Annotated in this window: 52 protein-coding genes and 1 pseudogene (2 of these 53 only partly in view); 33 read left to right on the top strand and 20 right to left on the bottom strand. The window is 72.3% G+C overall.

Annotation, left to right across the window (positions count from 1 at the left end):
- The 12 genes from ABD419_RS19200 to ABD419_RS19145 all read left to right on the top strand — a co-directional run.
- On the top strand, positions 1-2,271 hold the 3' portion of the coding sequence (locus ABD419_RS19200) for a CHAT domain-containing protein (RefSeq protein WP_344489678.1). The gene continues 66 nt to the left of window position 1, outside the view; 2,271 of the gene's 2,337 nt are visible here — the last part of the coding sequence; the start codon falls outside the window, past its left edge; its stop codon occupies positions 2,269-2,271.
- A gap of 46 nt (positions 2,272-2,317) precedes the next feature.
- Entirely contained in the window at positions 2,318-3,559 is a 1,242-nt protein-coding gene (locus ABD419_RS19195) for an MFS transporter (protein ID WP_344489675.1), read from the top strand.
- A 25-nt stretch (positions 3,560-3,584) separates the two neighbouring features.
- Positions 3,585-4,010 carry a protein-tyrosine phosphatase family protein gene (locus tag ABD419_RS19190; protein ID WP_344489672.1) on the top strand — a complete coding sequence of 142 codons (426 nt, stop codon included), beginning with the start codon at positions 3,585-3,587 and terminating at the stop codon, positions 4,008-4,010.
- A gap of 83 nt (positions 4,011-4,093) precedes the next feature.
- Positions 4,094-4,816 carry a DUF4129 domain-containing protein gene (locus ABD419_RS19185; RefSeq protein ID WP_344489669.1) on the top strand — a complete coding sequence of 241 codons (723 nt, stop codon included), beginning with the start codon at positions 4,094-4,096 and terminating at the stop codon, positions 4,814-4,816.
- The gene (locus ABD419_RS19180; protein ID WP_344489666.1) at positions 4,813-5,352 is read left to right on the top strand and encodes a hypothetical protein; all 540 of its coding nucleotides are present in this window, start codon (positions 4,813-4,815) and stop codon (positions 5,350-5,352) included. The genes ABD419_RS19185 and ABD419_RS19180 overlap by 4 nt, the downstream gene beginning before the upstream one ends.
- Positions 5,349-6,347: an AAA family ATPase gene (locus ABD419_RS19175; RefSeq protein ID WP_344489663.1), complete on the top strand. Its 999-nt coding sequence runs from the start codon at positions 5,349-5,351 to the stop codon at positions 6,345-6,347. Before ABD419_RS19180 ends, ABD419_RS19175 begins: the two co-directional genes overlap by 4 nt.
- Entirely contained in the window at positions 6,344-7,714 is a 1,371-nt protein-coding gene (locus ABD419_RS19170; protein ID WP_344489660.1) for a DUF58 domain-containing protein, read from the top strand. The genes ABD419_RS19175 and ABD419_RS19170 overlap by 4 nt, the downstream gene beginning before the upstream one ends.
- Positions 7,715-7,772: 58 nt before the next feature.
- On the top strand, positions 7,773-8,414 hold the full coding sequence (locus ABD419_RS19165; RefSeq protein WP_344489657.1) for a hypothetical protein: 642 nt from the start codon (positions 7,773-7,775) through the stop codon (positions 8,412-8,414).
- Positions 8,415-8,434: 20 nt separating this feature from the next.
- Complete coding sequence (locus ABD419_RS19160) at positions 8,435-9,811, top strand: NAD(P)/FAD-dependent oxidoreductase (RefSeq protein WP_425556127.1); 1,377 nt, start codon at positions 8,435-8,437, stop codon at positions 9,809-9,811.
- Between the two features lie 73 nt (positions 9,812-9,884).
- Positions 9,885-10,574, top strand: coding sequence for an MtrAB system response regulator MtrA (mtrA, locus tag ABD419_RS19155; RefSeq protein ID WP_091048055.1), 690 nt, complete (start codon positions 9,885-9,887; stop codon positions 10,572-10,574).
- Positions 10,575-10,595: 21 nt separating this feature from the next.
- Positions 10,596-12,215 carry an MtrAB system histidine kinase MtrB gene (gene mtrB / locus ABD419_RS19150; RefSeq protein ID WP_344489652.1) on the top strand — a complete coding sequence of 540 codons (1,620 nt, stop codon included), beginning with the start codon at positions 10,596-10,598 and terminating at the stop codon, positions 12,213-12,215.
- The gene (locus tag ABD419_RS19145) at positions 12,199-13,926 is read left to right on the top strand and encodes an LpqB family beta-propeller domain-containing protein (protein ID WP_344489649.1); all 1,728 of its coding nucleotides are present in this window, start codon (positions 12,199-12,201) and stop codon (positions 13,924-13,926) included. The genes mtrB and ABD419_RS19145 overlap by 17 nt, the downstream gene beginning before the upstream one ends.
- Before the next feature lie 162 nt (positions 13,927-14,088).
- On the opposite strand, the gene ABD419_RS19140 is transcribed toward ABD419_RS19145, so the two are convergent.
- On the bottom strand, positions 14,089-14,316 hold the full coding sequence (locus ABD419_RS19140) for a DUF3107 domain-containing protein (protein ID WP_344489646.1): 228 nt from the start codon (positions 14,314-14,316) through the stop codon (positions 14,089-14,091).
- A gap of 218 nt (positions 14,317-14,534) precedes the next feature.
- Positions 14,535-15,152, bottom strand: a complete 618-nt coding sequence (locus tag ABD419_RS19135) for a TetR/AcrR family transcriptional regulator (protein WP_344489644.1) — start codon at positions 15,150-15,152, stop codon at positions 14,535-14,537.
- A gap of 1,426 nt (positions 15,153-16,578) precedes the next feature.
- Between ABD419_RS19135 and ABD419_RS19130 the strand changes: the two genes are divergently transcribed.
- The 6 genes from ABD419_RS19130 (at position 16,579) to ABD419_RS19105 (ending at position 22,402) form a co-directional block, all read left to right on the top strand.
- Positions 16,579-17,259: a hypothetical protein gene (locus tag ABD419_RS19130; protein ID WP_344489641.1), complete on the top strand. Its 681-nt coding sequence runs from the start codon at positions 16,579-16,581 to the stop codon at positions 17,257-17,259.
- A gap of 5 nt (positions 17,260-17,264) precedes the next feature.
- The gene (locus ABD419_RS19125; protein WP_344489639.1) at positions 17,265-18,254 is read left to right on the top strand and encodes an alpha/beta fold hydrolase; all 990 of its coding nucleotides are present in this window, start codon (positions 17,265-17,267) and stop codon (positions 18,252-18,254) included.
- Between the two features lie 59 nt (positions 18,255-18,313).
- Positions 18,314-19,162: a DUF3152 domain-containing protein gene (locus ABD419_RS19120; protein WP_344489636.1), complete on the top strand. Its 849-nt coding sequence runs from the start codon at positions 18,314-18,316 to the stop codon at positions 19,160-19,162.
- A 99-nt stretch (positions 19,163-19,261) separates the two neighbouring features.
- On the top strand, positions 19,262-20,440 hold the full coding sequence (moeZ, locus tag ABD419_RS19115; protein WP_344489633.1) for an adenylyltransferase/sulfurtransferase MoeZ: 1,179 nt from the start codon (positions 19,262-19,264) through the stop codon (positions 20,438-20,440).
- 156 nt (positions 20,441-20,596) lie between these two features.
- Positions 20,597-21,490 carry a serine hydrolase gene (locus tag ABD419_RS19110; RefSeq protein ID WP_344489630.1) on the top strand — a complete coding sequence of 298 codons (894 nt, stop codon included), beginning with the start codon at positions 20,597-20,599 and terminating at the stop codon, positions 21,488-21,490.
- Positions 21,491-21,517: 27 nt separating this feature from the next.
- The gene (locus ABD419_RS19105) at positions 21,518-22,402 is read left to right on the top strand and encodes a serine hydrolase (RefSeq protein WP_344489627.1); all 885 of its coding nucleotides are present in this window, start codon (positions 21,518-21,520) and stop codon (positions 22,400-22,402) included.
- A gap of 144 nt (positions 22,403-22,546) precedes the next feature.
- Here ABD419_RS19105 and ahcY read toward each other — a convergent pair whose 3' ends face one another.
- Positions 22,547-23,992 (bottom strand): adenosylhomocysteinase, encoded by a 1,446-nt coding sequence (gene ahcY, locus ABD419_RS19100; protein WP_344489624.1) that lies wholly within the window; start codon positions 23,990-23,992, stop codon positions 22,547-22,549.
- A gap of 353 nt (positions 23,993-24,345) precedes the next feature.
- Here ahcY and ABD419_RS19095 point away from each other — a divergent pair, with 353 nt between their 5' ends.
- A complete protein-coding gene (locus tag ABD419_RS19095; RefSeq protein ID WP_344489621.1) occupies positions 24,346-25,380 on the top strand; it encodes a GNAT family N-acetyltransferase in 1,035 nt (344 codons plus the stop codon).
- 71 nt (positions 25,381-25,451) lie between these two features.
- Here ABD419_RS19095 and manA read toward each other — a convergent pair whose 3' ends face one another.
- The 5 genes from manA to ABD419_RS19070 all read right to left on the bottom strand — a co-directional run bounded on the left by manA (position 25,452) and on the right by ABD419_RS19070 (position 30,134).
- Entirely contained in the window at positions 25,452-26,600 is a 1,149-nt protein-coding gene (gene manA / locus ABD419_RS19090; RefSeq protein ID WP_344489618.1) for a mannose-6-phosphate isomerase, class I, read from the bottom strand.
- 128 nt (positions 26,601-26,728) lie between these two features.
- Complete coding sequence (locus tag ABD419_RS19085; protein WP_344489615.1) at positions 26,729-27,925, bottom strand: SIS domain-containing protein; 1,197 nt, start codon at positions 27,923-27,925, stop codon at positions 26,729-26,731.
- A 78-nt stretch (positions 27,926-28,003) separates the two neighbouring features.
- Positions 28,004-28,204, bottom strand: coding sequence for a Trm112 family protein (locus ABD419_RS19080; RefSeq protein WP_344489612.1), 201 nt, complete (start codon positions 28,202-28,204; stop codon positions 28,004-28,006).
- Positions 28,205-28,207: 3 nt separating this feature from the next.
- Complete coding sequence (locus tag ABD419_RS19075; RefSeq protein ID WP_344489608.1) at positions 28,208-29,587, bottom strand: phosphomannomutase/phosphoglucomutase; 1,380 nt, start codon at positions 29,585-29,587, stop codon at positions 28,208-28,210.
- 97 nt (positions 29,588-29,684) lie between these two features.
- Positions 29,685-30,134, bottom strand: coding sequence for a DUF3499 domain-containing protein (locus ABD419_RS19070; protein WP_344489605.1), 450 nt, complete (start codon positions 30,132-30,134; stop codon positions 29,685-29,687).
- A gap of 121 nt (positions 30,135-30,255) precedes the next feature.
- Between ABD419_RS19070 and ABD419_RS19065 the strand changes: the two genes are divergently transcribed.
- A complete protein-coding gene (locus tag ABD419_RS19065) occupies positions 30,256-30,687 on the top strand; it encodes a metallopeptidase family protein (RefSeq protein ID WP_344489602.1) in 432 nt (143 codons plus the stop codon).
- A gap of 312 nt (positions 30,688-30,999) precedes the next feature.
- On the opposite strand, the pseudogene ABD419_RS19060 reads toward ABD419_RS19065, so the two are convergent.
- From ABD419_RS19060 to ABD419_RS19050, 3 genes and pseudogenes are all read right to left on the bottom strand, one after another.
- Positions 31,000-31,251, bottom strand: a pseudogene (locus ABD419_RS19060) (WhiB family transcriptional regulator); the annotation flags it as partial.
- A gap of 348 nt (positions 31,252-31,599) precedes the next feature.
- Positions 31,600-32,112: a hypothetical protein gene (locus tag ABD419_RS19055; protein WP_344489599.1), complete on the bottom strand. Its 513-nt coding sequence runs from the start codon at positions 32,110-32,112 to the stop codon at positions 31,600-31,602.
- Complete coding sequence (locus tag ABD419_RS19050) at positions 32,112-33,200, bottom strand: mannose-1-phosphate guanylyltransferase (RefSeq protein WP_344489596.1); 1,089 nt, start codon at positions 33,198-33,200, stop codon at positions 32,112-32,114. The genes ABD419_RS19055 and ABD419_RS19050 overlap by 1 nt, the downstream gene beginning before the upstream one ends.
- A 440-nt stretch (positions 33,201-33,640) precedes the next feature.
- On the opposite strand from ABD419_RS19050, the gene ABD419_RS19045 reads away from it, so the two are divergent.
- Complete coding sequence (locus ABD419_RS19045; RefSeq protein ID WP_344489593.1) at positions 33,641-34,045, top strand: DUF4190 domain-containing protein; 405 nt, start codon at positions 33,641-33,643, stop codon at positions 34,043-34,045.
- A gap of 57 nt (positions 34,046-34,102) precedes the next feature.
- On the opposite strand, the gene nucS is transcribed toward ABD419_RS19045, so the two are convergent.
- Positions 34,103-34,768 (bottom strand): endonuclease NucS, encoded by a 666-nt coding sequence (gene nucS, locus ABD419_RS19040; protein WP_344489590.1) that lies wholly within the window; start codon positions 34,766-34,768, stop codon positions 34,103-34,105.
- Positions 34,769-34,908: 140 nt separating this feature from the next.
- Between nucS and ABD419_RS19035 the strand changes: the two genes are divergently transcribed.
- Positions 34,909-35,553: a hypothetical protein gene (locus ABD419_RS19035; protein ID WP_344489587.1), complete on the top strand. Its 645-nt coding sequence runs from the start codon at positions 34,909-34,911 to the stop codon at positions 35,551-35,553.
- A gap of 278 nt (positions 35,554-35,831) precedes the next feature.
- Here the strand turns inward: ABD419_RS19035 and ABD419_RS19030 are convergent, their stop codons facing one another.
- Positions 35,832-36,407: a TetR/AcrR family transcriptional regulator gene (locus ABD419_RS19030; protein ID WP_344489584.1), complete on the bottom strand. Its 576-nt coding sequence runs from the start codon at positions 36,405-36,407 to the stop codon at positions 35,832-35,834.
- Between the two features lie 87 nt (positions 36,408-36,494).
- Between ABD419_RS19030 and ABD419_RS19025 the strand changes: the two genes are divergently transcribed.
- Positions 36,495-37,067, top strand: a complete 573-nt coding sequence (locus ABD419_RS19025) for a dihydrofolate reductase family protein (protein ID WP_344489581.1) — start codon at positions 36,495-36,497, stop codon at positions 37,065-37,067.
- Here ABD419_RS19025 and ABD419_RS19020 read toward each other — a convergent pair.
- Entirely contained in the window at positions 37,052-37,513 is a 462-nt protein-coding gene (locus ABD419_RS19020; RefSeq protein WP_344489578.1) for an SRPBCC domain-containing protein, read from the bottom strand. The genes ABD419_RS19025 and ABD419_RS19020 overlap by 16 nt on opposite strands.
- Positions 37,514-37,596: 83 nt before the next feature.
- Between ABD419_RS19020 and ABD419_RS19015 the strand changes: the two genes are divergently transcribed.
- Positions 37,597-40,896 (top strand): DUF4132 domain-containing protein, encoded by a 3,300-nt coding sequence (locus ABD419_RS19015; RefSeq protein WP_344489576.1) that lies wholly within the window; start codon positions 37,597-37,599, stop codon positions 40,894-40,896.
- A 126-nt stretch (positions 40,897-41,022) separates the two neighbouring features.
- Here the strand turns inward: ABD419_RS19015 and ABD419_RS19010 are convergent, their stop codons facing one another.
- Both ABD419_RS19010 and ABD419_RS19005 read right to left on the bottom strand, forming a co-directional pair.
- Positions 41,023-41,958, bottom strand: coding sequence for an aldo/keto reductase (locus ABD419_RS19010; RefSeq protein WP_344489573.1), 936 nt, complete (start codon positions 41,956-41,958; stop codon positions 41,023-41,025).
- Positions 41,959-41,989: 31 nt separating this feature from the next.
- A complete protein-coding gene (locus ABD419_RS19005) occupies positions 41,990-43,225 on the bottom strand; it encodes an ROK family transcriptional regulator (RefSeq protein WP_344489570.1) in 1,236 nt (411 codons plus the stop codon).
- A 70-nt stretch (positions 43,226-43,295) separates the two neighbouring features.
- On the opposite strand from ABD419_RS19005, the gene ABD419_RS19000 reads away from it, so the two are divergent.
- From ABD419_RS19000 to ABD419_RS18970, 7 genes are read left to right on the top strand one after another with little or no spacing between them, the layout of a single operon-like run.
- Positions 43,296-44,393, top strand: a complete 1,098-nt coding sequence (locus ABD419_RS19000) for a Gfo/Idh/MocA family protein (protein ID WP_344489567.1) — start codon at positions 43,296-43,298, stop codon at positions 44,391-44,393.
- Complete coding sequence (locus ABD419_RS18995) at positions 44,390-45,874, top strand: sugar ABC transporter ATP-binding protein (protein WP_344489564.1); 1,485 nt, start codon at positions 44,390-44,392, stop codon at positions 45,872-45,874. The genes ABD419_RS19000 and ABD419_RS18995 overlap by 4 nt, the downstream gene beginning before the upstream one ends.
- Positions 45,871-46,869 (top strand): ABC transporter permease, encoded by a 999-nt coding sequence (locus tag ABD419_RS18990; protein WP_344489561.1) that lies wholly within the window; start codon positions 45,871-45,873, stop codon positions 46,867-46,869. Before ABD419_RS18995 ends, ABD419_RS18990 begins: the two co-directional genes overlap by 4 nt.
- The gene (locus ABD419_RS18985; RefSeq protein ID WP_344489558.1) at positions 46,866-47,858 is read left to right on the top strand and encodes an ABC transporter permease; all 993 of its coding nucleotides are present in this window, start codon (positions 46,866-46,868) and stop codon (positions 47,856-47,858) included. The genes ABD419_RS18990 and ABD419_RS18985 overlap by 4 nt, the downstream gene beginning before the upstream one ends.
- 17 nt (positions 47,859-47,875) lie before the next feature.
- Positions 47,876-49,075, top strand: coding sequence for a substrate-binding domain-containing protein (locus ABD419_RS18980; protein ID WP_344489555.1), 1,200 nt, complete (start codon positions 47,876-47,878; stop codon positions 49,073-49,075).
- Positions 49,072-49,911 carry a sugar phosphate isomerase/epimerase family protein gene (locus ABD419_RS18975; protein WP_344489552.1) on the top strand — a complete coding sequence of 280 codons (840 nt, stop codon included), beginning with the start codon at positions 49,072-49,074 and terminating at the stop codon, positions 49,909-49,911. Before ABD419_RS18980 ends, ABD419_RS18975 begins: the two co-directional genes overlap by 4 nt.
- Entirely contained in the window at positions 49,904-50,905 is a 1,002-nt protein-coding gene (locus tag ABD419_RS18970; RefSeq protein WP_344489549.1) for a sugar phosphate isomerase/epimerase family protein, read from the top strand. The genes ABD419_RS18975 and ABD419_RS18970 overlap by 8 nt, the downstream gene beginning before the upstream one ends.
- Before the next feature lie 52 nt (positions 50,906-50,957).
- Here ABD419_RS18970 and ABD419_RS18965 read toward each other — a convergent pair whose 3' ends face one another.
- The 3 genes from ABD419_RS18965 to ABD419_RS18955 all read right to left on the bottom strand — a co-directional run bounded on the left by ABD419_RS18965 (position 50,958) and on the right by ABD419_RS18955 (position 53,935).
- Complete coding sequence (locus tag ABD419_RS18965) at positions 50,958-52,322, bottom strand: permease prefix domain 1-containing protein (protein ID WP_344489546.1); 1,365 nt, start codon at positions 52,320-52,322, stop codon at positions 50,958-50,960.
- A gap of 1 nt (position 52,323) precedes the next feature.
- Positions 52,324-52,692, bottom strand: coding sequence for a PadR family transcriptional regulator (locus ABD419_RS18960; RefSeq protein ID WP_344489544.1), 369 nt, complete (start codon positions 52,690-52,692; stop codon positions 52,324-52,326).
- Between the two features lie 202 nt (positions 52,693-52,894).
- Positions 52,895-53,935, bottom strand: coding sequence for an NAD(P)-dependent alcohol dehydrogenase (locus tag ABD419_RS18955; RefSeq protein WP_344489543.1), 1,041 nt, complete (start codon positions 53,933-53,935; stop codon positions 52,895-52,897).
- 171 nt (positions 53,936-54,106) lie between these two features.
- On the opposite strand from ABD419_RS18955, the gene ABD419_RS18950 reads away from it, so the two are divergent.
- A complete protein-coding gene (locus ABD419_RS18950) occupies positions 54,107-54,775 on the top strand; it encodes a nucleoside/nucleotide kinase family protein (RefSeq protein WP_344489541.1) in 669 nt (222 codons plus the stop codon).
- A 76-nt stretch (positions 54,776-54,851) separates the two neighbouring features.
- Here ABD419_RS18950 and ABD419_RS18945 read toward each other — a convergent pair whose 3' ends face one another.
- Positions 54,852-55,676: an MBL fold metallo-hydrolase gene (locus ABD419_RS18945; RefSeq protein WP_344489538.1), complete on the bottom strand. Its 825-nt coding sequence runs from the start codon at positions 55,674-55,676 to the stop codon at positions 54,852-54,854.
- A 106-nt stretch (positions 55,677-55,782) separates the two neighbouring features.
- On the opposite strand from ABD419_RS18945, the gene ABD419_RS18940 reads away from it, so the two are divergent.
- Positions 55,783-56,354 carry the 5' portion of an NAD-dependent epimerase/dehydratase family protein gene (locus tag ABD419_RS18940; RefSeq protein WP_344489535.1) on the top strand. The gene runs 289 nt beyond the window's last position, so only the first 572 of its 861 coding nucleotides appear in the window; the start codon lies at positions 55,783-55,785; its stop codon lies off the right edge, out of view.

The following is a 56,354-nucleotide window of genomic DNA, read 5'->3' as shown; positions in this document are numbered from 1 at the left end:
GCGTTCGTCGATCCCGCCGACCGCGGGATGCTGCTCCACCAGCGGGCCTTCAGTTTCTGGCAGAGCAGCAGGCTCGCCGACGCCATGCACTGGTTCGAGGCGGCCGAGCCCTTGCTCGCCGAGCACGGACCCGACTACATGTACGCGGCGCTGTTCCACAACCGCGCACTCCTGTGGCGGGACCTGGGCGAACTGCGGAAGGCGCTGGCCAGCATCCAGCGCGCCGTCGAGATCCTCGGCCGACTCGACATCCCCGCGAACCTCGCGAAGTCCATGCACCTCGAGGCGATGATCTGGCTCGACCTCGGCGAGGTGCCCAAGGCCCTGCTCACCTTCGACGAGGTCCGGGAGCAGTACCGCCGGTTCGCGCCCGAACTCGAGACCTTCATCGACGCCTCGCGCGCCGACGCGCTCTCCTACGTGGGCCTGTTCCGCCAGGCCACCGAGCGCTGGACCGAGGTCATCGTCGCCTACCGCGTCGCGGGGGACCTGCGCAGCGCCGCGATGTCGGAGTTCTGGCGGGCCGTCGCCGCGTTCGAGGACCCGCAGTCCGAGACCGCCGAGCTCTGGGCGAAGCAGGCCATGGACTCCCTCTACGAGCAGGGCAACGAGCCGATGGCCTTCCTCGCGCGGCTCCTGCTCCTCCAGGGCCGCTTCGACTCGGGGCAGGCGGGTCCGGACTTCGCGGAGAAGGTCCAGCGGATGTGCGACGCGCTCGGGCAGCGGGGCTGGACGATGCGGCTCGAGCAGGCCCGGATCCTGGCGGCCCGCGCGAAGATCAAGGCCGGCGACCTCGAAGGCCTCGACGAGGTCCTCGGCGGCGAGACGAGCGGCCCCGGATACGACGCGCTCGCCGAGAGCGTGGCCCGGTACCTCGCGCGCGCCGAACTCGCGCTCGCCCGCCGGCTCGACCCGATGCCCGAGCTCCGGGCCGGACTCGACCTCCTCGACGAGTACCGGATGACGTTCGGCTCGGTCGAGTTCCAGGCGGGGGTCTCGGCGCTCGGGCTCCAGCTGTCGAGCAAGGGCCTCACCCACACCACCAACCACGGGTCGCCCGCGGACATGCTGCGGTGGGCCGAGCGCTCACGGGCCCAGGCGCTGCGCATCCCGCCCGTCAAGTCCTCCGGCAACCCCGAGGCCCGCGAGGCGCTCGGGAGGCTCCGGCAGGCCCGGCAGGAGCTCTGGGACCTTCAGGTGGAGGGCAGGGAGGCGGCCGAGGCGCTGGCGCGGGTGAGCCGCCTCGAAGCCGAGATCCGCGACTACGACCGCGCCCGGCCCGGACCGGGGGAGCAGGCCGAGCGCATCTCGCCCGAGGCGATCCACGACCTCGCGGCGTCTCGGGACACCGTGGTGGTCAACCTCTTCGAGGTGGGCGGCAACGTGCGCGCGGTGCTCGTCGGCGGCGACGGCATCCGCCACGTCGAGCTCATGCCGCTCGACGACGCGGCCGAGGCCGGGAGCCGCCTCGGCGCCGACCTCGACGCCCTGCGGCGGACCTTCCACCACCCCGAGCGGCTGCGGCAGAGCGTCGAGGGCTCCATGCGGCGCAATGCCGCCGCGCTCGCCGAAGGCGTCCTCGACCCGCTGCTCGGCTACATCGGCAACCGCCAGGTGGTCGTCGTCCCGCACAGCAAACTCGCCTGGGTCCCCTGGCCGCTGCTGCCGCCGCTGCGCGGCCGCCCGCTCACCGTCTCGCCTTCGGCCGAGGCGTGGTGGCGCGCGGTGCACCGGCCCGCCGGCACCGGACCGGTGCTCATCGCCGCCGGGCCCGGCCTCGCCCGGGCGGGTGACGAGATCGAGGCGGTAGCCAAGCTTTATCCCGAGGCGATCCGCGTGGTCGCCGAGGAGTCCGACCCCGAGACCGTGCTCAAGGCGCTGGACGGCGCCTCCGTCGCGCACCTCGCCGCGCACGGGCACCACGAGGCCGACAACGTCCTGTTCTCCCGCCTGGACTTCGGGCTCGGTCCGCTGAACGCGTACGAGCTCCTCGGCCTCGACCAGCCGCCGACGCACGTGGTGCTGTCCGCCTGCGACCTCGGGCGATCCACTGTGGAGGTCGGCAACGAGACCCTCGGCTTCACCGCCGCGCTCCTGCACGCGGGCACCTCGACCGTGGTCTCAAGCCTCGCCAAGGTCCCCGACGCGATGGCCGCCGACATGATGCTGGAGTACCACCGCCGCTGCGCCGCGGGCGCGAGCCCCGCCGAAGCGCTTGCGGCCGTTGGGGAGCAGCGTCCGTGGCACCCGTTCGTCGCGTTCGGGGCGTAGGCTGCCCGGATAACCCCCTTTACCCCGGAAAGGGCCGCCCGAACCGATGTTCCGCCACCCCGACCACCGCCTCCTGCTCGTCTCGGTCGCCTCCAGCCAGATCGGCCTCCAGATCGCGTACTTCTCGGTCTCGATCATCGCCGTGGTCGTCCTCGACCTCAGCGAGGCCCAGATCGGCGTCCTCAACGCCATGGACCAGATCGCGCTGGTGATCTTCGGGCTCCTCGTCGGCGCCTGGGTGGACCGGGTGCGGCGCAGGCCGATCATCGTCGTCAGCGAGGCGCTGCGGGCGCTGCTCATGCTCAGCGTGCCGATCGCGTGGGCGTTCGACGCGCTCACCGCCTGGCAGATGTACGCCGTCATGTTCCTGCTCGGCCTCGTCTCGGTCTGCTTCGACGTGGCGCAGGGCAGCTACATCCCGATGCTCATCGACAACGACCGGCTCACCGGCGCGAACTCCCACATGCAGGGCATCCGCTCGGCCTCCGACACCGGCGGCCCGCTCGTCGCGGGCCCGCTCGTGACCCTGCTGACCGCGCCCGTCGCGGTCGCGGTCGCCGTGGCCGGGTTCGCGGTGTCGGCGTTCAGCGTGTGGCGCATCCGCTTCCAGGAGACCGAGCCCGTCCGGTCCGCGACCCCGAACCTGCGCGGCGAGATCGCCCAGGGGATCAGGTTCCTCCTCCTCAAGGACCCGATCATCCGCACGGTGGCGCTCTCCAGCGCCTGGTGCAACCTCTCCATCGGCGCGTTCCAGGCGATGCTCGTGGTGTTCCTCATCCGCGACACCGGCCAGTCCACCGCGGTCGTCGGCCTCATCCTCGCCGGTTCCGGCGTCGGGGGCGTCCTCGGCGCGATGCTCGTCGGGAAGATCTCCCAGCAATTCGGCATGGGCCGCACCGCACTCGTCGCCCTCGCGCTGTCCGGTCCCGGCATGGCCGTCGTCGCGCTCTCCGGCCCCGGCTGGGGCGCCGTGGTCGCGTTCCTCGGGCAGGTCCTGTTCATCGCCTCGATCGTCGTCTTCAACGTCAACGTCGTCAGCTACCGCCAGGCCGTCACCCCCGATGCGATCCAAGGCCGCGTCAACGCCACCCAGCGGGTCATCACCTGGGGCTCGATGGCCGTCGGCTCGATCCTCGGCGGCTTCGCCGGCGAGGCCGCGGGCGCCCGGACCGTGCTCCTCATCGCCGCCGGGATGCTCTTCGCCGGCTGCCTCGCCCTCCTCAAGACCCCGATCCGCACCCTCACGGAGCTCCCCGAGGAGGGCACCGGCCTCGTCGAGGTCAAGTAGCGTTGCGCCGCAGTAGCATCGGGCCATGAACTGGAACCCCGACGCCCCCGGCGTGCTCCGCCTCCCCTCCGGGCGCCTCGTCCGCGGCCGCGGCCTCGCCCGACCGCTGCCGGACGGCCCGGAGCCGGAGTTCGCGCTGTACCTCCTCGGCAAGGAGCCCCCGGCCGTCGCCTGGGACTCCACCTGGGTCCGCTGGCCGGACTTCCGGCTCCCCGCCGACAAGGCCGCCTTCGCGGCCGCCCTCCAGGACGCCTGGGAGCGCGCCGCGACCGAGCGCGTCGAGCTCGCCTGCCACGGCGGCCACGGGCGCACCGGCACCGCCCTCGCCTGCATGGCCGTCCTCGACGGCGTCCCCGCCGCGGAGGCCGTCGCCTACGTCAGGGCCGGCTACTCCCCGAAGGCCGTCGAGACCCCCTGGCAGCGCCGCTTCGCCTCGCGTTTCGAGGCTTGAGACGGGTAGGCGGTTGCTCAGCCGCTGACATAAGGTGGGGGACGCGCATCACCCCAGCCGCACCGAGCCCCCCGAGGTCCCGCATGACGCCACCCGCACCCCCCGAGCGATCCGCGCTGCGGCGGTGGCTGCCGGTCGGGATCGTCGTGGCGGCGCTGCTCGTCGTCGGGATCGCCGCGCAGGGCACCGGACTCCAGTGGAGCGAGGCGAACCTGCCCGACCTCGGCGGGGACGGCCCCACGATGGGGCCGCCGGTCCTGACCGAGCAGCCGCCGCCGGCGCCGCCCCAGGGCGGCGAAGCGCAGGCGGCGTCCTCGCTGCCGCCGTGGGTCACCTGGCTCGTGCTCGGCGTCCTCGTCGGCATCCCCGCGCTCCTCATCCTCCTGTTCCTGGCCCGCCGCCTCGTCGAGTGGCTCGTCGCCGCCCCCGAGGCCACCGGCGAGGCCGAGCCCGAGCCCGCGTACCTGCACCGGGACTTCGAGCTCGTCGACGACGCCATCGCCTCCGCGCTCGCCGAGATGGACCTCGGCCTCGACCCCAGGTCGGCGATCATCGCCTGCTGGGTGCACTTCGAAGGGGCCGCCGACAGCGTCGGCATCGAGCGCGAGCACTCCGACACGCCCGCGGACCTGGTGCGCAAGCTCCTGTCCCGCCACGACCTCGACGGCGCGGCGATGCACCGGCTCATCGAGGCGTACCTGGCGGCCCGCTACTCGCCCCGCGACGTCGGCGAGGCCGACCGCGACCGGGCCCGCGAGGCGCTCGTGGCGCTCCGCGGCCAGCTCGGCGTCAGGGAGGCGCAGTGAGCCGGACCCCGGCGGGTGCCGCCGTCAAGGACTTCCTCGCGCCCCTCGGGCGCCTGCGCCCGTGGCCCGTCGTCGCGGCCGTCGCCGCCGCGGGGGCCGCGTGGGTCGTCGCGCTCATGGCCGGCGTCGACGTCGCGGTCTGGCAGCTGGTCCTGCTGGCGCTCGCCGCGGTCCTCGCGTACTCGGTCGTCGCCGGGATGCGCGCCGACACCGAGGCCGCGCCCGAGCTCGTCGTCCACACCGTCAACGAGCCGTCCTGGCGGCCGTTCACCGACGTCAACCGCTGGGAGGACCGGCTCATCTTCGCGGAGGCGAAGCCCGGCCGGTTCGCCACCACCAACGCCAGGCAGCAGCTCGCCGAGCTCGCCGCCGAGCGCCTCCGGCTGCGCCGCGGCCTGTCCCTCACCGGGCAGCCCGAGGAGTGCCGGGCCGTCCTCGGCGAGGCGACGTACCTGTTCCTGACCGGGCACGTCCCCGACTGCCCGTCGCCCCGCCAGCTCGGCGAGCACCTGCACGCCATCGAGGAGATCTCATGACCGACACGCCACGCATCAGCCTCGACCAGGTCGCCCACCACGCGGCCGCCGTCCTGAAGTCGGTCCAGTCGGTCATCGTCGGCAAGGACGAGCCGCTGCGCCTGGTCCTCGCCGGCATCCTCGCGGGCGGCCACGTCCTCCTCGAGGACCTCCCGGGGCTCGGCAAGACCCTCACGGCCCGCTGCTTCGCGCAGAGCCTCGGCCTCGACTTCCGCCGGCTCCAGTTCACGCCCGACCTGCTGCCCGCCGACGTCACCGGCTCCCTGCTCTACAACCAGAAGTCCGGCGAGTTCGTCTACCGCAAGGGCCCGGTCCACACCAACCTCCTGCTCGCCGACGAGATCAACCGGACCCCGCCGAAGACGCAGTCCGCGCTCCTGGAGGCGATGCAGGAGCGCCAGGTCTCCGTCGAGGGCGAGACCCACCTCCTCCCCGAGCCGTTCACCGTCCTCGCCACCTCCAACCCCGTCGAGTTCGAGGGCACCTACCAGCTCCCCGAGGCCCAGCTCGACCGGTTCCTGCTCCGCGTCTCCTTCGGCTACCCCACCCCCGACGAGGAGTGGGAGGTCCTCCAGCGCCGCATCGGCCGCCGCGCCGAGACCGTCGACCTCGCGCCCGTCATCGACGCGCCGACGCTCGTCGGCATGCAGCGCGCCCTGGAGGACGTCACCGTCGAGGACTCCGTGGGCCGCTACATGGTCGCCGTCGCCACCGCCACCCGCGGCCACGCGCAGGTCCAGGTCGGCGCCTCCCCGCGCGGGTCGCTCGCGCTGCTCCTCGCCTCCCGCGCGCTCGCCGTCCTCGCCGGCCGCGACTTCGTGACCCCCGACGACGTCAAGGGCGTCGCCGCCGCCGCGCTCTCGCACCGCATCACGCTCAAGCCCGAGCTGTGGATGCGCCGCATCGACCCGGCCGCGGTCGTCGCCGACATCTGCCGCGGCGTCCCGGCCCCCCAGACCGCGCAGGCCCCGACCTACTCCGCCCCCCTGCGATGACGATCGCGCGCGACCCGGTCCTGAGCCTGCGCACCGACAGCGCGCGCACGCCCCGGCGCGCCCAGGCCGAACCGCCGGTGACGTGGCGCCGGACCAGGGCCCTGACCCGCGCCGTCGCGGTCGCCGCGGTCTGCCTGCTCGCCGCGGTCGCCTTCGGCAGGGTCGAGCTGGTGCTCGTGGCGGCGCCGTTCGCGATCGGCACCGCCGTGCTCCTCCAGGGCCGGCCGACCCGCCCGCCGCACGCCCGCCTCGTGCCCTTCGCCGACGCCGGGGACGACCTGACCTGCGCGGAGGGCGGCACGGCCGCCGCGCGCATCGTCGTCGCCAACCCCGAACCGGTCGCGATCACCACGCTCGTGACCGCCGCCGCCGACCCGTGGATCGACCTGCACACCGGCAAGGGCGACTTCGCCGAGCGGATCGGCCCGGGCTCCGGGCGCGAGCTCGTCGTCGCCGGGACCGCGAAACGCTGGGGCGAGCACCACCTCGGGCCCGTCCACGTCCGCTCGATCGCGTGCGGCGGCCTCCTGGAGACCACCGTCCAGCGCCTGCCCGGCGCGACCGCGTGGGTCCTGCCGGTCCCCGACTGGTTCGACTCCGCCGAGTCCCTGCCGTTCGCCGCCGGCGTCACCGGCGTCCACCGCTCCCGCCGCGGCGGCGACTCCGGCGAGCTCGCCGAGGTCCGCCTCTACCAGCCCGGCGACCGCCTGCGCCGCATCGACTGGCGCACCTCGATGCGCACGCAGGACCTGTACGTCAACGCGACGCTGTCCGAGCGCGACACCGACGTCACCCTGGTCCTCGACCTCCAGGTGGAGGCCGGCGCGTCCGGCGGCGTCGACGGCGCCGCCTCCATCGCCGACCTCACCGTGCGCGCCGCCGGGGCCGTCGCCTCGCACTACGCGCTCCAGGGCGACCGCGTCGCCTGCGTCGAGTTCGGGGCCCGCTCCCGCCGCATGCGGGCCGGGGCCGGCCGCCGCCACGCGGCCGCCACCCTCCGCTGGCTCGCCGCGGTCGAGGTCCCGCCGGACCCGATCCCGCCCTCGCCCGACTTGATGCGCCGCCAGCTCGCCGGGCAGCGCGGCCTCAACGTGGTGTTCACGCCGCTGCTCACCGACCGGTCGATCGCGCTCGTCGCCGCCCTTGCCCGCGCCGGCCGGCCCGTGCTCTGCGTCGACACCCTCCCGCCGCACGTCTCCCCGCCGCGCCGCACGCACTGGACCCCGTACGCCGAACGGCTGTGGCGCCTCACCCGCGACAACACCGTCATGGAGCTGCGCGACCTCGGCGTCGCCGTCGAGCCCTGGCAGGGCTCGGCCTCCCTCGACACCGTCCTCGCCGAACTCAACCGGAGGCGCTACCGATGAGCCCCGCGACGACTCCCGGACCCGGGCGAGCGCCCGCGGCGACGCCTGCGAGCCGCGCATGAGCGACGTCCAGCGCGGCCTCGTCGAGGCCCTCCGCGACGGCGCGCGCGAGCGCGCCAAGGCCGGCCGGGCCGCCTCCGTCTCCTGGAGCCGGCGCGTCGCGCCCGCCCCGGTCCTGCTGCGGCTCCTGGTCGCCCTCGCGCTCTTCACCGCCGCCGAGCTCGCCGTCCCGCCCGAGTGGGCGAGCGCCGGGCTGTACGTGGTGGTCGCCGCGCTGCTCGCGCTCGGCGCGGCCCTCTTCCCGGCCGGGGCCGCGCCCCTCGTCGCGATCGCGTTCACGCTCGCCGCGTGGCTGCTCGGCGACGCCCTGAGCGGCGGCGGGGAAGGCGCTTCCAGCACCGGCGCCCTTCCCACATTGTGGACGGCCACCGCCCTCGCCTGCCTGCTGTACGCCGCCCACTCCGCCGCCGCCGTGTCGCAGCGTTTCCGAACGACTACCGCAATGGACGGTGAGATCATCCTCACCTGGGCGAAACACCTGGGGATCGTCCTGGCGTCGACTGTGGGCACCGCGCTCACCCTGGCGCTGTTCACCGCGTATTTCACCGGTCTCACCGCAGGTCTCGCCGTCGGCGCGGGCATCGTGGCCGCAGTCACCGTGATCTACGTCCTCGCGCGTTCACTACACAAGACCCGCTGAACAGGGCCAGAATTGAACACGTGAAACGTATAGTCGTGATAGGTGCCGGTCACGTCGGTTTTTACGTTGCCGAACGCTTGAGCAAGCTGCTGAAGGGCGACATCAAGCGCGGTCAAGTTGAACTGATGGTCATCGACCCCAACCAGCACATGACCTACCAGCCGTTCCTGCCCGAGGCGGCTGCTGGATCCATCTCCCCGCGACACGGCGTTGTGCCGCTCCGACAGGCGCTCAAGCACTGCACCATCCTCACCGGTGCGGTCACCGAGATCAAGCACGGCGAGCGCAAGCTCATGGTGCAGCCTTATGTCGGCCCCGCCCGCGAGGTCGAGTACGACGAGGTCATCGTCGCCCCCGGCTCCGTCTCCCGCCCGCTCCCCATCCCGGGTCTGGCCGACACGGCCATCGGCATCAAGTCGATGGGCGAGGCCATCTGGCTGCGCAACCACGTGCTCCAGCGCTTCGACATCGCGGCCACCACCCAGGACCCTGACGTGCGCCGCAAGGCCCTCACGTTCCTCACCGTCGGCGGCGGCTTCGCCGGCGCCGAGACCCTCGGCGAGCTCGAGGACCTGACGGCGAACATCGTCAAGAACTACCCGATGCTCGACGCCTCCGAGATCAAGTGGTACCTCGTCGAGTACGCCAACAAGATCCTCCCCGAGGTCGGCCCCGAGATGGGCGCCTACGCCGCCCGCGAGCTCACCAAGCGCGGCGTCGACATCCGCCTCGGCACGACGCTCAAGTCCTGCGAGGGCGGCCACGTCGTCCTCACCGACGGCGAGGAGTTCGACTCCGACACCATCATCTGGACCGCCGGCGTCATGCCCCACCCGCTGCTCAAGCAGACGGACCTGCCGATCGGCCCGCGCGGCCACCTCGAGTGCAACACGCGCCTCCAGGTCGCCACCGGCGTCGAGGCCGGCAAGCACACCGTCGGCGAGGTCGTCGAAGGCGCCTGGGGCGCGGGCGACTCCGCCCAGGTCCCCGACACCTCGGACTTCCCGATGGACTGGTGCACCCCGTCCGCGCAGCACGCGGTCCGCCAGGCCAAGACGCTCGCCGACAACGTGTACCGCAACCACGTCGGCCGCGAGCTCACGCCGTACGAGCACAAGTACATCGGCTCGGTCGCCGGCCTCGGCCTGTACAAGGGCGTCGCCAACACCTACGGCTTCAAGGCCAAGGGCCTGCTCGCCTGGCTCATGCACCGCGGCTACCACCTGTCGCGCGTGCCCGGGACCGGCCGCAAGGGCCGCGTCCTCGCGGACTGGATCGTCGGCTTCTTCACGAAGCGCGAGATGGTCCAGCTCGGCGAGATCCAGGCCGGCCGCGAGCCGTTCGAGGCCATCGCCGCAGGCACCGACCCCGCACGGGCGGCCAAGTCCGTCGGATAGTCGTTACAGTTAGAGCACCACGGGTGTCCACCCGTGGTGCTCTCGGCTTTTGCGAGGTGGAAAACTGGTGTCCATGAGAGCACGTGTACTCGTCGTTGACGACGACCCGGCGCTGGCGGAGATGCTCGGCATCATCCTCCGCACCGAAGGCTTCACCCCCACGTTCGTCGTCGACGGCGAGAAGGCGCTCGCCGCGTTCAAGGAGCACCGCCCCGACATCGTGCTGCTCGACCTCATGCTCCCGGGCATGAGCGGGATAGACGTCGCCAAGGCCATCCGCGGCGAGTCCGGCGTGCCGATCGTGATGCTGACGGCCAAGTCCGACACCGTGGACATCGTCCTCGGCCTCGAATCGGGCGCCGACGACTACATAGTGAAGCCGTTCAAACCCAAGGAGCTGGTGGCCCGCATCCGCGCCCGCCTGCGCCGCGGCGACGACGTCACGCCCGAGCGCCTGGAGATCGGCAAGCCCGGCCTCCAGGTCCAGATCGACGTGCCGGCCCACCAGGTCACCCTCAACGGCGCCGAGGTCAAGCTGACCCCGCTCGAGTTCGACCTGCTCGTGGCCCTCGCCCGCAAGCCCCGCCAGGTGTTCACCCGCCAGGTCCTGCTCGAGCAGGTCTGGGGCTACCGGCACTCCGCCGACACGCGCCTGGTGAACGTGCACGTCCAGCGCCTGCGCGCGAAGATCGAGCCCGACCCCGAGCGGCCGCAGCTCATCCAGACGGTGCGCGGCGTCGGGTACAAGGCCGGACTGGGCTAGATGACCGCGGGAGGAGACCGGGTGCGCGAGCGCCCGGTGTGGCTGCGACGGGTCTGGGGGCGGACCGCCCGCTGGGCCGGCCGCGCCGCGCGGCCGCTCATCGACCGCTTCCGCGCCTCCCTCCAGCTGCGGGTCGTGTCCTCGACCCTCATCGCCTCCACCGTCCTCGTCCTCATCTTCTCCTTCGTGGTGGCCGGCTCGGTCACCTCCGGGCTCCTCGCCGAGCGCAAGGACACCGCGGTCGAGGAGACCCTGAACGCGGTCGAGCGCGCCGCCGAGCAGCTCGGCACCTACACCGACTCCTCCGACAAGTCGCTGGCCACGACCATGCAGCGGATCGTCAACGAGCTCGCCGAGGACCCCGTCTACGCGCCGGTCATCATGCTCCGCACCGCCGACGGGGACGTCACGCGCACGCACCCGGCCTCGGCCGACGTCGTGCCGTCCGAGGCGCTCCAGGCGGACGTCGCCGACCGCAAGACCGCGTCCCAGTACGGGAACTTCGCGGTCGACGGCGAGGGCTCGATGCCGTACCTCGTGGTCGGCTCCTACCTCGACCTGAGCCTGGACTTCGAGCTGTACGCGTTCTACCCGCTGGAGTCCCAGCAGGACGCCATCAGCCTCCTGCGGACCAACCTCGCCCTCGCCGGCGTCGCGCTCGTCCTCCTCCTCGGCGTCATCGCCGCGCTCGTCACCCGCCTGGTCGTGACCCCCGTGCGCGAGGCCGCCCGCACCTCCCAGCGCCTCGCCGCCGGGCTCCTCCACGAGCGGATGGAGGTCCGCGGCTCCGACGACCTGGCGCGGCTCGCCGGGTCGTTCAACCTCATGGCCGAGAACCTCCAGAGCCAGATCCGGCGCCTGGAGGAGATGTCGATGATGCAGCGCCGCTTCACCTCCGACGTGTCGCACGAGCTGCGCACCCCGCTGGCGACCATCCGCATGGCCGCCGACCTGCTCTACGACAACCGCGACGACTTCGACCCGGTCACCAAGCGCTCCACCGAGCTGCTGCAGCACGAGATCGACCGCTTCGAGGAGCTCCTCCAGGAGCTGCTGGAGATCTCCCGCTTCGACTCCGGGTTCGCGTCGCTGGAGGTCGACGCCGTGGACGTCGGCCGCATCGCCGACGACGTCGTCCAGGGCCTGTCCCACCTCGCGTCCGAGTGCGGCGTCGAGGTGACCGTGGCCCGCCCGACGCGGCGCGTCATCGCCGAGGTCGACCCGCGCCGCGTCCAGCGCATCCTGCGCAACCTCGTCTCGAACGCCATCGAGCACGCCGAGGGCAAGCCGGTCCGGATCACCGTCGCCGAGTCCGACACGGCCGTCGCGGTCGCCGTGCGCGACCACGGCGTGGGCCTCAAGCCCGGCCACGCCGAGCGCGTCTTCGACCGCTTCTGGCGCGCCGACCCCTCCCGCAACCGCAAGACCGGCGGCACCGGCCTCGGCCTGGCGATCAGCCTGGAGGACGCCAAGCTGCACTCCGGGACGCTCCAGGCCGCCGGCGAGCAGGGCAAGGGCACGCTGTTCGTGCTCACGCTCCCGCTCCAGGCCGGGAACCGCGTCATCACCTCGCCGATCCCGCTGCGCCTCGACGGGCCGCGGAGCGCCGGAAAGGAGGTCACCCGTGCGACGCAGGACTAGCCTCGCCGCCGCGCTCGCCCTCGGCACCGCCTGGGCGGCGTCCGCCTGCGGCATCCCCACGGGCAAGGAACCCGAGATCTTCGACGACGCCCCGACGGACTTCGGGGAGTCCTCCGGCACGAGCGTCGAGACGTTCGAGCCGACCACCGACGCGGCCGACACCGTCGGGAACTTCCTCAAGGCCGCGGCCGGGGACCCGGCGGGCCGCGACGACCGGCTCAACCTGTTCACCGCCTCCACCGCCGAGCAGTTCTCCGACCCCGCCGCGGGCATCCACCTGGTCGACGACATCGCGATCACGGTCGTCGGCGGCGGCAACCCGGTCGAGTCCGCGAACGTCACGGTCACCGGCACGATCATCGGCAAGTACCTGGAGAACGGCACCGCCCGCATGGGCGCGCCGAGCGCCTACGAGGCGACGTTCCGGCTCCGCCGCGACGGCATCGACGACACCTGGCGGTTCGACAGCCAGCCGTCCCAGGTCTCCCTGGACTACCAGCAGTTCCTCGGCGCGTACACCGAGTCCCCGCTGTACTTCCAGGCCGACCAGGCCGAGCTCCTCGTGCCCGACCTGCGCTGGATCTACGACGACCTCGACGCCGAGGTCGCCCGCCGGCTCCAGCTCGACTGGCTGCTGCGCGGCCCCTCGGACTACGTCGGCCAGTCGGCCCGGAACGCGATCCCGACGGGCACGGTCGGCGCGACCTCCTCGCGCGACGGCGTCATCGAGGTCGACCTGACCCTCGGCGAACCGGTCGACGACCGCGCCGTCCAGGACGCCATGGCCGCGCAGGTCGCCTGGAGTCTCGGCCTCAGCGAGGGCTTCGTGCTCACCGCCGACGGCGACCCCGTCGCCGAGGGCACGCTCGAGTCCTGGCGCGACTGGAACGCGATCCCCGAGGACCTCCCGCAGACCGCGTTCTTCATCGCCGAGGAGACGGTGTGGGAGTACACCGGCGACGAGGTCACCACCGTCTCGCCCGAGCACTCCTTCGTCGGCTTCAGCGCCCCGGGCCTGCGCGAGGTCTCGATCGGCCCGGCCGACCAGATCGCCGCGATCCTCGGAAGCGGCGGCGGCGACGTGCTGCAGGTCGGCCCGACCAACGCCGCGCTCGGCGCGGTCGGCGGCCTGGGGGCCTCGCTGACCGACCCGCAGTGGCACCCGGCCTCGGCGATCATCGTCGTCTCCGACGGCGTGCCCACGGTCGTCGACCCCAACACCCGGACCGTGGTCCAGCCGCTCACGGTGGGGGAGGACGTCACCGCGATGGCCCTCGCCGCCGACGGGCGGCGCCTCGCCTACGTCGAGGACGGCCACGCCTGGGTCGTGCCGCTCATCGTGGACGCCGACGAGAACCTCCAGACGGGCGATCCGCGCCGCATCGGCTCCGACATCGAGGACGTCACCGACGTGGCCTGGAGCTCCGAGAACTACCTGTGGGTGGCGGGCCAGCGCGGCAACGACACCCTGTTCACCGTCGGGTTCGACAACGCCCGCACCTCGGTGCAGCCGGGCACCTCGGGCCTGGTGTTCTCCGACGTCGCGGCCAACCCCGCCGACCCGGTGGAGTCGATCGTGAACCGCGGCGACCCGGTCCTGGCCGTCGCCAACCAGACCCTGTACCGCATCCACACCGCCAGCGGTCCCGAAGGCGTCACCAACGGGACGGCCGCGGTGGGCGGCACCGCGCCGTTCACGGTCCTGCGGTAGAGCGGCGGCAGCGCAAAGGCCCGGAGCCGAAGCCCCGGGCCCTCGAAGTCCGTCCGCGCTACGCGTCGACGGTGCTGTGCTTGCCGTTCACCGCTCGAGCCTTCGCAAGCTCAGGCGTCGACGGTGCTGTGCTTGCCGTTCACCGCCCGAGCCTTCGCAAGCTCAGGCGTCGACGGTGAAGCCGACCGACCGCACGTTGGTGGCGGCGATCTCGATGTACGCGATCTTCTCGACCGGGACCATCACCTGGCGGCCCTTCTCGTCCTCCAGCCGCAGGACCCCGCCGTCCTTCACGGCCTGTTCGATCGTGTCGGACAGGTCCTTCGGCGACAGCTTGCTCTCCAACACCAGTTCGCGTGGGGCGTACTGGACACCGATCTTGACCTCCACGGGCCCTCCTCAATCGAAATACTGTGACCTACGGTCCGAAGCAACACTACTCGCGGCGACCCCCGGTCCACTGCACGGAGCGCTGCGCCGAGAGCGAACGGCCGCCCCCGAGAATTCACCTGCACGGGGCTCCCGCTCAGGCTTCGCCTTCTCTCGGGCTGCGCCTCCTGCTCCCGCTCAGGCTTCGCCTTCTCGCGGGCTGCGCCTTCTGTTCCCGCTCAGGCTTCGCCTTCTCGCGGGAAGTGCGAGATGCCGCGCCAGGCGAGGGTGCTCATCAGGTGCACCGCCTCGTCCTTGGGGATGGCGCGGCCGGAGGCGATCCACTTGCGGGCCGAGACCTCGGCGTTCCCGAGCAGGCCCGTGGCCAGCAGTTCGGCGCGGGCCTTGTCCACGTGGGTGTCGGCCATGATCGTGTCGGCCATGGCGGAGACGCACTCGGCCTCCATCTTCAGGACCCGCTCGGCGACCTCGGGGTCGTTGCGCTGGTCCGACTCGAAGACCAGGCGGAACGCCTCGCCCTGCGCGTCGACGAAGTCGAAGTACGCCCGCATCGCGCGGTTCACGCGCTCCTTGTTGTCCTCGGTCGACTGCAGGGCGTCCCGCACCTGCCCGACCAGCTCGGCCGCGCGCCCGTCGAGCAGGGCCAGATACAGCTCCAGCTTCGACGTGAAGTGCTGGTAGAGCACGGGTTTGGAGACGCCGGCGTTCTCGGCGATGTCGTCCATCGAGGTGCTGTGGTAGCCCTTGGAGACGAAGACGTCCTGAGCGGCCCGCAGCAGCTGCGCGCGGCGCTCGCTTCTGGGCAGTCGGACCCGGCCTTCACCAGCGCTGTTCACTCCGGTACCTCTCTTCGGCTCATGTCGCCCATCCGTCAGTCGCGAGCACTTGCGACCCGAACGAAGTTTACGGAAACCTGAATACAGTCTCCCAGCGTACGGGGGCGACAAACGCGGGTTCGAGTCACTGGGCGCGCCACGGTACCTTGAGGGCGGGAATATGAAGGAGTTGTCTAGTGGTGTATGACCAGAACCGTCCGGATGACCAGCGTCCGAGCGGGGAGGAACGGGCAGCCCGCAGGCGGATCGGCAGGTCCTGGGGCCCGCCGGCCGACGAGGGCGCCGAGACCGCCGACGCGGCCCGCCAGGGGGCGGCCCAGGCGCCCGAGCAGTACCGGTTCGACCCGGACCGCGGACGGCGCCACCGCTACAGCGAGGACCCCACCGGACAGGTCCCGAACGTCCCGGTCGAGATGACCGAGACGGGCCCGATGGTCCCGGCGACCCGCCGCCCCTCGCCCGGCGAGCAGTTCGACCCGATCCCCGCGGCTCCCCAGACTCCGCAAGGCCCCCAAGGCTTCCAGGCCGACCCGGTCCCGGTGAACCCGTTCGCCCCGCCCGCGCCGGGCCAGGACCGCCCCGCCCGCCAGGAGTACGCCCCGCCGCCCGCCCAGGAGTTCGGCTCCCAGCCCCACGCCGCGCCCCCGCCCCCCGCGGCCCCCGAGCACACCGCGCCGCCGAGCCAGCCGGCCCAGCAGTTCTACAGCGCCCCCGCCCCCGAGTTCGGCGCCCCGCAGCAGCACCCCGGCTACAGCGCCCCGCCGCTCCCGGGCGACTACGCGCCCCCGCAGCCGACCCCCGCGCCGCCCGGCCCCAACCAGGAGTTCGTCCAGTCCCCGGCACCCGAACCCCAAGCGCCGCAGCAGCAGTACAGCGCCCCGACCCAGCACACCGGCCCCATCGAGCTCCCGCAGGCCGCCGCGCCGAGCGCCCCGGCCTTCGCGCCGCCGGCCCCGAAGCAGGAGTTCCCCCCGCCCCCGGGCGCCGACCAGCAGTACAACCCCGCGCCGGGCCCGAACCAGGAGTTCGCCGCCACCCCCGGCCAGGAGTTCCCCGCGCCCGCCGGGAACCAGGAGTTCGGCACCCCGCCCGGCCCGAACCAGCAGCGCCCCGCGCCGCCCGAGCCGCGGGCCCCCGAGGCCGCCTCGGCCCCGCCCGCGCCGCCGCAGCCCGCCGAGACCCGCCGGNCACGCGCCCGCCGCCCGCACCGAGCGCCCCCCCCACCCCGCCGCCGCCGACCCCGCCCCCCGCGGTCGAGCAGCAGACCGACCAGTTCCCGATCGTGCAGCCGCCGCTCACCGAGGTCTCGCCCGCGGCGGTCCCCAGCCCGCCCGTCACCGAGCAGGCCCCGCTGCGCACGTCCCCCGCGAACCGGCCGCCCATCGCCGAACCCACCCCGCCCGCGCCCCTGGAGAGCACAGGACCCATGCCAGGAGCCGCGCACCCGGCCGGCACCGTCGGCGCACCCGACACCGAGTCGGCCCGCCTCGTCGACGCGGTCCGCCAGGTCCCCGGCGTCCGCGACGCCTTCCACGTGACCGCCCCCGACGGCGCCTCCAGCCTGCGGCTGGAGCTCGAGGAGGGCGTCGACCCCGACGAGGTCCACGCGGTCGTCTCCGCCGTCGTCAACGAGCAGCGCGCCGTCGAACCCGGCCCCCAGTCCTCCGAGGAGCCCGAGATCCGCGGTCACGTCGAGCCCGCCCCCACCGACATCGAGGTCGCCGCCGTCGGCCCCGTCGAACTGCGCCGCGTCGAGATCGAGTCCGCCGGCCTCGAAGCCGAAGTGAGCGTCACGCTCGCCCTCGGCGGCACCGAGTCCACCGGCAAGGTCGCCGTCCCGCCCATCGACTGGCACATCCAGCACGCCGCCGCCGCGGCCACAGTGGAGGCACTGCGCCCCCGCCTCGGCGCCGGCGACGTCCGCGTCGAGGTCGAGCACGCCTCGATCGTCCCCACCGGGCCGGTCAAGACCGCCGTCGTGGTCATCCTCTGGCTCGACGGCCGGTCCGTGCGCCGCCTCTCCGGGGCCGCGGTGGTGACCGCCGAGCGCGCCCGCGCGGTGGTTTCGGCTACTTTGGGCGCGCTGGCAGCCGAAGTGGCACACTAGCCCTCATGAAACGGGCGCGGCTGGTCGACGCCGGGGAGGTCCGAAATCCCCGGCGGCCGCACTCGCCGTGGCCCGGAATGGAGCACCAGGTCAGCCGCCGACGCCTCTTCATCAGGCACACGCCGCCGACCGCGCCCGGCGCCGAGTCCGCGGTGTTCGTCCACGGGCTCGGCGGCTCGGCCCAGAACTGGACCGACCTCGCCGACGCGCTCTCCGACCGGCTCCGCATCGACGCGATCGACCTCCCCGGCTTCGGCCACTCGGCCCCGGCCCCGCGCGCCACGATCCCGCTGCTCGCGCAGGACGTCGCCGCCTGGATCACCGAGTCCGGCCGCGGCCCCGTCCACCTCGCCGGCCACTCGCTCGGCGGCGCGGTCTCGGTCTACCTCGCGGCGACCCGCCCGAACCTGGTCCGCACCCTCACGCTCGTCTCGCCCGCGATGCCCTTCGGCAACCCGCGGCGCTCCCACCAGTCCCGCTACCTGCCGATGCTCGCCGTCCCCAACATCGCCTGGCTCGCCGACCGCGCCATGCGCGGCCGCACCCCGCAGCAGGTCGTCGACGACATCATCCGCGGCACCTGGGCCGACCCCGACTCGATCCACCCGCAGCGCCGCCGCGAGGCGATCGCCGAGGCCCGGCACCGGCTCGCCGTCCCGTGGAACAACCGCGCCTACTTCCAGACCTACCGCGGCCTCATGGCCTCGTTCATGCAGTGCCTGGTTCCCGGCACGAACTCGCTGTGGCGCCTCGCCCGCGAGATCCAGTGCCCGGCCCTCGTCGTGTGGGGCAAGCAGGACCACGTCATCGACGTCCGCCAGGCCCCGCCCGCGGCGCTGGCGATCCCCGACTCGCGGCTGCTCATCCTCGACCGGACCGGGCACGTGGCGATGATGGAGCGCCCGCAGGCGGTCGCCAGGGCGATGGCCGCGATGCTCGACGAGGTGAACGACGGGGCGCCCGAAGACGCGAGGGACGTTCTGACCACATTGTGAACTCACACATTCGCCGGGCCTGGGCCCTGTGAGCCCTGCCAGGACTTAGACTCGCCGGTGTGACTGAGGGACGGCTGGATCGCAACCGCAGGCTCCGCAGACGACGGCGCTTCGTGCTGTTCGCGATCCTCGTCCTCATGGCCGGAACCGGCGCGTTCTTCGCCCTCGGCGCCGCCGTGACCGGCGGCCAGCCGCAGGCCCTCGACGAGGACGACCGGGCGGTCGCGACCTCTGCGGCGCCCGATCCCGGCGACACGGTCCCGTCGGCGACGGTCTCGCCCTCGCCCGAGCCCGCGGCCGTGCCCCTGTACTTCTCGGGGACCGGGACCTGGACGTACGCCGAGCCGACGAGCACCGACGTGTTCGGCGACGCGGGCACCCTGCTGCAGTACAACATCGCCGTCGAGAACGGCATCGAGCTGGACGCCGCGGCGTTCAGCGACTTCGTGCACGCGACCCTCGCCGACCCCCGCTCGTGGACCGCCGGCGGCGGCTGGCGCTTCCAGCAGGTCGGCGGCGGCGACGCGGACTTCACGGTCTACCTCGCCAGCCCCGAGCAGCGCTCGTACCTGTGCGGTTCGCAGAACACCACGGTCTCGTGCCGCAACGGCGACAACGTCGTCATCAACTCGGCCCGCTGGATCACCGGCGTCGAGCACTGGGACGGCACGCTCGACTCGTACCGCCAGTACGCGGTGAACCACGAGGTCGGCCACCGCCTCGGCCACGGCCACGAGGTCTGCCCCGGCGACGGCGAGGTCTCGCCGGTCATGGCCCAGCAGACCTACCAGCTCGCGGGCTGCACCGGCAACGCCTGGCCCTTCCCGGACGGCGAGACGTACGTGTCCGGTCCGGCAGGCGACTACAACGGCCCGGACCTGCCCCCCGACGACTTCGTCGACCAGTAGGGATCCCGCCATCCGGGACGATCGATCCCACTGAGTGAATCTCGGCACACCGGTGTTCCCGCTGGAATATCCGCAGCGCCCGCAGGCATTATTGAAGGCATGAGTTTGCCGCCGCTGGTCGAACCAGCCTCCGAGCTGTCGGTTGACGAGGTGCGCCGCTATTCGCGCCACCTCATCATCCCCGACGTCGCCATGGACGGTCAGAAACGACTCAAGAACGCCAAGGTGCTCTGCGTGGGCGCGGGCGGCCTCGGGTCCCCCGCGCTGATGTACCTGGCCGCGGCCGGGGTCGGCACCATCGGCATCGCGGAGTTCGACACCGTCGACGAGTCGAACCTCCAGCGCCAGATCATCCACGGCCAGTCGGACATCGGCCGCCCGAAGTCCGAGTCCGCGGCCGCGTCGATCCGCGAGATCAACCCGTACGTGAACGTGGTCATCCACAACACGGTGCTCGACAACGACAACGTCTTCGAGATCTTCGAGCAGTACGACCTCATCGTCGACGGCACCGACAACTTCGCCACCCGCTACATGGTCAACGACGCCGCGGTCCTGCTCGGCAAGCCCTACGTGTGGGGCTCGATCTACCGCTTCGACGGCCAGGCGAGCGTCTTCTGGGCCGACCACGGCCCGTGCTACCGCTGCCTCTACCCCGAGCCCCCGCCGCCCGGCATGGTCCCCAGCTGCGCCGAGGGCGGCGTCCTGGGCGTGCTGTGCGCCTCGATCGGCTCGATCCAGACCACCGAGGCCATCAAGCTGCTCACCGGGATCGGCGACCCGCTCGTGGGCTCGCTCATGGTCTACGACGCGCTGGAGATGACCTACCGCAAGATCAAGGTCCGCAAGGACCCGAACTGCGCGGTCTGCGGCCCGAACGCCACCGTCAAGGAGCTCATCGACTACGAGGACTTCTGCGGTTCGGTCACCGACGAGGCCGCCGAGGCCGTCGTCGGCTCCACGATCACGGCGCGCGAGCTCGCCGAGTGGATCAAGGAGGGCCGCGACATCGACCTCATCGACGTGCGCGAGCCCGCCGAGTACGAGATCGTGCGCATCCCCGGCTCCCGGCTGATCCCCAAGGGCGACATCGTCTCCGGTGCGGCTCTCAGCGAGCTCCCGACCGAGCGGCAGGCGGTGTTCTACTGCAAGGCCGGCGTCCGCTCGGCCGAGGCCCTGGCCGCCGCGAAGGCCGCCGGGCTGAAGAACGCCGTCCACGTCCAGGGCGGCGTGCTCGGCTGGATCAACCAGGTCGACCCGAGCCTGCCCGCCTACTAGGCGACGGACTCCGAGAAGGCGTGCGGCCGTAGGCCGTACGCCTTTTCCCGTGTCCGCGTTGCCCCGCCCCGCTATGACAATTCAGACATCCCTGGTCGGAGGATTCCCAAGAGGGCGAGTTGACTCCCGAGCGGCCGGTTCCCTAGCCTTGTACGGATGATCCGCAGAAGCGAACCATGCTCCCGTCTGCCCCGTCCCTCCCGTCGCAGCCTCCTGCGGTTCGGGATACCCGCCGCGGCGGCCCTGGCCGGGGCCGGCGCCGTGGCGACGGTCGCCGCGAACGCCTCGGAGCACGGCATCGAGTCCTTCTTCGGCCCGTCCCGCGAGGAGCTCGAAGCGGAGCTCGAGACCCGGATCGACGAGTACCTGGCCTCCACCGGCACGCAGATCGAGGCCTCGGTCGCGATCGAGCGCGGGGACGTGCGCCTCGACTACAACCCCGACCAGACCCACATCACGGCCTCGATCGTCAAGGTCGAGATCATGCTGATGGTCCTGGAGTACTGGGGCTCGGTCGACGCGATCCCGGAGGACCACCGGGAGGCCCTCGACCGCATGATCCGCGAGTCCCACAACGACTCCGCGACCACGCTCTACAACTACCTCGGCGGCGTCGACGCGCTCGTCGCCGCGCACGCGCGGTACGGTCTCCAGGACACCACCCCGGACCCCCAGGGGCGCTGGGGCGTCGGCTGGTCCAGCGCCCCCGATCAGCTCCTCCTGACCGGCCTCGCCCTCACCCGGGGCGTCCTCGACGACGAGCAGACCGAGCTCGCCCGCGAGCTCATGGGCACGGTCGTCGAGGAGCAGGCCTGGGGCGTCTCGGCCGCCGCGAAGGACGGCGAGACCGTCTGGCTCAAGAACGGCTGGGACGTCGAGTCGCAGCTCGGCGGCCTCTGGGTCGTCAACTCGATCGGCGTCCTCGGCGGCGACGGCGACGACCCCGTCTCCCTCGCCGTCCTCACCAGCGGCGCCGTCGACGACGTCGAAGGCGTCCCGGTCGTCGAGGAGATCGCCGTGATCGCCCGCGACGTCGTGCAATACGAATAACCCCATACCCGCACCTCAAGGAAGCACATGACCCTCGAAGCACCCCAAGCGGAACCGTCCCACCGGTCCCGCCGTCCCTCCCGCCGCACCGTCCTGCGCGCCGGCATCCCCGCCGCGATCGCGGCGGCCGGCGCCGGCGCCTGGATCGGCACCGCGGCCTGGGCCGACGGGCCCACCGACACCGAGCTCGCGCTGGAGCTCACCGACCGCATCAAGACCTACGTCGGCACCACCGGCCTCGACCTCACCGTCTCGGTCGCGGCCGCCCGCAACAACCGCACCATCACCGCCAACTGGCGGCGCATCCAGGACACGGCCTCCCTCGTCAAGATGGAGATCCTGCTGATGACGCTGGAGAAGTACGCCTCCGTCTCGGCGATCCCCGCCGAGAAGAAGGAGTGGGCGCGCACGATGATCACCGAGTCGCACAACGACAACGCCACGAAGCTCTACAACTTCCTCGGCGGCTGCTCGGCGCTCTCGGCGGCGCACGTGCGCTACGGCCTCAAGAACACCAAGGCGTCCGCGGACTGCCGCTGGGGCCTGACCACGACCACCGCGACCGACCAGCTCCGGGTCCTCAACCACCTGATGCTCCCGGGCATCCTCAACCAGGAGAAGATCAACTACGCGCGGTCCCTCATGGGGAACGTCGTCGACTCCCAGGACTGGGGCGTCACCGCCGCTGCCGGCGCGTCGGACACCGTGTGGCTCAAGAACGGCTGGGACACCCGCACCTCGCTCGGCGGCCTGTGGGTCGCCCACTCGGTCGGCTACATCAGCATCCCGAACAAGCACGACGTGCGGATGGCGATCCTCACCAGCCGGACGCCCAACTACGCCAAGGGTGTCCAGGTGGTCGAGGAGGTCGCGAAGCTGACCCGCACGGTCATCATGAAGGCCGTCGTCTAGCGCGCGGCGGCAAGCGGAACGGCCCGGTCCATTCAGGACCGGCCCGTTCCGCTTGCGATCGCCTGGTACCGGCTGTGCCGCCGCTACCGTCCCTTCGCTGCGCTCAGCACCGGCTGTGCTGCCGCTACCGTCCCTTCGCTGCGCTCAGTACCGGTAGTGGTCCGGCTTGTACGGGCCCTCGACCTTGACGCCGATGTAGTCCGCCTGGGCCTTCGTGAGGGTCGTCAGCTTGACGCCGAGCGAGTCGAGGTGCAGGCGCGCGACCTCCTCGTCGAGGTGCTTCGGCAGCGTGTACACGCCGACCGGGTACTCGTCGAGCTTGGTGTGCAGCTCGATCTGCGCGAGCACCTGGTTGGTGAAGCTGTTGCTCATCACGAAGCTCGGGTGGCCGGTGGCGTTGCCCAGGTTGAGCAGACGGCCCTCGCTGAGCACGATGATCGAGTGCCCGTCGGCGAACTGCCACTCGTGCACCTGCGGCTTGACCTCGAGCTTCTTGATCCCCGGCTCGGCAACGAGGCCGGCCATGTCGATCTCGTTGTCGAAGTGGCCGATGTTGCCCACGATCGCCTGGTGCTTCATCCGGCGCATGTGGTCGACCGAGATGATGTCCTTGTTGCCGGTGGTGGTGACGAAGATGTCGGCGTACTCGACGGCGTCCTCCAGCGTCAGCACCTGGTAGCCGTCCATGGCCGCCTGGAGCGCGCAGATCGGGTCGACCTCGGTGACGACGACGCGCGCGCCCTGGCCTTGCAGCGACTCCGCCGAGCCCTTGCCCACGTCGCCGTAGCCGCAGACCACGGCCACCTTGCCGCCGATGAGCACGTCGGTCGCCCGGTTGATCCCGTCGACGAGCGAGTGCCGCACGCCGTACTTGTTGTCGAACTTCGACTTCGTCACCGAGTCGTTGACGTTGATCGCCGGGAACGGCAGGCGCCCCTCGCGCTCCAGCTCGTACAGGCGGTGCACGCCGGTGGTGGTCTCCTCGGTGACCCCCTTGACCTCGGCGGCCTTGCGGGAGAAGCGCGCCGGGTCCTCCTTGAGGGAGCGGGCCAGCAGCGCGAGCACCACGGCCTCCTCCTCGCTGTCGGCGGTCGACGCGTCCGGGACGGCCCCGCCGGCCTCGAACTTCGCGCCGTTGACGACGAGCATCGTCGCGTCGCCGCCGTCGTCGAGGATCAGGTTCGGCTCCTCGCCGCCCCAGTCGAGGGCGCGCTCGGTGCACCACCAGTACTCCTCGAGCGTCTCGCCCTTCCACGCGAACACCGGGACGCCCTGCGGGGCGTCCGGGGTGCCCTGCCCGACCGCGATCGCGGCGGCGGCGTGGTCCTGGGTGGAGAAGATGTTGCACGACGCCCAGCGGACGCGCGCGCCGAGCGCGGTCAGCGTCTCGATGAGCACCGCGGTCTGGATCGTCATGTGCAGCGAACCGGTGATGCGGGCACCCTCCAGCGGGCGGTCCGCGCCGTAGCGCTCGCGCAGGGCCATCAGGCCGGGCATCTCGTGTTCGGCCAGGCGGATCTCGTGGCGGCCGAAGTCGGCCAGCTTGAGATCGGCGACCTTGTAGTCGTCGGCTCGCAGCGTGTTCGTCATGCCTGAAATGCTACGCGCCGCCCCATGGGCCCCAGCCGAACGGCCCCGTGGCGCCAGCCACCCGCCTGGTGCTCCTGGGGCGCGCGTGGCAGGCGACACGGAAAAAAATTTGCCGCAACCGCTGTTTCTGCTTGACACTGCTGAGGCGGTGGGTAATATTGCAGATACGCAGCGTCACGGAGATGCGGGAATCCACAGGGTTCCAGACCATCGCCGCAGGCGCCGCGGGGAAACCAAACCGGGGGGAGTGCCGGGCGGTCTGGGGTGGCCGCCCGGCACATTTTTGCGCGAATTGGCAAGCGCTATCCTGAAATTCGATTGCGGGCCCTTCCGAAATGCGGGAAGGTCGGGTCGTGAGCAACCCTGACATCGACATCGTTCTGATCGACCCGCTGAACCGCGAGCAGGTCGACGGCTGGATCGCGCTCCAGCGCGCCGTCGTCGAGCACGACCTGCCCGGCGAACCGCTGCCCAGCCCCGCCCTCCAGCGCCTCCGGCTCCTGCTGTGGCCCGCGTCCCTCGACGTCGAGCGGTACGTCGCCCTCGCCGACGGCGCGATCGTCGGCGCCGTCGAACTGGTCATGGGCACCCAGGACAACCAGCACCTCGTCCAGCCCGACATCGAGGTCCACCCCGGGCACCGCCGCCGCGGCATCGGCACCGCGCTCCTCGAATTCGTCGAGCGCCGCACCGCCGAGCTCGGCCGCGACACGATCCTGACCTCGGCCGTCGACTCCCTCGACGGCGGCCCCCAGTTCGACCACTCCGGCCAGCACTTCGCGAAGGCCCGCGGCTACAAGGTCGTCGACCAGGAGATCCACCGCCGCAACGACCTCACCCTCGTCGGCGACGACGAGCTCGGCCGCCTCTACGCCGACGCCTGGGAGAAGGCCGCCGGCTACGAGCTCGTGCAGTGGATCGACGACTGCCCCGACGAGGTGGTCGACGGGTACGCCGCGCTCTGCGAGCGCATGTACACCGACCCGCCGCAGGGCGAGGAGCTCGACATCCGCCCCGCCGAGTACGACGCCGCCCGCATCCGCGACATCGAGCGAACGCTTCAGGACCGCGCTCAGACCTCGTTCGTGACGGCCGTGCGCCACGTCGAGTCCGGCGAGCTCGCCGGCATGTCCGGCCTGGTCGTCTACCCCGGCGAGGAGCTGCACGCCTGGCAGGACGACACGATCGTGGAGGAGAAGCACCGCGGCCACCGCCTCGGCATGATCCTCAAGATCGCCAACCAGCGCCTGATGCGCCGGTCCCGCCCGCAGATCCGCTACATCCACACCTGGAACGCTGAGGTCAACGACCACATGATCGCGATCAACGAGGCCATCGGCTACCGCGCCCTGTGCCGCGACCTCGACGTCCAGAAGAAGCTCGCGTAGTTCGCAGATTCCCGCGTTGCAATGGGAGACGGGCCGACCGCCGAGCGGTCGGGCCGTTCCGCTGCCCGGGGTCAGGCGCTGGCGATGAAGAGCTCGCCCTCGCCGCTCGCGGTGATCGGGCCGGCCGTGCCCGCGGAGAACGCGGCGCGGCCGGGGGAGAGGGCGGCCTCGCCGGCGTCGTCGGCGACGGTGACGCTGCCGCCGGTCGAGATGCAGATCCGGGGGCCCTCGACGGCGATGGTCTGCGGGCCGCCGGTGAGCTCGACGCGGCGCAGCGAGAAGTCGTCGATCGGGACCGGCCAGGAGCGGACCGGGCCGTCGTCCTCGGCGGCGGTGCGCGGGTCGGGGATGGCCTGGAAGTCGAGGACCCGGAGCAGTTCGGGGACGTCGACGCGCTTGTTCGTGAGGCCGCCGCGGAGCACGTTGTCGCTGGCGGCCATGATCTCGACGCCGAAGCCGTGCAGGTACGCGTGGAGGTTCCCGGCCGGCATGTACACGGCCTCGCCCGGCTGGAGCGTGATGTGGTTGAGCAGCAGGCTCACCAGGACGCCGGGGTCGTCGGGGTAGGAGCGGGCGAGCGACACGAGGTCGGCGCCGTCGGCGCTGTGGAGCTCGGCGGCGGCCTTCGCGGCGGCGTCGATGATCGCGCGGCACTCCTCGCGGGCGAGCCCGAGGAGGTCGGGGACGGCCTTGCGGAGCCCGGCCTTCCGGTCGCGGAGCGTGGCGGCGAGCCCTTCGAGCTCGGGGACGCCGAGCGCCTCGATGTCGGCGGCCGCGTCGAGCGGGTCGCGGAAGCCGCACATGGCGCGGAACTCGGTGAGCGCCACCAGCATCTCGGGCTTGTGGTTGTCGTCCACGTAGTTGCGGTAGGCCGCGTCGATGCCGATGCGCATCTCCCGCTGGTGGCCCGAGTGGGCCTGGCGGGCGTTGGGGTGCGCCTGGAGCGACAGCGGCTTCCCGGCGGCGAGGAGCTTGAGCAGGAACGGGAGCTTCGGGCCGAAGCGCTCGAGGGCGCGGTCGCCGAGCATCGCGGCCGGGTCGGAGGCGATGGCCGCGTCGAGCGGCCGCCCGTCGTGGAGGGTCGAGGGCGCGCTGTGGTGCGCGCCGAACCACTCCTCGGCCTCGGGCAGGTCGGCGGGCACCTCCCGGCCCTGGAGCCTGGCGATGTCGTCCTGCGATCCCCACGCGTAGTTGCGGATGACGCCGTAGAGCCCCTGCACCGCCGCTCCTCACCTGTCCTTCGTCCGAAGTCCCAACTCTATCGGTTCGGCCCTCGCGTCTCTCAGGGCCCTCCGGCGCCGAAGGCCGCGGACGGCGGACCCGTCCACGGCCTTGAGCTGGTGCTCCGCTATTCGGCGCCGAGCGTGAGGTCCTTCATCTCGGAGACGGCCGGGACCCGCATCGGGTCGAGGCCGTGCGCGAGGGCCAGGTACACCGACGCGAAGTCGGGGACGGCGATGAGGGAGGCGAGCCGCTCCAGCGCGCAGCCGCCCTCGGCCGGGAGCACGTCGCAGCGGATGCCGCGGCGCGAGGCCAGGTCGGCGACGGCGTCGGCGCGCCGCGTGTCGGGCTTGGGGGTGGTGTCGTCGCCGTCGAGGCCGTCGTCGCGCATGAGCACGATGCGCAGCCGCGTCAGCTCCTCGTCCTCGTCGGGGTCCGCGAAGATGTCCTTGCGGCCCTCGGCGAGCGATCCGAAGACGCCGTCGAGGAGGCCCACGCGGCCGCGGCCGACCTCGCCGAGCTCGCCGGAGACCACCGGGTAGCGGGAGTTCGCGGCGAGCATGTCGCCGAAGCGGCGGGCGGCGACGCCCGCGAGCGGGCTGGAGCCCCACACGACCGGGACGGAGCCGGCGAGGTTCATCGCGAGCTCCTTCGCCGGGTTGACGTACGCGTCGGCGTCGGGGCGGCACCGCTCGGCGTCCTCGTCGAGCCGGCGGGCGGTCTCGGCGATGTCGGCCTCCACGAGGGCGACGAGGCCGAGTTCCCTGGCGGCCATGAGGACCGGGACGGTGAGCGCCCACAGGCTCAGGCGCGCGGGGGCGCGGCGCGGGACGGCCACGAACGGGGCGCGGGCCCGCTCGGCGAGCGACTGGAGCTCGGAGTCGGGGGCGCCGATGGCGACGAGGCGGGCGCCGCGGCGGGCGGCGGCCTCGGCGGCGGCGAGCGCCTCGGGGCTGCGTCCGGACGCGGAGACGGCGATGACGACGTCGGCCGCGCCGACCCAGCCGGGGACGCCGGCGGACCGGTGCCCGAGGATCGGGACGGGGCAGCGGGGCCCGGCGACGGTGGCGAGGATGTCGCCGGTGCGGGCGGCGGTGCCGACGCCCGCGACGACGACCGCCCGGGGGCGGCCCTCCTCGGCGAGGGCGGCGAGCCCGGCGTCGGCGGCGAGCGCGGCCGACTCGCGCAGCTGCGGTCCGGCCGAGGCGAGCGCCCAGAGGGCTCCGCCGGGCCGGATCGACTCGCTCAGGTCGCCTTCGATGCGGCGTTCGTCGGGGAGCCGGTCGCCGGTGATGCCGGCGATGCCGTCGTCGTCAAGACCCATGCTGTTCCTCCTTGGCCTGTCGCGGCCGTCGCGGTTCGGTTGCCGGGTGGGTTCGCTCGGGGTGCCCGCCGGGCCCGCTCAGTACTGCTCGCCGCCGGCGCCGTTCGCGGTGGCGCCGTCGAGCAGCATCACGGGGATGCCGTCCTCGACGCGGAAGACCTTGGCGCACTCGGAGCAGGTGAGCGCGTTGGTCTCGCGGTCGAACGAGAGCGGGGCGTGGTGGGGCTCGGGGCAGCGCAGCAGTTCGAGGAGCACTGGCTTGGGCGCGGTGGCGGGCATGGGCTAGTTCCTTACGATGCGGAGGATGTCGTCGCGCAGCCGTTCGGTCGAGGCCGTGTCGGGGCCTTCGACGTTCAGCCGCAGCAGCGGTTCGGTGTTGGAGGGGCGCAGGTTGGCCCAGGAGCCGTCTGCGAACTCGACGGTGAGCCCGTCGAGGCGGTCGGTCGCGACGCCGTCCTGGGCGCCGAAGTGGGCGGCGACCTCTTCGATCTTCGCATGCGGGTCGGCGACCTTGGAGTTGATCTCGCCGGAGGCGGTGTAGCGGACGTAGTCCGCGGCCAGCTCGGCGAGGGTCTGGTCCGAGCCGCCGACCGCCGCCAGCACGTGCATGGCGGCGAGCATGCCGGTGTCGGCGAACCAGAACTCCTTGAAGTAGTAGTGCCCGGAGTGCTCGCCGCCGAAGACGGCGTCCTCCTCGGCCATGACCGCCTTGATGTACGAGTGGCCGACGCGGGTGCGCAGCGGGCGGCCGCCGTGCTCGGCGACGATCTCGGGGACGGCCTTGGAGGTGATCAGGTTGTGGCACACCGCGGAGCCGGGGTGCTTGGCGAGTTCGCGGGTGGCGATGAGCGCGGTGATCGCGGAGGGGGTGACGGGCTCGCCGTCGGCGTCCACGACGAAGCAGCGGTCGGCGTCGCCGTCGAAGGCCAGGCCGAGGTCGGCGCCGACCTCCTTGACGCGGGCCTGGAGGTCGACGATGTTGGCCGGCTCGAGCGGGTTCGCCTCGTGGTTGGGGAAGGTCCCGTCGAGCTCGAAGTACAGCGGGTCGATCTCCAGCGGGAGCGCCGCGAGGAGCTGGTCGCCGAGGACGGCGGGGACGGTGTGGCCGCCCATGCCGTTGCCGGCGTCGACGACGACCTTGAGCGGGCGGATGCCGGAGAGGTCCACGAGTTCGCGCATGTAGGCGGCGTACGCGGCGAGGAAGTCCTCCTTCGCGACCGTCCCGGGCGCCTCGGCCTCGGGGGCGGGCTCGCCGTCGATGATCGCCTGGGCCTTGTCGCGGATGTCGGCCAGGCCGGTGTCGAGGCCGATGGGGCGGGCCGCCGGCAGGCACATCTTGAGGCCGTTGTACTCGGCCGGGTTGTGGCTGGCGGTGAACATCGCGCCGGCGACGTCGCGCTGCCCGGCGATGAAGTACAGCATGTCGGTGGAGCACAGGCCGGCCTCGAGGACGTCGGCTCCGGCGCGGGTCGCGCCGCGCGCGAACGCCTCGGCGAAGCCGGGCCCGGAGTCGCGCATGTCGTGGCCGACGGCCCACCGCTTCTCACCGGTGACGGCGACGGCGGCCGCGCCGATCGCCTCCATGACCTCGGGCGTGAGCTGCGAGCCGACGAGTCCGCGGACGTCGTAGGCCTTCACGAATTCACTGAGCTTGGGAGCCACGGTCTATGCCGCCTTTCCGGTCGTGCGGGGCCTGTCGGGGGAGTGGCCTCCGCAGCTCGCCCGCGCCGGTGCGGGAGGGCCGCCCCCGCAGACGAGACTAACCCTGCCCGTCCTCATCGCCGGACACCACCCGGAGGTGACGGCGGGCACCGAATTGGGGGTTCGCGGGCCGGTAGCCCTGGCGCGGAGCCGGTTCGGCCTCCGCGAGGCGGCGGCTCGCCAGGGTGGCGGCGTCGGTGGGCTCGCCGAGGCCGGGATCGGGGTCGTGCCGGTCGCCGACGGCGGCCTCGCGGACGGCGTTGGCCAGGGCGACCAGGTCGTCGTCGGTGGGCATGGGCACGGCGTAGTCGCCCTGGTGCCTGACGAGCTCCCAGCCGTGGGGCACGGTGAGGCGCCGGGCGTGCGCATCGCACAGGTCGTAGCTGTGGGGTTCCCTCGCCGTCGAGAGCGGGCCGACCACAGCGGTCGAATCCGAGTAGATGTATGTCAAAGTGGCCACCGCAGGCTGGCGGCAGCCGTTCCGGGAGCAACGCCGATCCGACCTCACCCCACGAAACTACCACTCGCGGTGTCGAAGTCGGCGTTGCTGACCAGTAGGCACGGATCGATTCGCGGCGCGGGGCGTCTCGGGGGCCGGTTTCGTCCGACCCGGACGCTAAGGTGGCCCCATGCGCAGAGATCGACACGGACGGGGGATGCGGGGGCCGCTGGCGCCCGGGGCCCTGCCGCTGCGGCGCACCCCGGTGGAGGAGTTCGACGCGCTGGTGATGGAGTCGGTCGTCTCGATCGAGCGGCGGCTCGCCGAGACCCTGGGCTCGAAGTTCACCGATCTGCGGCACATCGAGTTCGCGGTCGACGAGGTCCCGCCCGAGCCGCAGACGTACGACGCCGACATCGTCGAGGACCGCGGCGTGCCGCTGTCCAAGCTCTATCCGGCCCAGCCCGGCACGGTCGCGGCCTCGCCGCGGATCGTGCTCTACCGCAGGCCGATCGAGCTGCGCGGCGAGAGCAAGGCGGAGATGGAGTCGCTGGTGCGCTCGGTGCTCACCGAGCAGCTCGCGTCCCTGCTCAACCTCCCGCCGGAGGACCTGGAGCCCTGACCGCCGACGAGGCGAGGGGGCGGACCCTGGCGGTCCCGCCCCCTCATCCGCTCGTAGGGATGCCCGTTACGCGGCCACCGGCACGCGCTCGGTCGCGGGCTCCGTCGCCCGCGGTGCGGCCGGCTCGCCCCTGCGGGGGCCGACCAGTTCGTCCATCAGCGCCTCGCTGCGGAACCCGCCCGTCAGGACCGACTCCGCGAGCGGAGTCTCGGCCGTGAAGGCGAACTCCGACGCGAGCGCGGGGTTGATCATCGGGCTCGGCAGGCACACCACGACCGGCAGCCGCTCGTGGCGCCGGCGCGCCGCTTCCCGGGCCTGTCGCTTGATCTTGCGGCGCTCCCGCTCCGAGAGCCCGCCCCAGATGCCGAATCGCTCGTCGTGGTCGAGTGCGTATTGCAGACAGTTCTCTTTGACCTCGCACCGCGCGCAGATGCGTTTCGCATCCCGCGTGGAGCCCCCCTTCTCGGGGAAGAACGCCTCCGGGTCGGTCTGCGCGCACAATGCGCGAACCTGCCACTCCGGAACGTTACCCAACAGGTCGGCCAAGTAGTCACGGCCGTCCATATACGTCCGCCTCCTCGTTCGCGCACCGGAAACCGGTGCTCCCCCCTTGCAATCACTTGCACGGCACCGGGATGCGGACTCCGGGCGCGGACGCGTCCCCTCCCCTGAAAACGCGTACGGCCCTGCTGCGGGCGCGCCGTTCGCCCGCTGTGGTCTAGTCCTGGTCGAAGCTGTGCTTCTGGAGTTCCCGGTGCCCCGCGGGCGGCCTGAAGATGGGGCCGCGCCGCCTTACTCGTCTCTATGGACGATGAGTGCTCATCGCTATTCGATAACGGTTCGATATCAGACGATAGCGCACAGTGATCCGAACGATGGAAGGACCCCTCAGACTCACGCTTGCGGGGGAACTTACTTGACAACCTCCGCAGTGGAGGTTCGCTCGCGTGAACGGGCCTTGCCGCCGAACACGAGTCCGATTCCCGCGAGTGCGAGCCAGACCCCGTCGAGCACCAGCCGTTCGACCGCCGCCCGAGTGTCGATGAAGACCTGCCCCTCCTCCGCCAGCTGCCCGGCGGCGTCGAATCCGTACCGCGCCGCCGACGACGCCAGCAGCACTCCGATAACGAGGTAGGCGACGAGGACGAGACGGGTCAGCTTCCCGATCACCCGTCCGGGTCGCGTCGCGGGGGCCAGCAGTCCGGCGAGCACCGGGAGCGCGACCGGCAGCACCGAGAAGAAGGTGCCGCGGGCCTCGTCGGTGAACCCGATGCCGGCGGCGCGGCTGAGGTTGTCGTCGCGCGGGTCCAGGTCGGCGCCGAACAGCCACTGCGACAGGGCGACCCCGACGACCGCGACGGCGCAGGCGAGCAGCGCGGCGGCGAGGACGGTGCGGGCGCGCGGCCCGAGCTCCTTGGCCGGCATCAGATCAGGTCGTCCCGCCGCGACTGCTTCAACTCCTCGACCAGGCCTTTCACTTCCTGCGCGCGATCCCTGGGGCACACCAGGAGCGCGTCGGGGGTGTCCACGATGATGAGGTCGTCGACGCCGACCGTGGCGACCAGGCGCCCGCCCGCCGGGACCACGACGTTCCGCTTCGACTCCGTCAGCAGGGCCTCGCCGGAGCCGCGCGGCTCGACGACGACGTTCCCGACCTTGTCGGCGGCCTTGAGGACCTGCCCGAGCGTGTTGTAGTCGCCCACGTCGTGCCAGTCGAAGTCCCCGGGGACGACGCCCACGCGCCCCGCCGCGGCGGCCGGCTCCATGACGGCGTAGTCGATCGAGATCTTCTCCAGCGTCGGCCACAGCTGCGAGAACAGGGCCTCGCGGCCGGTGGAGTCCCAGGCCCGCGCGAGGGTCCGGACCGCGTCGTGCAGGGCCGGGCGGCGGCGGGCGAGCTCGTCGAGGAACACGTCGACCCGCCACACGAACATGCCGGCGTTCCACAGGTAGTTCCCGGCCGACACGTACTCGACCGCCGAGACCTGGTCGGGCTTCTCGACGAACGCCTCCAGCTGGTAACCGGGGCCCACGGCCGCGCCGAGGCGCAGGTAGCCGTAGCCGGTGTCGGGGCCGGTCGGGTTGATCCCGATGGTCATGAGCAGGCCGGTCTCGGCCAGCTCCATCGCGCGCTTCACCGTCTTGGCGAACGCCTCGCCGTCCTGGACCAGGTGGTCGGCGGCGAACGCGCCCATGACCGCGGTCGGCTCGCGCTCGGCGATGACGGCCGCGGCCAGGCTGATCGCGGCCGCGGAGTCGCGGGGGGACGGCTCGACGAGGATGTTGTCGCCGGGCACGTCCGGGAGCTGCCGGGCCACGTCGACCGCGTGCGCGGCGCCGGTGACGACGTAGACCTGGTCGGGGCGCGACAGCAGCCGCACCCGCTCCACGGTCGACTGGAGCAGCGACGAGTCCGTGCCGGTCAGCGGCAGGAGGAACTTGGGTCGTTGCGCGCGAGACAGGGGCCAGAGCCGGGTTCCGGAACCGCCTGCGGGGACCACCGCGTGAAGCATGCCAATAGTCTTGCATGCCGCTCCCACGTGCTCGTTCACCCCCGCGGCGGGCCCGCGGCGGTGACGCGCCAGTTGCCGAAGGGTGAAAGAACGGTCAATTCTCACCGCCCCCCGACTGGGATATCGCTTGCCGTCCTCGGCGGCCCTGCGAAGGCCACCGGAACGGTGCACTCCGCTCGCGCGCCCCGGCCTCCGCGTCCTCGGGACCGCGCCGCGGCGCCGGCCCCGCTATCCTGATGCTGCGGACAGTGCATTGGCCGATGCAATACGTGAGTGCATACAGGACGAACACGGTGCGTGATCACCCTGGTCTTCGCGACGCGGGTGAGCAGTACCTCTTGTTTTACCCCGGTATGCGAATGCATCTCGTTTGCATCGACCCCATAGAATCGCCGCAGTTCCGCCCGCTCAACGAACGAGAACTTCTTAGGAGTACCCCCGTGGCTTACCCGCCTGCCCCGGCGCCCGTCCCCCAGCCCGCCCCCGTGAAGCAGGGCAACGGCTTCGGCGTCACCGCCCTCGTGCTCGGCATCATCGCGATCGCCGGGTTCTGGATTCCGGTCCTCAACGTCATCAGCATCATCCTCGGCGCCCTCGCCCTCATCTTCGGCATCGTCGCGCTCGTCGTCGCCGGCAACCGCGGCGGCAAGGGCAAGGGCTCCGGCTGGACCGGCATCATCCTGGGCGTGCTCGCCATCGCCACCTCCATCATCTGGAACATCGTGTTCTTCAACGCCGCGGGCGACGTCCTCGACGAGGAGTGGCAGCAGGCCTGCGACGACGCCGGGCTGACCGAGGAGGAGTGCGGCGACTGGGAGGACTGGGAGTCCTACGAGACGCCGTAACCTCCGCACACGTGCAAGGGCCGCAACGCGATCGCGTTGCGGCCCTTGCATTCTGCCTTAGAACAGCCGCGGCTGGCTCTCGTCCACCGCCCCGCGCATGTCGTCGTAGTCCAGCACGACGCACCTGATGCCGCGGTCCTCGGCGAGGACGCGGGCCTGCGGCTTGATGGCCTGGGCCGCGAAGACGCCGTCCACCGGGGCGAGCAGCGGGTCGCGGTTGAGCAACTCCAGATACCTGGTCAACTGCTCGACGCCGTCGATCTCCCCGCGGCGCTTGATCTCCACCGCGACGCTCCTGCCGTCCGCATTCCGGCACATGAGGTCCACCGGCCCGATCGCGGTCGGGTACTCCCGCCGCACCAGCGTCCACCCCTTCCCCAGCGGCGCCGTGTCCGCCGCCAGCAGCTCCTGCAGGTGCGCCTCCACCCCGTCCTTCTGCAGCCCCGGGTCGACCCCCAGCTCATGGCTGGAGTCGTGCAGCACCTCTTCGATGGTGATCTTCAGTTGGTCCCCGGTCTTCTTCGACGTCACCGTCCACTCGGTCGCCCCCTCCACCACCGTGCACGGCGGCGTCATCCAGTTCAGCGGCTTGTACGACCCGCCGTCCGCATGAACGAGCACACTCCCATCGGCCTTCCAGATGATCAACCGGACAGCCATCGGCAAATGAGCAGAAAGCCGACCTGTGTAATCAACCTGGCACCGTGCCACCAACAAACGCATGCCGAAGACCCTACCGTCGCGCCCGCGCGGGGCCCGGTCGCGCTCACCTCTCTGAGGTGCGGGCCGGTGATCGGCGGGTCGTGCCGGAGCGAGGCTTGATGGACTCGGCGGTGTTCAGGACTGGTCATAGAGTTTCATCTGTGGATGTTCGATCAGATGACGAAGTACTCGACCGGCTGACACGGCGAGCGCGAGACTTCGTCTACTCGTTCGGGGTGCGGACCGAGCCCCGGCGGCTCGACCTCGCGGGTTGGGTCGACGCTGGCGTTCCTTCGGGACGGGCGCTGGAGTTCCAGCGGTTGTGGGGCGGTCTCGTCCTGCCGCCGGGACCGTTCCATGACGGTGGCCCCAAGTACTTCGATGTCGTCGACCTGGTGCGCGCTGATACCGGTGAGTGGCTGATCGAGATCGGCCCTTCGACCACCGCTGTACCGTACGGGTTCGTGATCGGTCCGGATGGCGCGTTCGGGATCGTCGCGACTGGGTGGGTGCCCCTGCACGCCTCGATTGAGGGCTGGATCGAATCGCTCGCCCTGTCCCACGACGCCTTCACCTTCGCCCAGCAGATCACCCGATTCACCAATACCGCTGTCGACTCGGTCGACCTCGCCGGCCTAGATCGAGTCGAGGAGGTTGAAGGCGTGACCGACACCTGGTGGTGCGGCGGCGGTGTACTCGTCGCATGCTCCTCCGGCGAAGCGGAGGCATTCGATGCACCGCAGACGCGCCAGGTTCTGCGGTACACAGGGGTACCCGACTGGGTTCCGGGCCGCGGTTCGAGGTAGTCGTCGATGCTGGACGGTGGAGGGATGCCGGCTTTCTCAGCCCAGGCTCAGCAGTTTCACCTGGACTGCGCGGTCGCTCTGGAGACGAGGGGCCAGCGGACAAGGCGAGCGGGCCGGCATTCGAGGAGTCGGCGGCGGTGCTGTGCTCGTCGCTCACGCCGTTGACAGGTGGATCTCCACGCGGGCGGGTTCTTCGGGGTCGTCGATGGTGCCCCAGCCGAAGGTGCGGCGGAGGCGCTGCTCCCGGGGGATCGTCATGTTTCTGATGATGCCAGCGGTTATTCGGCGGGGACGAGCTGGTTGACCAGGGACGTGATGAGGGCGTCGGTGCGGGTCTCGTCGAAGAGGTCGGGGAGTGTCAGGCGTTCGATGATGAGCCAGTTCAGCGCCAGGTAGAGGTGGACGACGGTGTCGGCGTCGCCGGGCATGGCGGTGTGGAGGTGGAAGTCGATGTTGTCCTGGAGGTTCGCGCGGATCTGGTCGGTGAGGACGGCGCGGAGTTCGGGGCGGCGGGTGGATTCGAGGCGGAGTTCGAGCATCGCGAGGTGGCCGGAGGGGAAGGCGGTGATGCGGGCGACCATCTCGTGCATGAGGCGGTCGACGGAGGCGCGGGTGCGGGGGAGGGTGAACGTCTCGTCCATGACCTCGGGGCCGGGGTCGAGGCGCTCGAAGACGCGGCGGCCGGCCTGGGTCAGGAGGGTGTCGCGGTTGGGGAAGTAGTTGGAGGCGGTGCCGGTCGGGACCCCCGCGCGCTGGTCGACGGCGCGGAACGTGAGGCCGCGGGCGCCCTGGTCGGCGAGGACTTCGATCGCCGCGTCGAGCAGGGCGGTGCGGCGTTCGGGGTTCTGTCGCATGGGTCTCCTCGTTCCTCGATTGACACCACTCCGAGTGTAGTGGTAAGTTCAAACCACTTCATCCATAGTACTTCAAACGGAGTGTGTATGCGCGAGCTGACCTACTACATCGGCGCCACCATCGACGGCTACATCGCCGGCCCCGGCGGGGAGTTCGACCAGCTCCCCATCGAGCCCGACATCTCGGCCTACATCAACGGGCTGCGGCCCGAGACCATCCCGACCGCGTTCCGCGAGCCCCTCGGGCTCGCCGACGCCCCGAACCTGCTCTACGACACCGTCCTCATGGGACGCGGCACCTACCTGCCGGGACTCGAGTCGGGGAGCCCCAGTCCGTATGCGCACCTGAAGCAGTACGTGTTCTCCGCGAGCCTCGATCCGGTGCTCGCCCCCGACGTCACCTTCGTCGCGGAGCATGCCGTGGAGGTCGTGCGCGAGCTGAAGCGGCAAGAGGGGCAGGGCATCTGGCTCTGCGGCGGCGGGAAGCTCGCCGCCTCGCTCGTCGATGAGATCGACGAGATCGTGCTCAAGCGGTACCCGCTCGTCCTCGGCGGCGGACTCCCGCTGTTCGACGGCCCCTACGCGCCGCTGCGCTTCGACCTGGCCGACAAGCGCGTGTTCGAATCGGGCATGTCGGTCGAGACCTACCGGGCCAGGTAGGCGGCCAGGTTGTCCAGTGAGGACGCCATGCCCGCGGCGTGGTCCTCCGGGCTGATGCCGGCCGGGACCCCGGCGGCACTGATCGCGACCGTGGCGCCTGCAGCGGAGGGCGCCACGGTCCAGGTCATGACTATCGTCCCGGCGAACGCCGGGTCGTCGGAGACGAAGTCGACCTCCTGCACCACCCGCTCGCCGGGCACCAGCTCGACGAAGCGGGCCTCCACCACGTCGGCGTCGGCCGCCGACTTGCCCGGGGCGCCCGCCGCGTCGGCGTACGTCAGGACCATCCGGTACGAGCCGCCCGGCCGTGCGTCGAACCGCTCGAACCGCCCGCTCATGCCCGCCGGCGGGAGCCAGGCGGCGAGCGCCGCGGGGTCGACCAGCGCCGCGTAGGCCCGGTCCGGGGACGCCGCGACGTCCTTGGACGCCTTGTCGATCCTCGTCATGCCCGCACCGTAGCACTCGCGCCGAGGCGGCGCGGCGATCCGCGCGGCGGCCCCTGTCGTACGGGGTTCATATGCTTCTCGGCGTGAACCTCATCGACTCCTCCTCCGTCCCCGGGGAAGACGCCGTCGCGCTCCCCGAGTCCTGGACCCGGCTCCTCCTCGACCGCCGCGGCGCCGCGGCCCGCCCGGTCGATCTCGATCCCGATGCGCCGCAGCGGCTCTCGGACCTGCTCGGGGACGACGACTTCTTCAAGGCGCCCTTCGAGGTCGCGCCCGGCACCCCGCTGGAGGACCTGCTGCGGGCCGGCGTCGCCCAGGAGGCCGACCCCTTCGCGGCCGCGTTCGCCGTCGCGCTGGTCCGCCAGGCCCGCTACAACGAGAGCGCGTCGATCGCGTCGACGGCGCTGCACGCCTGGACCGCCCGGCACGGCGCCGCCTTCGCCGCCGAGGCCATGCTGGAGCTGTTCGCCAACAGCCTGACCTGGTACAAGGCGCCGGTTCACCCGGCGAACTCGATGCTGCACTACCGGCCCCACTCGGTCTACAGCGTGGCGCGGTACTACAACCGGGCCGACACGACCCTCGCCGACCTGCGCTCGATCCTCGCCGTGATGCCCGACGCGGACTACGAGCGGACGCAGGCGGCGATCGCGGCCCGGCGGACCTCGGACGCGCACGTGCTGGTGAGCGCCGCGATCATGCCCGAGCGCGAGGACTGGGTCCGGGACGCGTGCGCCGTGCTCTCGGCGGACCGTTACGCCCGCAACGGCGGCTGGCTCTTCTGGACCTTCGCGTCGACCACCGAGCACGTCGAGCTGGCCGGTGTGACCTATTTCGACGATCCCGCCCACGACCCCGCCGTCCTCGCCCGCGCCGTCGCCGCCCTCGGCACCGACGTGCTCCCGCTCCTCATCGACTCCCTCGAGCACGAGCACCGGCCGAACGCCGAAGCCCGCGACCTCCTGTTCAAGGCCCTCGCCCACCTCCCCGCGGAGGCCGGTGTCGAGTACCTGCTCGAACGCACCGTCAAAGCCGAGGCCCTCGCGGCCCTCCGCAAGGTCGCCGAGCGGTTCCCGGTGCGCACCCTCCGGGCCGTGGCCGCCGTCGGGCCCGGGGCCCCGCTGCACGCCAAGGCCCGCATCGCAGGCCTGGTGCGCGAACTCGGCCTCGAGGACCGGCTGTCCGATCTGGACGACAAGCGCCGCGAGCGGGTCGAGGAGCTCCTCGCCGCGACCGTGCGCCACCCCGTCGCCGACGAGCCGCCCGCCGTCTTCGCCTCGCCCCCGTGGGCCCCGTTCGGGAAGACCGCGAAGACCGCCGTCGCCGGGCTCGCCGCGCCCGAGGTGGACGAGCTGCGCTGGGCCGACGGCGAGCGCGAGGAGTGGACGACGCTGCCCTCCGCGGGCTACGAGTTCGACTACTTCCGCGACGACCCCACCCGCTGGGACCGCATGATGCCCAAGGGGCCCGACCCCGACCACTACTACTTCGCCGAGCTCCTCGCCTGGGCCGACGACGGGCGCGCGGTCCCCGCGCTGCCGCTGTGGGACGGCACCGTGCGCAACTGGACCAGCGTCGAGACCGTGCGCGCCCTCCTCGCCCGCTACGGCGACGCGGTCGCACCGCAGGTGCTGGAGATCGTCAAGAAGCGGCCCTCGTTCCGCAAGGCCATGCTGCCGTACGTGAACCTCGACGCCGCCCGCATGGCCGCCGACCTGGTGTCCAAGCCCCGCGGCGACCGCGCGCTGGGCCGGGCCTGGCTCGACCGGCACGCCCCCGACGCCGCCGCGCTGCTCATCCCCGACGCGCTCGGCAAGGCCGGCAGGCAGCGCCAGAGCGCCGCCGACGCCCTCAAGCACCTCGCCGCCACCAGCCGCGCCGTCCTCGACGAGCGGGCCGCCGCGTACGGGCCCGACGCCGCCGCGGCGGTCGCCGCGATCGTCGACGCCGACCCGCTCGACCCGCAGCGCCGGGTGCCCAAGGCCCCCGGCTGGGCCGACCCCGTGATGCTCCCGGCGGTGCTGCTGCGCGGCCGCGGGACCGCGCTGCCGGCGGACGCGGTGCGCACCCTCATGTCGGCGGTGGCGCTCGACGACCCCGACCTGCTGTACCCGGGCGCGGACCTCCTCGCGGCGGAGTGCGACCCGGCGTCGCTGACCTCGTTCTCGTGGGGCCTGTTCGAGTTGTGGCTCGCCGCCGGGGCGCCCTCGAAGGACGGCTGGGCCATGGACCAGCTGCGCCGTTTCGCCGACGACGACACCGTGCGCCGCCTGACCGCGCTCATCCGCGAGTGGCCCGGCCAGAGCCAGAACCGCAAGGCCGTGCGCGGCCTGGAGATCCTCGGCCACATCGGGTCCGAGGCCGCCCTGCGGTCGGTGCAGTCGATCGCCTCGAACGCGAAGTTCAAGGCGCTCAAGAAGACCGCGGCCGCGCAGATCGAGGTCATCGCCGAGCGCCTGGATCTCAGCCTCGACCAGCTCGCCGACCGCCTCGTGCCCGACTTCGGGCTCGCCTCCGACCGGCCGCTGGTGCTGGAGTACGGGCCGCGGCGGTTCACCGTCAAGTTCGACGAGAGCCTCAAGCCCTTCGTGGTCGACGAGGCCGGCAAGCGCCGCGCGAGCGCCCCGAAGCCGAACGCGAAGGACGACACCGAGCTCGCGCAGGCCTCCTACGAGCGGTTCGCGCTGCTGCGCAAGGAGATCAAGACCGCGGCCACCGAGCTGGTGAAGCGCTTGGAGACCGCGATGATCGAGTGCCGCACGTGGACCGCGGCGGAGTTCCGCCGCTATCTCGTGGAGCACCCGGTCGCGTGGCAGCTCACCGGGCGCCTGGTGTGGCAGCACTCCACGGCGGACGGCTGGCGGTCGTTCCGCCTCGCCGAGGACCGCACGCCCGCCGACGCCGAGGACGAGCCGTTCGACCTCCCCGAGGACGCCCAGGTGCGCATCGCCCACCCGATCAACCTCGCCGACGAGGTCGCCGGCTGGGCCGAGGTGTTCGCCGACTACGAGCTGCTGCAGCCGTTCCCGCAGCTCTCGCGCCCGTTCTACACCCTGACGGACGAGGAGCGCGCGAGCGGCCGCGTGCCGCGCTTCGAGGGCGCCAAGACCGGCGCGGGCCCGATCATCGGCCTGCTCAAGCGCGGCTGGCACTACGGCAGCGCGCGCTCGGGCCCGGGCGGGCACGGGATCTTCCGCACCTTCCCCGAGGGCGGGTTCCTGCTCATCGGCACCGACCCGGGCGTGCACCCGGGCTACGGGTACGACGACGCCGAGCAGACCCTCACCCGGATCGAGGTCGCCCTCCCCGAGGACGGCGCGGTCGACCCGGCGCGCCTCTCGGAGGCGCTCATGGTCGTGTCGCGGCTCGCCCGGGCGAACTAGCGACCGCCGGTGAACGACGGCCGGGCCGCGAATCGCATTCGCGGCCCGGCCGATGTTGTACCTTTCGGGCACGATTGCAGATCGGGAGCCCAACCCCAGGGCCCGGGCGGGGCTGCCGGGTGCCCGCTAGATGCGCGCGTCGGGCCGCAGGCCCTCCAGCTCCACCCACAGCGCCGGCGGGATCTCGACCGCGAGGAGGTCGAGGGTCTCCCGGATGCGCTCGGGGCGCGAGATGCCGACGACCGTCGAGTCGACCAGCGGTGAGCGCGTGGAGAACTGGAGCGCCGCCGCCGCGAGCGGCACGCCCGCCGCCTCGCACGCCGCCGCCATCGCGGCGGCCGCGGCGGCGAAGGCCTCGTCGCGTTCGCCGTAGCAGTACTTCGGCTGCTGCGCCGGGCCCTTCGCGAGCATGCCGCCGCCGTACGGGGCCGCGTTGAGGACGCCGAGGCCCTTGTCGCGCGCGCCCTCGAACAGGCCCTGCGCCTCGCGGTTGAGCAGTGTGAACCGGTTGTGGTTGAGGACCACGTCGAACTCGCCGGTGTCCAGGTACCGCTGCGTCACCTCGACGGAGCCGGAGGCGACCGCGAGGTGGTCGGCGACGCCCGCGTCCCGGAGCGCCACCAGGGCCTCGAGGGCCCCGCCGGGGCCGAAGCCGTCCTGGTCTGCGGACATGAACTCGGGGTCGTGGAGGGCGAGCACCGGCAGGTGGTCGACGCCGAGGCGCTCCAGGCTCTCCTCGACCGAGCGGCGCACGCGGGCGCCGGAGTAGTCGCCGGTCTCGGGGTCGGAGTCCACTTTGGTCTGGAGGACGAAGCCCTCGGGCAGGCCGCCGCGGCGGCGGACCGCCTCGCCCACGCGGCGCTCGGCCAGGCCGTCCTTGCCGTAGTTGTTCCCGGTGTCGAGGTAGTTCACCTCGCTGTCGAAGACCGCGAGGATCGTCTCGACGGCGCGCTCGTCGTCCACGTCGTACCCGTAGGTCTCGGTGAACCCGGCGATCGTGCTCGTGCCGATGCACAGGGGCGTCACTTCGAGTCCGGTGTTGCCGAGAGTGTTGCGCTGCATGCTCATCCGTTCGTATTCAGTATGCGGTTCTTCAGATCGCGGCGGCCGCGTCGAGGCGGGCCGGGTCGAGGGCGTGCTCGATGACCATGACGCCCGCGCCGATGGCGCCGCTCGACTCGCCGGTGCGGGCGGCGGCGATGCGCAGGTGCCTGGTGGCGAGGGGGAGCGAGCGCTGGTAGATCACCTCGCGGACGCCGGCGATGAGGTGGTCGCCCGCGAGCGCGAGGGACCCGCCGATGACGATGATCGAGGGGTTGAAGAAGTTGACGGCCCCGGCGAGGACCTCGCCGATGTCGCGCCCGGCCTGGCGCACGCGCTGCAGGGCCGGGACGGAGCCGGAGCGGGCGAGCTCGACCACGTCGAGGGAGCCGCCGGCGGGGATGCCCTCGGCGGTGAGCGCGGTCGCGATCGCGGCGCCGGAGGCGACGGCCTCGAGGCAGCCGGTGTTCCCGCAGCGGCAGTGGGCGTCGTCGGCGCCCGCGACGCGGATGTGCCCCATGTCGCCGGCGGCGCCCTGCGCGCCGCGGTAGACCTGCCCGCCGACGATGATGCCGCAGCCGATGCCGGTGGCGGCCTTGATGAAAAGCAGGTGCTCGTACTCGGGCCAGGCGGTGAAGTGCTCGCCGAGGGCCATGATGTTCACGTCGTTGTCGACCAGGACCGGCACCGGGAGGCGTTCGCGCACATAGGAGGGGACGTCGAAGCCGTCCCAGCCGGGCATGATCGGCGGGTTCACCGCGCGCCCGGTGGAGTGCTCGACGGGCCCGGGGAGGCCGATCCCGATGCCGAGGAGGTCGGCGGCGGGCCGGTCGACCTCGTCGAGGAGCTTGCGGCCGTGCTCGACGGCCCAGTCGAGGACCGCCTTGGGGCCCAGGGAGATCTCGAGGTCGGCGTTGACGGCGGCGAGCACGGTCCCGGCGAGGTCGGTGACGGCCAGGCGGGCGTGGGTCGCGCCGAGGTCGGCGCCGAGGACGATCTTGGCGGCGGGGTTGAAGGCGAAGGTCGCGGGGGGCCGGCCGCCGGTGGAGGCGGTCTCGCCGCTGGGGGCGATGAGACCGGCGGCGAGGAGCGCGTCGACGCGGCCGGTGACGGTGGAGCGGGCGAGCCCGGTGAGGGCCGACAGTTCGGACCTGGTGCGGGGCACGCCGTCCCGCAGCAGCTGAAGCAGGGTGCCGGCCCCGGCGGCGGCCGCTGGGGCCGCCCGGTGCCGCTCGGTCGAACCATCTGTCACAGGACTAGTGAACCACACGGGTTCGGTCGTACTCATGTCATAACTGTTTCATAACGCGAGCAACTTTTGCTTGTGCTCCGTCATAAGTCTGCCTTACCGTCGTCATATGGCTCACGTCACGATCACTCGGCCGACGACCTACCGCGCCGCCGTCATCGGCACCGGCTTCATGGGGCGGGTCCACTCGCACGCCATCGCCGTCGCCGGGGGCACGGTCGCCGGGATCGCCGGCTCGACCCCCGAGCGGGCGCGCCGCGCCGCGCCCTCGCTGCGGGCCGAGGCGGTCTTCGACGACGTCGACGCGCTCATCGACGCCGCCGACGTCGTCCACGTCTGCGTCCCCAACCACCTCCACGCCCCGATCGCCCTGGCCGCCATCGCCGCCGGCAAGCACGTGGTGTGCGAGAAGCCCCTCGCCACCGACCTCGACACGGCCCGCGCCATGACCGAGGCCGCCGCGAAGGCCGGCGTGGTCGCGACCGTCCCCTTCGTCTACCGCTTCCACCCGATGGTCCGCGAGGCCCGCGCCCGCGTCGCCGCCGGGCGGATCGGCCGCCTCACCCTCGCCCACGGCTCCTACCTCCAGGACTGGCTCCTGCGGCCCGACGACGACAACTGGCGCGTCGACGCCGACAAGGGCGGGGCCCTGCGGGCCTTCGGCGACATCGGCTCCCACTGGTGCGACCTCCTCGAGTTCGTCACCGGCGACCGCATCACCGCCGTCTCGGCCCAGCTGTCGACCGCGAACCGCCGCCGCGGCGGCCGCGAAGTATCCACAGAGGACATCGTGACGCTCCAGTTCGCCACCGCGGGCGGCATGATCGGCTCCACCGTCGTCAGCCAGGTCTCCGCCGGGCGCAAGAACCGCCTCCTGCTGGAGGTCTCCGGCACCGAGGCCACCCTGGCGTTCGACCAGGAGCGCCCCGAGACGCTGTGGATCGGCGGCCGCGAGATCAACGGCGAGCTCATGCGCGACCCCGAGCTGCTGAGCGGGGACGCCGCGCGACTCGCGCACGTCCCCGGCGGCCACGCCCAGGGCTACCAGGACTGCTTCAACGCCTTCGTCGCCGACACCGGCGCGGCGATCGCGGGGAACGCCCCCGAGGGGCTGCCGGTGTTCGAGGACGGCCTGCGCGCCGCCCGCATCGCCGAGGCCGTCGCCGCGTCGGCGCGGACCCGGGACTGGGCGGAGGTGCCCCGATGACCGAGACCCTGCTCGCCATGCGCGGCATCGGGAAGTCCTTCCTCGGCGTCCCCGTGCTCTCCTCAGTGGACCTCACGATGAACCAGGGGGAGGTCCACGCGCTGGTGGGGGAGAACGGCGCCGGCAAGTCCACGCTCATGAAGATCCTCGCCGGCGTCCACACCGCCGACGCCGGCACCATCGAGCTGGACGGCCGCGCCGTCTCCTTCACCCACCCCCTCCAGGCCCAGCACGCCGGGGTCGCCTCGGTCTTCCAGGAGTTCAACCTCCTGCCCGAGCTCACCGTCGCCGAGAACGTCCACCTCGGGCGCGAACCCAAGCGGCGCGGGCTCATCGACCGCCGCGCCATGGTCGACGCCACCGCCGCGATCCTCGCCGACCTCGGCGTCGACGACCTCCCGCCCACCGCCCGAGTCGGCTCGCTCTCGGTGGCGCACCAGCAGATCGCCGAGATCGCGAAGGCCCTCTCCCAGGGCGCCGACCTCATCTGCATGGACGAGCCGACCGCCGCGCTCGCCGACGCCGAGGTCGAGCTCCTCTACCGCCTCGTCGGCCGCCTGCGCGAGCGCGGCACCGCCGTCCTCTACGTCTCCCACCGGCTCAAGGAGATCTTCGACCTCTGCGACCGGATCACCGTCCTCAAGGACGGCCGCCTCGTCGACAGCGTCGCCACCGCCGACATCACCCCCGACGACCTGGTCGCCAAGATGGTCGGGCGCCGCATCGAGTCCCAGTTCCCCGAGCGCCTCCCCGGCACCGTCCACGGCGACGTCCGCCTCAAGGTCGCCGGCGGCGGGAACGACTACGTCGACGGGATCGACCTCGAGGTGCGCGCCGGCGAGATCGTCGGCCTCGCCGGGCTCCAGGGCTCGGGCCGCACCGAGATCGCCGAGGCCGTCTTCGGCATCGCCCCGTTCACCCGCGGCACCGTCGAGGTCGACGGCGCCCCGGTCCGGATCACCCGGCCCCGCAAGGCCATCGGCGCCGGCATCGCCCTCGTCACCGAGGACCGCAAGGCCGAGGGCCTGGCCCTGTGGCAGTCGGTGCGCGCCAACGCCCGCATGGTCCTCGACGCCAACGCCCGCGTCCACTCCCGGCGCCGCCTCGCCCGCGTCTCCGACCTCCTCGCCAGCCTCGACCTCGTCGCCCGCGGCGAGGACCAGGAGGTCCGGTTCCTCTCCGGCGGCAACCAGCAGAAGGTCGTCGTCGCCAAGTGGCTCGCGGCCGAGCCCGGGGTCATCGTCCTCGACGAGCCCACCCGCGGGATCGACGTGGGCGCCAAGCACAAGCTGTACTCCGTGATCCGCGAGCTCGCCGCCGAAGGCCTCGCGGTGCTCCTCATCGCCTCCGAGCTCATCGAGGTCATCGGCCTCGCCGACCGGATCGTGGTCCTCCACGACGGCCGCATCGCCGGCGAGCTCCCCGGCGGCGCCACCGAGCAGCAGGTCATGGCCTACGCGACCGGAAGGGGCCCGGAATGACCCAGCGCCTCCGCACCCCCCGCCTCGGCACCACCGCCCTCATCTACCTCGCGCTCGCGGGCGTCCTCGCCGCCGGCGCGGTCGCCGTGGCCCTCGACGGCGGGAACCTGTTCGCCACCGCGAACCTCGTCGACATGCTCACCCGCACCAGCCTCACCGGGTTCCTCGCCATCGGCATGACCCTGGTGATCCTGTGCCGGTCCCTCGACCTGTCCGTCGGGTACACCGCCGCGCTCTCCAGCCTCGTCGCGGCGACCACGATGGACGGGCAGGCCGCGAACGTGCCGCTCGCGATCGCCGCGGTCCTGCTCGTCTCCGGCCTCATCGGGGCCGCCAACGGCGCGGTCACCGCGTACCTCGGCGTCAACCCGTTCATCACCACCCTCGGCACCGGCCTCATCATCAAGGGCTACCTGGACACCCAGTACAAGGGCCCCGCCGGGGACGTGCCCGCGGTGTTCCAGCAGTTCGGGTACACCCGCATCGGACCCGTCCCGATGTCCACACTGGTCATGCTGGCGGTGGCGGCGGCCGCGATCTGGTTCCTGCGCTCCAGCCGCACCGGCCACCACATGTACGCCGTCGGCGGCGACGCGGACGTCGCGCGCATGTCCGGCATCCGCACCGGCCGCACGCTCCTGGCCGCGCACGTGCTGTGCGGCATGACGGCCGGCGTCGCGGGCCTGCTGCTGGCCGCCCGCTTCGGCACCGGCTCGGCCGAGGCCTACACCAACCTCTACGAGCTCGACGCGATCGCCGCCGTCGTCCTCGGCGGCACGCTCCTCCTCGGCGGCAGGGGCGGCGTCGCCGGGACCGTCGCGGGCGTGGCGATCCTGGCCGTGCTCGACACCGTGTTCAACGTGCTCCAGATCGACCCGTTCGCGAAGGACGTGCTGCGCGGCGTCGTCATCATCGCGGCCGTCGCGATCTACGCCCGCCGCCAGCTCGACCGGACCGCCCGCAGGCCCCGCTTCGCAGAAGGGAGGGCGTCATGACCCGCGCCCGGGAGCTGCTGCTGCGCGCGACGAACCCGACCGCCACGGTCTTCGTCCTGCTCGTCCTCGTCTTCGCCGCCGTGTTCGCGATGAACCCCGGCTTCTTCGAGGGCCCCTCCCTCATGGCCTTCCTCAAGCAGGCCGCGCCCCTGGTGATCCTCGCCGCCGGGCAGTACTTCGTGATCGTCTCGGGGAACTTCGACCTCTCGGTCGGCGCGCTCGTCGGGGCGCAGGTCGTCATCGCCGCGCGCCTCATCGACGGCGAGGAGTCCCGCACCGTCCCGGTCATGATCGTCATGGCGCTGTTCGGGATCGGCGTGGGCCTCGTCAACGGGCTCATCACGACCGCGCTCAAGGTCCAGTCGTTCATCACCACCCTCGGGATGCTCCTGGTCCTGTACGGCGCCATCCGCCTGTGGACCGGCGGCGCCCCGACCGGCAGCCTCTCCGAGTCGTTCCGCCAGGCCGGGCGCATGGGCATCGAGAACGTCCCCGTCCTCGGCCAGATCCCGTGGGCCCTGCTCATCATGATCGCCGTCGGCGCCGGCTCGGTCCTGCTCATGCGCACCCGCTTCGGGCGCATCCTCATGGCCGCCGGCGACAACGAGCGCGCCGCCGCGCTCTCGGGCGCCCGCGTCGACACCGCCCGCATCGCCGCATTCGTCCTCTCAGGACTGTCGGCGACGGTGGCCGGGATCCTCATCGGCGGGTTCGCCGGCGTCAGCGCGCAGGTCGGCGACGGCCTGGAGTTCACCGTCATCACCGCGGTGGTCCTCGGCGGCGTCGTCCTCGGCGGCGGCCGCGGCTCCGTGCTCGCCGCCATGGCAGGGGCCCTCGTCATCGAGGCCCTGTTCACCCTGTTCAACCAGATGGCCCTCCCGGCGACGCTCCGGCCCGCCCTCCAGGGCGCCATCATCATCGCCGCCGTCGCCTACGCGGCCCGGCGCCGACCCGTTCCGACCGCCACCGCAAGTCCGACTCCCTCATGAAAAGAAGGTCAAGCACCATGCGGACAACCCGTATAGCCGCAGCCGCCGCAGCAGCACTCGGCATCCTGCTCGCGACCGCCTGCACCACCGACACCCCCACCGACGAGGCCGACGAGGCCACCACCGAGGCCGAGTCCGGCGACGAGTGGTTCGTCCAGGCCGACTACGACGCCCAGCTCGCGCAGCGCGACGTCGAGCCCGAAGGAGACCCGGCCGCGCCGTGGCTCCAGGCCATCGAGCCCGAGTGGGTCGACACGGCCGCGTTCGCGCAGGAGGGCGGCGACGCCACCGTCTGCTTCTCGAACGCCTCGGTCTCCAACCCGTGGCGCGTCACCGGCTGGATCACCATGCAGCAGCAGGTCGAGGTCCTCCAGTCCGAGGGCAAGATCGGCGAGTTCCGGCACTCCGACGCCGGGGACGACGACGACCAGCAGATCAGCGACATCCAGGCGTTCGTCGACTCCGGCGACTGCGACGCGCTCATCATCTCCCCGTCGACCACCGCGACCCTCACGCCCGCCGTCGAGGCGGCCTGCGAGTCCGGCGTCCCGGTGATCATCTTCGACCGCGGCGTCAACACCGACTGCGCCGTCACCTTCATCCACCCGATCGGCGGCTACGCCTTCGGCGCCGACGCCGCCGAGTTCCTGGTCGACAACCTCGAACCGGGCTCGACGGTCCTCGCCCTGCGCATCCTCCCGGGCGTCGACGTCCTCGAGAACCGCTGGGCCGCCGCGGAGGAGATCTTCGCCGGCTCGGAGCTGGAGATCCTCGGCAACGAGTTCACCGGCGGCGACGCCGCCGAGATCAAGAACATCGTCACGCAGTACCTCCAGCGCGGCGACGTCGACGGGATCTGGATGGACGCCGGCGACGGCGCCGTCGCGGCCATCGAGGCGTTCGAGGACGCCGGCGCGCCCTACCCGGTCATGACCGGCGAGGACGAGCTGTCGTTCATGCGCAAGTGGCAGGAGACCGGCATGACCGCGCTCGCGCCCGTGTACTCGAACTTCCAGTGGCGCACCCCGGTGATCGCGGCGACGATGATCCTCGCGGGCGAGCAGGTCCCGGCCGAGTGGGTCCTCCCGCAGGACCCGATCACCGAGGCCGAGCTCGACCAGTACCTGGAGATCAACGCCGACATGCCCTCGCTGCACTACGCCAAGTTCGGCGGCGAGGACCTGCCCGGGTTCCCCGACGCCTGGCAGGACCGTTGACCCGCATAGGCGTCAACACCTGGGTCTGGGCCTCGCCGCTCGACGACGAGGCCCTGGCCCGGCTCGCGCCGCGCGTGCGCGACTGGGGGTTCGACGCGATCGAGCTCCCCGTCGAGTCCCCCGGTGACTGGGACGCCGCGCGCGCGGCCGGGCTCCTCGAACGGCTCGGCCTCGCCGCGACGGTCGTCCTCGTCATGGGCCCCGGCCGCGAACTCGTCGCCGCCCCGGCGGCGACCGTGGCCGCGACCCAGGACTACCTGCGCGCGGTCGTGGACGCCGCCGTCGCCGTCGGCTCCCCGGTGATCGCCGGGCCCGCGTACGCGTCGGTCGGCCGCACCTGGCGCATCGAGGACCGCGCGGCGGCGTACGCGGAGCTGCGGGCCAACCTCCGGCCCGTCGCCGAGTACGCCGCCGAGCGGGGCGTGACCGTCGCCGTCGAACCGCTGAACCGGTACGAGACGAGCCTGCTCAACACCGTCGACCAGGCGCTCGAAGCGCTCGACGGCCTGCCCGGGACCGGACTGGCCCTCGACGTCTACCACATGAACATCGAGGAGACCGACCTCCCGGCGGCGATCGCAAGGGCCGCAGGGAGGATCGCGCACGTCCAGGTCTCCGCGAACGACCGGGGCGCACCCGGCCGCGACCACCTCGACTGGCCCGCGCTCCTGGCCGCGCTCGGCGACGCCGGGTACGCCGGCCCCCTTGTCATCGAGTCGTTCACGGCGCACAATGCGACCATCGCCACCGCCGCGTCGATCTGGCGCCCCCTCGCGCCGACCCAGGACGACATCGCCGTCGACGGCCTCGCCTACCTGAGGAGCCTGCATGCCTAGACCGATCACGCTGTTCACCGGCCAGTGGGCCGACCTGCCGTTCGAGGAGGTGTGCCGGCTCGCGGCCTCGTGGGGCTACGACGGGCTCGAGGTCGCCTGCTGGGGCGACCACCTCGACGTGCGCCGCGCCGCCGTCGACGACGACTACGCGGCCGAGCGCAAGGCGATCCTCGAATCGCACGGCCTGGGCCTGTGGGCGATCTCGAACCACCTGGTCGGCCAGGCGGTCTGCGACGACCCGATCGACGACCGGCACCGGGCCATCGTGCCCTCGCACGTGTGGGGCGACGGCGACCCCGAGGGCGTGCGGCAGCGCGCCGCCGAGGAGATGAAGGCGACCGCGCGGGCCGCCGCGAAGCTCGGCGTCGACACCGTCATCGGCTTCACCGGCTCGGCCGTGTGGAAGTACGTGGCGATGTTCCCGCCCGTCTCCGAGGCGGTCGTCGAGGCCGGCTACGACGACTTCGCGGCCCGCTGGAACCCGATCCTCGACGTGTTCGACGAGGTCGGCGTCCGCTTCGCGCACGAGGTGCACCCCTCGGAGATCGCCTACGACTACTGGTCGACGCACCGCGCACTGGAGGCCGTGGGCCACCGGACCGCGTTCGGGCTCAACTGGGACCCGAGCCACATGGTGTGGCAGGACATCGACCCGGCCGCGTTCCTGTGGGACTTCCGGGACCGGATCTACCACGTGGACTGCAAGGACACCCGCAGGCGCTTCGACGGCCGCAACGGCCGCCTCGGCTCGCACCTGCCGTGGGGCGACCCGCGGCGCGGCTGGGACTTCGTCTCCACCGGCCACGGCGACGTGCCGTGGGAGGACTGCTTCCGCGTGCTCAACCGCATCGGGTACGCCGGGCCGGTCTCCATCGAGTGGGAGGACGCCGGCATGGACCGCCTCCGCGGGGCCGCCGAGGCCGTGGAGTTCGTGCGCGGCTTGAACTTCGACCCGCCGGCGGCGTCCTTCGACGCCGCGTTCGGCTCGGACTGACGCGACGCCCGGGCCGCCCCCCACGGGGGGCGGCCCGGGCCGGTTTCCCGCGTCAGGCGAAGGAGAACAGCGGCGGGAACAGCAGCACCACGGCCGCGGCCCAGGCCGCGTAGACCGGCATGTACCCGGTCTGCCACTGCTCCAGCAGCGCGAACCGCTTGCGGCGCCTGATGATCGAGATGTACAGCCACGCCGTCCACGCGAGGTTGACGAACAGGACGAGGTTCTCGCCGAGCGCGGCGCTCTTGTTCGGAGTGAGGCCCCACTCGGTGATCCGGCCGAGGATCGCGATGAGCACGAGCACGTCGATGAGCAGGGCGCTCACCACGAGCGCGAGCTGCATCCAGTCGAACACCCCGGGCTTCGCGGCGGCGTCGCGCGCCGAGATCGAGTACAGGACCAGGCCGAGCACGACGGCCAGCAGCAGGTCGAACAGGATGAGCATGTCGCGTTCGACGTCGATCGCGTTGGTGGTCACGCCGATCGCGACGAGGACCGCGACGAGCGTGACGGCGAACAGCGGCGTGAACACGCGGGTGAGCACCGGCGCCATGTTCTCGATGACGCTCTGCTTGGCCTCCACCAGCCACGCGGCGACCACGACGGCCGCGGCCAGGCCGCAGGGCATGAGCCACTCGGAGATGAACACCTCGGCGTCGACGTCGATCGCGCCGAACACCCCGACGGTGAACGCGGTCAGCACCCCGCCGCCGAGTCCGATGAGGACCAGGTAGATGAACCACTCGCCGGTGAACCGGATGAAGTCCATGCGCTTCTGCCCCGAGCGCCACTCGCCGCCCGCGTACGCGACGCCGACGACGAACCACAGCAGCAGCGGCAGGTGGATCGCGCTGAGCACCACCGACTGCGAGTCCGAGTCCATCGGGTAGGCGTTGTTCGCGACCGCGCCGGCGGCGAACAGCGCCGCCACCGCGCCGATCGCCGGGCCGGACAGGCGCCGGCGCCACGCGAAGTACACCGCGAGCGGCGCGAGGACCAGCAGGCCCATGTTGCGGCCGTAGAAGTCGCCGCTGTCGTCGAAACTGAACCCGAACAGCGCCGGGAGCTTGATCGCGACCGCCCCGAGCGCGGCGCACGCGAGCATGACTAGCAGGCCCCGGCGGCGCTCGGACTCGGCGGCGGCGTCCCGGTCGGGGTCGAGCACGAGCTGCTTCCACAGCCGGTCGGAGTGCTCGCGGGCGAACTCGCGGGAGAGGTCGTCCATGCGGCCCATGCGCTTGACGGCGATGAGGAACGCCTCGTCGGACTTCAGCCCCGACTCGGTCAGGTCCCCGACCCGCTCGCGCAGGTGGTCCTCCAGCTCGTCGACGTCGGCGCCGCTGATCGCCTTGCGGCGCAGCATGTACGACCGCCACTCGGCGATCTGGGCCTCGAGTTCGGTGTCGGTGCCGGTCATGTCAGGCCTCCAGTGCCGGTGGGACGATCGGACCGAGGGCGCGGGTGGCCTTCCAGACGTCCTGGAGCGCGTCGGTGACGGCGGCCCACTGGCGGCGCTGCTCGGCGAGCTCGCGGAGCCCGTCCTCGGTGATGGCGTAGTACTTGCGGCGCCGCCCGCCTTCGGGCGTGCGCCAGGACGATTCGACGTGGCCGAGCCGCTCCAGCCGGTGCAGGAGGGGGTAGAGCAGGCCCTCGGTCCATTCGAGGCGGCCGCCGGAGCGGTCGCTGATCTGCTTGAGGATCGCGTATCCGTAGCTCTCCTCCTCGGCGAGGATGCCGAGCACGAGCGGGGTGGCCGAGGCCGCCACGAGGTCTTTCGCGATGTGCATGAGGGGGAGCGCCTCCTTTACCTAGAACTTCTATGCCTTGCTGTTCTATGCATCGTAGATCTAGGTCTCCCCGGTTGTCAACACGGCCCCGGCCGGGCCCGGACACGCTCCGGCGGCCGCGGTCACGACCGGCCGCGTGCGCGACCGGTCCTCGACACGACGACGGCCCGGCCGGGAACCCGGCCGGGCCGCACGCCTCCGATCAGCCGTTCGGCAGGATCACCGCGCGCCCGTTGATCTGCCCCGCGTGCAGCCGCTCGTACGCCCGCGGGGCCTCCTCCAGCGAGTACGTCTCCACGTGCACGTCGATGTGGCCGCCGCGCGCCAGGTCGAACACCTCGATGAGCTCGTCGCGCGAGCCCCAGTACGGCGCCTTCACCGACACCTCGAACGGCAGCGCCCCGAACCCGACCGGCAGCGTCCCGCCGCCGATGCCCACGATCGTCACGTCGGCCTCCACCGACGCGCACGCGCCCGCGGTCGCCACCGTCGGGGCCACGCCCACGAAGTCGAACACCGCCTGCGCGCCGATCCCGCCGGTCAGGTCCTTCACCTTGCCCGCGGCCTCCCCGTTCGACAGGAACGCCTCGTGCGCCCCGACCTTCCGCGCCAGTTCGAGCTTGTCCTCCGACACGTCCAGCGCCACCACCCGCGCGGCCGTGAGCGCCCGCAGCAGCTGCACCGCGACGTGCCCGAGCCCGCCGGTGCCGATGACGACCGCCGTCGACCCCGGCGCCAGCTTCGGCAGCGACTTCTTGATCGCGTGGTACGGGGTCAGCCCCGCGTCGGTGAGCGGCACGGTCTGCACCGGGTCGAGGCCGCCGAGCGGCACCAGGTGCCGGGCGTCGTCGACGATCAGGTACTCGGCGATCGCGCCGGGGGAGCCGAGGCCGGGCGGGTTGATGTCGAGCTCGCGCACGCGCTGGCAGTAGTTCTCCTCGCCCGCCGCGCACTTGATGCACCGCCCGCACCCCCACGGGCCGTACACGGCGACGGACTCGCCGATCTCGACCCCGGTGACGCCGTCGCCGAGCGCGGCGACGGTGCCCGCGCCCTCGTGGCCGAGCGTCAGCGGCAGCTGGTAGGGGAAGCCCTCGGCGGGCCACTCCATGACGGCGATGTCGGAGTGGCACACCCCGGCGGCGGTGACCTTGAGGAGGACCTCGCCGGGCTTCGGTTCGGGCGTGGGGATCTCGACGACCTCGGGGGCGGCCCCGATCTCGCGGTACTGCAACGCTTTCATGGACGCCTCCGTACGGCTCTGGTGCGGCCCTCGAATCCGCAGTTCACAGGGCCCGCTGACCCGGTCACCGTAACCCGGATCGGACGGTGCGGGGCCGGGTTCGGGGCACTCGCCGGGCGGGCCCGGCGGCCGCGCTGGCCGCGGGCGGCGCGGGTGGGCTAGGTTCGGCGCGTGGACTTCGCAGACGACCCCCAGGCGCTCCTCGACCGCGTCGAGGCGCTCGGTGCGGGCGGCGGGCGCGTGCTCATCGGCATCGCGGGCTGCCCGGGCGCGGGCAAGACGACCGCGGCCGCGTGGCTCGCGCGCACCCTCGCCGCGGGCGGCGTCCCGGCCGTGCAGGTCCCGATGGACGGCTTCCACCTCGCGAACGCCGAGCTGGTCCGGCTGGGCCGACGCGGCCGCAAGGGCGCGATCGACACGTTCGACGGCCACGGCTACCGGGCGCTCCTCGACCGCCTCGCCGCCGACCGCGAGGCGGTCGTCTACGCCCCCGAGTACGACCGCCGCGTCGAGGAGCCCGTGGCGGGCTCGATCGCGGTCCCGCCCGAGGCCGGGACCGTGGTGACCGAGGGGAACTACCTGCTCGACGAGTCCGGCCCGTGGCCCGCGGTCCGCGCGGCCCTCACCGAGGTCTGGTACTGCGAGACGCCCGAGCCGCTGCGCCTGGAGCGGCTCGTCGCGCGCCACGAGCGCTTCGGGAAGTCCCCGGAGCACGCCCGCAGCTGGGTCGCCGAGGTCGACGAGCGCAACGCCGACCGCATCCGCGCGACCCGCCACCGCGCCGACCTGGTCGTCGACTTCGAGGCCCTCGGCATAGGCAGGGCTCCAGGCCGTCCCTGACCCCCACCCGCCCGGGGACCGTAGGCGCAACCCTCCGCCGGGGGTCCGACAGGAACCGGCCCCCGGGGCCGCCGTGTCACCCGATCGGGGACGGATCGCCGCCCGCGTGCCGCGTGAACGGCGCGGTCAGGTGCGGGGTCGCGAGGTGCAGCGCGCCGTCGGCGCCCAGGATCCGCTCGCGCGAGCGCCGGGCCTCCCCGGGGTCCATCTCGTGCGCGTACGCCAGGCCCGGGTTCCGCAGCTGGATCGCGTGCACCAGGAGGTCGCCGGTGACGGCGGCGGTCTCGCGCCCGGCCTCGACGAGCACGCTCTGGTGGCCGGGCGTGTGGCCCGGGGTCGCCACGACGCGCTCGCCCGTGGAAAGCGCGGTGTCGCCGTCGAGCAGCCGCAACTGCCCCGCGTCCCGGAGCGGCGCGAGGAGGGACCCTTCCAGGCTCGGGTTGATCGACTCGATCGCGTCGGCCTCGTCGCGCTGCAGGAGGTATTCGGCGTTCGGGAAGTACGGCCGCCGCTCCGCGCCGACGACCGCCCACCCGACGTGGTCGGAGTGCAGATGCGTCAAGACCACAGTGGACACCTCGGCGGGGTCGACGCCCGCCTCCGCCAGCGACTCCGGCAGCCGGCCCGGCACCGGCGCCCACGCCGCCGCGAGGCTGTCGGCCGGGCCGATCCCCGCGTCCACCAGCGTCACGCCCCGCTCCGACCGGATCGCGAAGGCCCGGAACCGCAGCACCCACCGGCCCTCGGCGTCCACCGCGCCGGGGTCGAACGCGTCCGCGTCGGCCCACTGGGCCGCGCTCGCGTCCGGGAACGCCGTCGCCCGGGGGGAGAAGAACGGGCCCTCGCCGTCGTCGAGGGCGATCAGGGTGTGCGCGCCGAGGCGCAGCGAAGGAGGGGTCATCGCCCGATCCTGCCACGGATTTCCACCCCCATGACCTGCGGGGTTGCCATGGAGTGCACTCCAGGACGTAGGCTGCGGGCGTTCACGTCGACGAAGGGGGAGCGCGATGGCGCGCGTGGCGGTCACCGGAGGCAGCGGCAAGCTCGGCAGGGCCTGCGTACGGGATCTGGTCGAGCACGGCTGGGACGTCGTCAACCTCGACCGGCGCCCCTCGCCCGACCATCATGACGGCGTGGTGTTCTCGCAGGTGGACCTCACCGACTACGGCCAGGCCGTCGAGGCGCTGACCGCGATCGACGACCGGTTCGCCGGCGTCGACGCGCTCGTCCACCTCGCCGCGGTCCCCGCGCCCGGCCTCCAGCCGAACTCGGCCGTCTTCCGCAACAACATGCTCACCAGCTACAACGTGTTCGCGGCCGCGCGCCTCGCCGGGATCGAGAACCTCGTGTGGGCCTCCAGCGAGACCGTCCTCGGCCTCCCCTTCGAGACCCCGCCGCCCTACCTCCCCGTCGACGAGGCGTACGCGCCCCGCCCCGAGTCCACGTACTCCCTGGTGAAGACCATGGAGGAGGCCATGGTCGACCAGTTCTGCCGCTGGAACCCCGCGCTCAAGGCGATCGGCCTGCGCTTCTCCAACGTCATGTACCCCGAGGACTACGCGGCGTTCCCCGCGTTCGA

The organism is Glycomyces endophyticus (assembly GCF_039531525.1).
Taxonomy (GTDB): Bacteria; Actinomycetota; Actinomycetes; order Mycobacteriales; family Micromonosporaceae; genus Glycomyces; species Glycomyces endophyticus.
This window is presented reverse-complemented; position numbering and strand designations above follow the sequence as displayed.

Coding starts and splice junctions, on each gene's coding strand:
- ABD419_RS19195 (WP_344489675.1), top strand. CDS start 2,318: ATGTTCCGCCACCCCGACCACCGCCTCCTGCTCGTCTCGGTCGCCTCC.
- ABD419_RS19190 (WP_344489672.1), top strand. CDS start 3,585: ATGAACTGGAACCCCGACGCCCCCGGCGTGCTCCGCCTCCCCTCCGGG.
- ABD419_RS19185 (WP_344489669.1), top strand. CDS start 4,094: ATGACGCCACCCGCACCCCCCGAGCGATCCGCGCTGCGGCGGTGGCTG.
- ABD419_RS19175 (WP_344489663.1), top strand. CDS start 5,349: ATGACCGACACGCCACGCATCAGCCTCGACCAGGTCGCCCACCACGCG.
- ABD419_RS19170 (WP_344489660.1), top strand. CDS start 6,344: ATGACGATCGCGCGCGACCCGGTCCTGAGCCTGCGCACCGACAGCGCG.
- ABD419_RS19165 (WP_344489657.1), top strand. CDS start 7,773: ATGAGCGACGTCCAGCGCGGCCTCGTCGAGGCCCTCCGCGACGGCGCG.
- mtrA (WP_091048055.1), top strand. CDS start 9,885: ATGAGAGCACGTGTACTCGTCGTTGACGACGACCCGGCGCTGGCGGAG.
- ABD419_RS19130 (WP_344489641.1), top strand. CDS start 16,579: ATGCCAGGAGCCGCGCACCCGGCCGGCACCGTCGGCGCACCCGACACC.
- ABD419_RS19125 (WP_344489639.1), top strand. CDS start 17,265: ATGAAACGGGCGCGGCTGGTCGACGCCGGGGAGGTCCGAAATCCCCGG.
- moeZ (WP_344489633.1), top strand. CDS start 19,262: ATGAGTTTGCCGCCGCTGGTCGAACCAGCCTCCGAGCTGTCGGTTGAC.
- ABD419_RS19110 (WP_344489630.1), top strand. CDS start 20,597: ATGATCCGCAGAAGCGAACCATGCTCCCGTCTGCCCCGTCCCTCCCGT.
- ABD419_RS19105 (WP_344489627.1), top strand. CDS start 21,518: ATGACCCTCGAAGCACCCCAAGCGGAACCGTCCCACCGGTCCCGCCGT.
- ahcY (WP_344489624.1), bottom strand. CDS start 23,992: ATGACGAACACGCTGCGAGCCGACGACTACAAGGTCGCCGATCTCAAG.
- ABD419_RS19085 (WP_344489615.1), bottom strand. CDS start 27,925: ATGGGTCTTGACGACGACGGCATCGCCGGCATCACCGGCGACCGGCTC.
- ABD419_RS19080 (WP_344489612.1), bottom strand. CDS start 28,204: ATGCCCGCCACCGCGCCCAAGCCAGTGCTCCTCGAACTGCTGCGCTGC.
- ABD419_RS19065 (WP_344489602.1), top strand. CDS start 30,256: ATGCGCAGAGATCGACACGGACGGGGGATGCGGGGGCCGCTGGCGCCC.
- ABD419_RS19055 (WP_344489599.1), bottom strand. CDS start 32,112: ATGCCGGCCAAGGAGCTCGGGCCGCGCGCCCGCACCGTCCTCGCCGCC.
- ABD419_RS19050 (WP_344489596.1), bottom strand. CDS start 33,200: ATGCTTCACGCGGTGGTCCCCGCAGGCGGTTCCGGAACCCGGCTCTGG.
- nucS (WP_344489590.1), bottom strand. CDS start 34,768: ATGCGTTTGTTGGTGGCACGGTGCCAGGTTGATTACACAGGTCGGCTT.
- ABD419_RS19030 (WP_344489584.1), bottom strand. CDS start 36,407: ATGCGACAGAACCCCGAACGCCGCACCGCCCTGCTCGACGCGGCGATC.
- ABD419_RS19025 (WP_344489581.1), top strand. CDS start 36,495: ATGCGCGAGCTGACCTACTACATCGGCGCCACCATCGACGGCTACATC.
- ABD419_RS19020 (WP_344489578.1), bottom strand. CDS start 37,513: ATGACGAGGATCGACAAGGCGTCCAAGGACGTCGCGGCGTCCCCGGAC.
- ABD419_RS19010 (WP_344489573.1), bottom strand. CDS start 41,958: ATGCAGCGCAACACTCTCGGCAACACCGGACTCGAAGTGACGCCCCTG.
- ABD419_RS19005 (WP_344489570.1), bottom strand. CDS start 43,225: ATGAGTACGACCGAACCCGTGTGGTTCACTAGTCCTGTGACAGATGGT.
- ABD419_RS19000 (WP_344489567.1), top strand. CDS start 43,296: ATGGCTCACGTCACGATCACTCGGCCGACGACCTACCGCGCCGCCGTC.
- ABD419_RS18995 (WP_344489564.1), top strand. CDS start 44,390: ATGACCGAGACCCTGCTCGCCATGCGCGGCATCGGGAAGTCCTTCCTC.
- ABD419_RS18990 (WP_344489561.1), top strand. CDS start 45,871: ATGACCCAGCGCCTCCGCACCCCCCGCCTCGGCACCACCGCCCTCATC.
- ABD419_RS18985 (WP_344489558.1), top strand. CDS start 46,866: ATGACCCGCGCCCGGGAGCTGCTGCTGCGCGCGACGAACCCGACCGCC.
- ABD419_RS18980 (WP_344489555.1), top strand. CDS start 47,876: ATGCGGACAACCCGTATAGCCGCAGCCGCCGCAGCAGCACTCGGCATC.
- ABD419_RS18970 (WP_344489549.1), top strand. CDS start 49,904: ATGCCTAGACCGATCACGCTGTTCACCGGCCAGTGGGCCGACCTGCCG.
- ABD419_RS18965 (WP_344489546.1), bottom strand. CDS start 52,322: ATGACCGGCACCGACACCGAACTCGAGGCCCAGATCGCCGAGTGGCGG.
- ABD419_RS18960 (WP_344489544.1), bottom strand. CDS start 52,692: ATGCACATCGCGAAAGACCTCGTGGCGGCCTCGGCCACCCCGCTCGTG.
- ABD419_RS18955 (WP_344489543.1), bottom strand. CDS start 53,935: ATGAAAGCGTTGCAGTACCGCGAGATCGGGGCCGCCCCCGAGGTCGTC.
- ABD419_RS18945 (WP_344489538.1), bottom strand. CDS start 55,676: ATGACCCCTCCTTCGCTGCGCCTCGGCGCGCACACCCTGATCGCCCTC.